This is a genomic window from Erwinia sp. 009765445 (assembly GCF_058137865.1).
Window position 1 is genome coordinate 55,420 of the sequence record NZ_JBYUWC010000016.1, and the last position, 57,671, is coordinate 113,090.

Sequence of the window (57,671 nt, forward strand, 5' to 3'; positions counted from 1 at the left end):
CCCCGGTTTGAAACCGTCAAAAAAGGCTTTAATCTGCGCTGGCCGGAAAGCGGCAAAGATGCCGATGCGGTCTATGTTTGCCAGACCGCCAGTGATGTTCTGAAGGCGGCGAATACAGCGCTTGCCAACAATCAGCGGATAACGGTTCGCAGTGGCGGGCACTGCTATGAGGGATTTGTCAGCAATAAATTGTCAGGAGAAGAAAGCACCCCTCTGGCGATTATTGACCTGGGGCTGATGGTGGGTATGGAGTACAGCGCTGAGGGAAATATCTCCTCGCCTTACGATCCTGATGTGAATTATCAGTTCCGGGCAGCAACAGGAAATCAAAACTGGGATGGTTATGTCAGCTTATACAAACTGACAAACTGCACGGTTCCCGGTGGGTCCTGCTATTCAGTCGGTTCGGGGGGGCATGTGACGGGAGGAGGATACGGTTTACTGTCCCGCTTACATGGCTTAACCGTTGACTGGCTGTCAGGAATCGATATTTTGGTGCCGGAAACCGACGGGAACTCGCTCGTTGCTAAACACGTGAATCTGAACAGCACGGGTACCGACAGGGAATTGTTTATCGCCTGCCGTGGGGGTGGTGGCGGAAACTTCGGTATTATCCTTAATTATTATTATGCGGCCTTGCCGCCAGCCCCTCAGCAGGTCTATTTACTGTCGCTAGCCTATCCGTGGAGTGGTTTCAGTTCTAAAGAGCAATTTGGTCAGTTTCTCAAAGCCTACTGGCAATGGTTCTCGACTCATGATAGTGAGTGGAACAGCAGCGATCCAACCCTGGCGAATGGCGGCCTTTTTAGCCTGCTCAAACTCCAGCATCGCTCCACCGGCGATATTCATCTACTGGTGCAGTATACCGGAAGTGACGGGCGCGTTGATGGCACGGGTCAGGCTGCGCCGTTTAATGACTTTGTGGCTACCATGAACAACGCTGCGGGGATAACGCCTTCAGTGGTGGAAACCGGCATGCGTTATGGCGCAATAGGGACAGCGGTGAAAAAACGCCCCTTCAGAGATGCGGCCAGTGATGCCCGATTAATGGACTGGCTGTATGCCACGCAAACACTTAATGGCTCAGGCGATAACCAGCGCGGAAAATATAAATCTGTTTACCATGTGGCAAATTTTGGAGACACAGAAATCACAGCCCTGTGGGATAACCTTAATGGCGCGGACGATCCTCTGTTGAATCAGGCTCTGGTGCAAATCGATTCGTATGGTGGTTGTATTAATACCAACAATGAAACCACGAATCCGACCGCCGTCTTTCAGCGAAGCTCGTTATTAAAATCACAATTTCAGGTCTACTGGACCAAGCCCGAGAATGATGCGCATTGTATTTCCTGGATGCAGAAACTCTATACCGCTTATTTTGCTGACCAGGGGGGCAAACCTTATGCCGACGATGGTCATTATCAGGGCTGTTATATCAACTACCCGGATGTCGATATGAAATATACTGCTGCCGACCATGCGACGGAGGACCCGCAATGGATGACGCTGTATTACGGTGACAAAGCTGCAACGCTGGTTGCCACCAAACAAGCCGTCGATCCGAATAATCTGTTCCGCAATGAAATGTCTGTCCCTCTCACCATGCCCGGCGACGGAAGCTGAAAGCCTTTACCGGACCAGGCGGCAGAGACGGTGATATATTGTGATTCTCTGGATGAATACCCGCTATTAGAGTATATGGAAAAAGAACCGTTTCACCTTTACGGGAAACGGTTCTTTTCATGGCGAAATGCTGTTATTTCAGCTGTGTGGCAATCGGCAGATCGTCGCGGCTGCCCCATTCACCCCATGAACCGTCATACAACCTGACATTTTTTGCGCCCAGCGTGGTCAGCGCCAGAATCACTACCACCGCAGTCACGCCGGAACCACAGCTTGCCACCACCGGCTCGTCCAGATTCACGCCCTGACGCTGGAAAATCGCTTGCAGCTCATCAGCCGGTTTCAGCTGGCCGTTTTCCACCAGGTCATTCCATGGCACGTTTTTGCTGCCAGGGATATGCCCGCGATGCAGACCCGGGCGCGGTTCATCCACCTCACCTTTGAAGCGGTTTGCCGCCCGGGCATCGACAATCTGTGTGCCGCCTTCATGGCTGATCAGCATCATATCGGTAATGCGTTTGATTGCCTTCGGATCAAAGCTGACGTCGAACTCGCCTTCCGGCAGCGTAACGGCACCGGTTTCCAGCGGCTGACCTGCGTCTTCCCAGCCCTTCAGGCCACCGGCGAGGATTGAAACTTCCTCCACGCCAAACTGGCGCAGCATCCACCAGGCACGCGGAGCGGAAAAGAGGTTACCCTCATCGTAGACCACCAGATGTTTATCACTGCTTACCCCAAGCTCGCGCATGGCGACGGCAAACGACTCGGCGCGCGGCATCATATGCGGATAAGGACTGGTGTGATCGGAGAGCGCTTCAATATCAAAAAAGGGTGCGCCGGGCAGATGTTTGGCCTGATATTCCGCCGTGATATTTCGCACTTTTTCCTGACCGGGTGGCAGCATGCGCACGTCGATAACCTGAATGTTTTCATCAGAATAATGTTCCGCCAGCCAGTCGGCGGTCACGAAGAAAGAGGATGTCATAGCGGCCTCGTAGTGGGTGTCATTCTCCTGAGTGTCCGCCATCCTGGCGGGCATCTCAAGTTCTTCTGTAAAATAGCTGAAAACCGTTATAAAGTTGTGGAATTAAAGCGGTTTTTTTTAATAATTTGTTGAATCTCCGATAGGCAAGCCAGCGGATGACCCCTATAATCTGCGCCATTTTCCGGGCCAGGGAGTCTTTCACTGGCCACACTCGACATCAAACAGGGGTCCATATGACTATTGAACGTACTTTTTCTATCGTAAAACCGAACGCGGTGGCAAAAAACGTGATTGGTGCCATCTTTAACCGTTTTGAAAGCGCTGGCTTCAAAATTGTCGGCAGCAAAATGCTGCACCTGAGCAAAGAGCAGGCTGAAGGCTTCTACGCGGAGCACCAGGGCAAGCCTTTCTTCGACGGCCTGGTTGAATTCATGACTTCTGGTCCGGTAGTCGTTTCCGTGCTGGAAGGCGAAAACGCCGTTCAGCGTCACCGTGATCTGATGGGTGCCACTAACCCGGCTAACGCTCTGGCCGGTACCCTGCGAGCTGACTACGCTGACAGCTTCACCGAGAACGCCACCCACGGTTCAGATTCTGCTGAATCTGCCGCCCGCGAAATCGCTTATTTCTTCGGCGAAGGCGAAATTTGCCCGCGCACCCGCTAAGATTTAAGATTATTGCCTGAGTGGCGCAGGGCGTTTACAAATTATTTTGCTGACGCGCTTTAACCTGTCGTTCCACGCTTGTACAATAATGCGCCCCTGATGAGAGTATGCTCAGCAGGGGCGTTTCATTTATATCACTCAACCCCAGCGCCATAACGTGTAATAACGAGGCCAGAGAAAATTATGTCTGAACACATTGTGACTCCGTCGTCTGCATCCCTTGCGATCGCCACGCCAAAAAAAGAAAAAATCAACCTGCTCGATCTGAATCGCCAGCAAATGCGCGAGTTCTTCGCCAGTCTGGGCGAAAAACCGTTTCGTGCCGATCAGGTGATGAAGTGGATTTATCACTACTGCTGTGATGATTTCGATAAGATGACCGACATCAACAAAGTCTTCCGTGGCAAGCTGAAAGAGCTGGCCGAGATCCGCGCACCGGAAGTGGCGGAAGAGCAACGTTCATCTGATGGCACCATCAAATGGGCCATCACCGTTGGCGGCCAGCAGGTCGAAACTGTTTACATCCCGGAAAAAGATCGCGCCACTCTGTGCGTCTCTTCCCAGGTTGGCTGTGCGCTGGAATGCAAATTCTGCTCCACCGCTCAGCAAGGATTTAACCGTAACCTGCGCGTTTCTGAAATCATTGGTCAGGTCTGGCGTGCGGCAAAAATTATCGGCGCGTCAAAAATTACCGGCCAGCGCCCAATCACCAACGTGGTGATGATGGGAATGGGGGAGCCGTTGCTCAACCTGAATAATGTGGTTCCGGCGATGGAAATCATGCTGGACGACTTCGGCTTTGGCCTGTCCAAACGCCGCGTGACCCTGTCCACTTCGGGCGTTGTTCCCGCGCTGGACAAGCTGGGCGATATGATTGATGTCGCATTGGCTATCTCTCTGCATGCTCCGAATGACACAATTCGTGACGAAATTGTTCCGATTAATAAAAAGTATAATATCGAGACTTTTTTAGGGGCCGTCAGCCGCTATATCGGCAAGTCCAATGCCAATCAGGGCCGCGTGACCATCGAATATGTGATGCTTGATCACATCAACGACAGCACCGATAACGCCCATGAACTGGCGGCATTGCTGAAGAACACGCCGTGCAAAATCAACCTGATCCCGTGGAATCCCTTCCCGGGCGCTCCGTATGGTCGCAGTTCGAACAGTCGCATCGATCGCTTCTCTAAAGTGTTGATGGATTACGGTTTTACCACTATTGTGCGTAAGACTCGTGGTGATGATATCGATGCGGCCTGTGGTCAGCTGGCCGGTGAGGTGATTGACCGTACCAAGCGTACACTGCGTAAAAAAATGGCCGGTGAGTCGATTTCTGTGAAAGCGCTCTGAAAGCTGAATATTCAGGTCCGGGGCGGCTGTCAGCCCTGATTCGATCGGCGTAGTATGCCTCTATCGAATCAGGAGGCACTATGGGTAAAGGATTACCGATCTGGCTGGCAGCGCTGCTCACCGCCTGCAGCCAGTCACCAGAGCACAGCGGACTGGTACAGACGAGGCTACAGTTAGGGCTCGACTATCTCGCCCGCAACGAATTACCCCCGGCGCAGCGCAATTTGTCTCAGGCGCTGCGGCTGGCATCGAAAGATTATCGCTGTCAATTGGCGATGGCTCGTTATCAGCAACGGGCGGGCGATCGGGATGCGGCGGGGCGCTACTACCAGAATGCTCTGCTGCTGGCAGGACAAAACCGTGATGTAATCAATAATTACGGTGCGTTTCTCTGTAGTTTAGGGCAGTATGATGCGGCTCAGCAGCAGTTCAGCAAAGCCGCTGAATTATCAGAAAACGGCGGCCGGAAGGATGCGTTGGAAAATGCCGGTTATTGTTATCTCCTTGCCGGAGAGAAGCAAAAGGCGCAAGTGGCGCTGAATGCGGCGACGCGAGACGATCCGCAAAAAGGGCTGGCGCTGCTGGCAGAAGCCGAAAGGCGATTTGGAAAGAGTGAGCGCGATACGTCGCAGCTCTTGTTAGATGTTTATCAGCGCAACTTTGCTGCTTCGGCAGAAAGCTTGTGGTTAGAGATTCGCTTCGCCGCGCTGGCCGGGCACCCTGAAAGCGTAAAGCAGGCAGGAGAGCAGCTGGCGCGAAATTTTCCACAATCGATACAGTACCTGCATTTTTTAGCTAATGAATACTGAAGCCACTCAAGATAACTCAGCAGTAAACTCCACAGGCCAGCGCCTGCGTGCAGCCCGTGAAGAAATGGGCCTGACTCAGCAGAACGTAGCTGAGCGCCTGTGCCTGAAACTTTCTACCGTCCGTGACCTTGAAGAGGACAAGTCGCCGGCCGATCTGGCGTCGACCTTCCTGCGTGGCTATATCCGCTCTTATGCGCGTCTGGTTCACGTACCGGAAGAGGAACTGCTGCCGATGATGGCGAAACAGGCTCCTGTTCGCGCGGCAAAAGTCGAGCCGATGCAGAGTTTTTCACTGGGCAAACGCCGTAAAAAGCGCGATGGCTGGCTGATGATCTTTACCTGGCTGGTGCTGTTTGTGGTGGTCGGCCTGACTGGGGCCTGGTGGTGGCAGAATCATAAAGCGGCACAGGATGATCTGGTGTCGATGGCCGATCAGAACTCGGGAACCAGCGGCGACAATAACAGCCAGTCTATCCCGCTGGGCGACAGTAACAGTTCAGACAGTGCGCCTGCAACAAACAACACTGCGGCTGAAAGCGTGCCAGCTGAGACGCCTTCAGCGGCGCCAGCTCCGGCCGCAGCTGCACCAACAGCAGATAATGCTGCGGCAGCCGCTCCGGCTCAAACTTCAGCTCCGGCCGCCGATGCGAACCAGCCAGTGGCGGTTTCACCCAGCCAGGCTCCGGTTGACAGCAGCGCCAACGGGCAGATGCCTACCGGTGCTGCTGGCGTCAGTGCGCCTGCCGCCGATGCTAACGCGCTGGTGATGAACTTTGACAAAGACTGCTGGCTGGAAGTGACCGATGCTACAGGCAAAAAACTGTTCAGCGGAATGCAGCGCAGTGGTGGTAAACTCAGCCTGACTGGCACTGCGCCGTATCGCCTGAAAATTGGCGCACCGGGCGCGGTCCAGATCCAGTATCAGGGTCAGCCAGTCGATTTGAGTCGTTTCATCCGTAGCAACCAGGTTGCCCGCCTGACAGTCGGTGCGCAATAACGCATCTTTCTGGTCGCGAGTAATTTCGGAGAAAGAATATGCATAACGAAGCACCCATTATCCGCCGCAAATCGAAGCGCATTTACGTCGGCAAGGTGCCAGTGGGCGACGGCGCGCCGATAGCCGTTCAGTCCATGACCAACACGCGCACCACCGATGTGGACGCGACGGTGAATCAAATTAAGGCGCTTCAGCGCGTTGGCGTGGATATTGTCCGCGTTTCTGTTCCCACCATGGATGCTGCCGAAGCCTTCCGCCTGATTAAACAACAGGTCGATGTACCCCTGGTCGCTGATATCCACTTCGACTATCGTATCGCCCTGAAAGTTGCTGAATACGGCGTTGACTGCCTGCGCATCAACCCCGGTAATATCGGTAATGAAGAGCGTATCCGTCAGGTGGTTGACTGTGCTCGCTACAACAATATTCCTATCCGCATCGGCGTGAATGCCGGATCGCTGGAGAAAGACCTGCAGGAAAAATACGGCGAACCCACGCCGCAGGCCCTGCTGGAATCCGCCATGCGTCACGTCGATCATCTGGATCGCCTCAACTTCGATCAGTTCAAAGTCAGCGTGAAAGCCTCTGACGTATTCCTCGCCGTTGAATCTTATCGTCTGCTGGCGAAGCAGATCGAGCAGCCGCTGCACCTGGGGATCACCGAAGCGGGTGGTGCGCGGGCCGGTGCGGTGAAATCTGCCATCGGTCTGGGACTGCTGCTCTCTGAAGGCATTGGCGACACGCTGCGTATTTCGCTGGCAGCCGATCCGGTGGAAGAGGTGAAGGTCGGGTTCGATATCCTGAAATCCCTGCGTATCCGTTCACGCGGCATCAACTTCATTGCCTGTCCGACCTGCTCGCGTCAGGAGTTTGACGTGATCGGCACGGTGAACGAGCTGGAACAGCGTCTGGAAGATCTCATCACGCCGATGGATGTTTCGATCATCGGTTGCGTGGTGAACGGACCGGGCGAAGCGCTGGTTTCCACGCTGGGCGTGACCGGCAGCAACAAGAAAAGCGGGTTCTACGAGGATGGCGTGCGTCTGCGCGAGCGTCTGGATAACAATGACATGATCGACCAGCTGGAGGCGCGTATCCGAGCCAAAGCGGCGATGATGGATGAGTCCCGCCGGATTGATGTTCAGCAGGTAGAAAAATAATCTGAAGCGCAGAGTCCGGTTCCCCGCTCTGCGATTACATCCAATTGTGAGAAAAAAGTAGTGGCGAAGAATATCCAGGCAATTCGCGGCATGAATGATTACCTGCCCGCGGACACCGTAGTATGGCAGCGTGTTGAGCAGATCCTCAAGCAGGTGCTGGCCAGCTATGGTTACAGCGAAATCCGCCTGCCGATTGTAGAGCAGACCCCGTTATTCAAACGCGCTATCGGTGAAGTCACCGACGTGGTTGAAAAAGAGATGTACACCTTCGATGACCGCAACGGTGAAAGCCTGACGCTGCGTCCGGAAGGAACGGCAGGCTGCGTGCGTGCCGGTATCGAACACGGTCTGCTGTACAATCAGGAACAGCGGCTGTGGTACACCGGACCGATGTTCCGCTATGAGCGTCCACAAAAAGGGCGCTATCGCCAGTTCCATCAGATCGGTGCGGAAGTATTTGGCCTGCAGGGTCCGGATATTGATGCTGAAATGATCATGATGACGGCCCGCTGGTGGAAAGCATTGGGCATTGCCGAGCACGTCAGCCTTGAGCTGAACTCCATTGGTTCGCTGGAAGCGCGTGCCAACTACCGCGACGCGCTGGTGGCGTTTCTGGAACAGCATCAGGAAGTGCTGGACGAAGACTGTAAACGCCGCATGTACACCAATCCTCTGCGCGTGCTGGACAGTAAAAACCCGGACGTGCAGACCCTGCTGAACAATGCGCCACAGCTGGCCGATCACCTGGACGAGGAGTCTCGTGAGCACTTTGCCGGCCTGTGCGAACTGCTGGAAGCGGCAGGCATTGCCTACACCGTTAACCAGCGCCTGGTGCGCGGACTGGACTACTACAACCGGACTGTTTTCGAATGGGTGACCAGCAGCCTTGGCTCGCAGGGGACTGTTTGTGGCGGTGGCCGTTATGACGGTCTGGTGGAACAGTTGGGTGGCCGTGCCACGCCAGCCGTCGGTTTCGCCATGGGAATGGAGCGTCTGGTGCTGCTGGTGCAGGCAGTTAATCCGGAATTTGAACCGACGCGCATTGTCGATGTCTATGTTATCGCTTCGGGACAGGGCGTGCAGTCAGCGGCAATGCTGCTGGCCGAGCAGCTGCGCGATGCAGACCCATCTCTGAAGCTGATGACCAACTTTGGTGGTGGTAACTTCAAGAAGCAGTTTGCCCGTGCTGACAAGTGGGGCGCGCGCGTCGCACTGGTACTGGGTGAGTCAGAAGTCGCTAATGGCGAAGTGGTGATTAAAGATTTACGTAACGGCAAGCAGCAGACGCTGGCACAGCGTGATGTGACAGCCACGCTGACAGCGTTGTTGAACCAGACAGCCGGTATTTAAGGAGAAGGTTTGCGTGGAAGTTTATAGCAACGAGAACGAACAAGTTGACGCACTCAAGAGCTTCTTTGCCCAGAACGGCAAGGCTCTGGTAGTAGGCGTGATTATTGGCGTGGGCGCGCTGGCAGGCTGGCGTTACTGGACTACTCACCAGGAAGGCAGCCATCAGGAAGCCTCGACCGCTTATCAGCAGGTTTCCACGGCGCTGGACACCAGCAAGCCTGAGACACTGGATGCCGCGGCGAAATTTGCCAGCGAAAACAGCAACACCTATGGTGCGCTGGCTTCGCTGGATCTGGCAAAACGTTATGTGGACGGTAACCAGCTGGATAAAGCGGTTGCCCAGCTGCAAAGCGGCCTGAAAGACACCAAAGATGCTAACCTGCAGGCCGTGCTGAATCTGCGCCTGGCGCGTATCCAGCTGCAGCAGAAGCAGCCGGATGAAGTGATGAAAACCCTCGACGCGGTGAAAGGCGATGGCTGGACAGCGATCGTAGCCGATGTGCGCGGCGAAGCGCTGCTCAGCAAGGGTGATACCAAAGGCGCCCGCGATGCCTGGAGTAAAGGCATTGCCTCTGATGCGTCTCCGGCGCTGAAAGAGATGCTGCAGATGAAAATGAATAATCTCCCGGGTTAAGTTCACCACGGGTAAAAATGGCCTCAACAGGCACAAGAGGGATTTCATGGAATTGCGTAAGATACTTCTGCCGGGACTGATTTCAGTCACTTTACTCAGCGGATGTTCATGGTTCAGCGGCGAAGAAGACGTGGTTAAAATGTCGCCGCTGCCAAAAGTTGAAAATCAGTTTACCCCGGAAAAAGTCTGGAGCACTTCAGTTGGCGATGGCGTGGGTGATTACTACTCCAACCTGCATCCGGGCTGGTCAGACAGTACCGTTTATGCTGCCGATCGTTTCGGTATCGTGAAAGCACTGAATGCCGGTGATGGCAAAGAGCAGTGGAAAGTTGATCTGTCTGAGAAGACCGGCTTTTTCTCGAAAAACCTGCCAGCTCTGCTGTCCGGTGGCGTGTCGGTTGATGGTGGTCATGTCTATATCGGCAGCGAGCGCGGCCAGGTTTATGCCCTGAACACCAGCGATGGTTCTGTTGCCTGGCAGACCAAAGCATCGGGTGAAGTGTTGTCCCGTCCTGTAGCCAGCGATGGCCTGGTGCTGGTTCACACCAGCAACGGTATGCTGCAGGGTCTGGATCAGACCAACGGTGCCGTGAAGTGGACGGTTAACCTCGACGTCCCTGCGCTCTCTCTGCGCGGTGAATCAGCTCCGGCAACCGCCTTTGGTGCGGCTATTGTGGGGGGGGATAATGGCCGCGTCAGCGCGGTGATGATGAACCAGGGCCAGATTATCTGGCAGCAACGTATTTCCCAGCCAACCGGCGCGACGGAAATCGATCGCCTGGCGGATGTGGATACCACTCCAATTATTCTGGACGGCGTGGTGTACGCCCTGGCCTATAACGGCAACCTGACGGCGATGGACCTGCGTTCTGGCCAGATCCTGTGGAAGCGTGAAATCGGCTCCGTGCACGATATGATCGTCGATGCCGGTCACATCTACCTGGTCGATCAGGATGACCGTGTAGTGGCATTGAGCACCGATGGCGGCGTGACCGTCTGGCGTCAAAGTGACCTGCTGCACCGTAACCTGACTTCACCGGTGCTGTATAACGGTTATATCGTGGTAGGCGACAGTGAAGGTTACCTGCACTGGATCAACACCACAGATGGCCGCTTCGTGGCTCAGCAGAAAGTGGACAGCTCCGGCTTCCAGACCGAACCGGTCGTGGCCAGCGACAAGCTGTTAATCCAGGCGAAGGGCGGCGAAGTTTACGCATTTACCCGCTAACAGCGCCAGGTTTGCTATAGTCTGCAACGGCTCCTGATTCGTCAGGGGCCGTTTCGTTTTTCTCAAGGCGTGGTATTCTTACGCCGTCAGCCTGCCTGGTGCGTCAGCAAACGTTGTTTGCCGCACTGAAGATGTTCGAGTCAGGCGCTTAATTTTTGTAATGAGGCTTCAATATGGTACCTGTGGTCGCGCTGGTCGGGCGTCCCAATGTGGGAAAATCCACCCTGTTTAACCGTTTAACGCACACGCGAGATGCGCTGGTGGCGGATTTTCCCGGGCTAACCCGTGATCGTAAATACGGTCGCGCCGAGGTCGAAGGGCGGGAGTTTATCTGTATCGATACCGGTGGTATCGACGGCAATGAAGAGGGCGTGGAAACACGTATGGCCGAGCAGTCCCTGTTAGCGATTGAAGAAGCTGATGTGGTGCTGTTTATGGTTGATGCGCGTGCCGGCCTGATGGCGGCCGATCAGGCGATTGCCAAACATTTGCGCTCACGTCAGAAGCCTACCTTTCTCGTAGCCAACAAAACCGACGGCCTGGATCCGGATTCCGCCGTGGTGGACTTCTGGTCGCTGGGCCTGGGTGAAATCCACCCAATTGCCGCCTCTCATGGCCGTGGCGTGACCAGCCTGCTGGAGCTGGTGCTGCTGCCGTGGATGGACGAAGTTGCGCCGCAGGCAGAACTCACCGAAGAAGAAGAGAACGATGCCTGGTGGGCAGCGCAGGCGGCGAAAGAGAGCGGTGAAGAGCCGGAAGAAGAAGAGGATGATTTCAACCCGCTGGATCTGCCGATCAAGCTGGCGATCGTCGGGCGTCCTAACGTCGGTAAATCCACCCTGACCAACCGTATTCTGGGTGAAGACCGCGTGGTGGTCTTTGATATGCCGGGTACCACCCGTGACAGTATCTATATCCCGATGGAGCGCGATGGCCGCGAATACATCCTGATTGATACTGCCGGTGTGCGTAAGCGCGGAAAAATCACCGAAGCGGTTGAGAAGTTCTCGGTGATCAAAACCCTGCAGGCGATTGAAGATGCCAACGTGGTGATGCTGGTGATCGATGCCCGTGAAGGCATCTCCGATCAGGATCTCTCTCTGCTGGGGTTTATTCTGAACAGTGGGCGTTCGCTGGTTATTGTGGTCAATAAGTGGGATGGCCTGTCGCAGGAAGTGCGTGACGAAGTGAAAGAGACGCTGGACTTCCGTCTGGGCTTTATCGACTTCGCCCGCGTGCACTTTATCTCTGCTCTGCACGGAAGCGGCGTGGGTAACCTGTTCGAATCGGTGACCGAAGCCTATGACTGCTCAACCCGTCGTGTGAACACTTCCATGCTGACCCGGATTATGACCATGGCCGCTGACGACCATCAGCCGCCGCTGGTGCGTGGACGCCGCGTGAAGCTGAAATATGCTCATGCGGGTGGCTATAACCCGCCGATTGTGGTGATCCACGGTAATCAGGTGAAAGACCTGCCGGATTCCTATAAGCGCTATCTGATGAACTACTTCCGCCGTTCGCTGGAAGTGATGGGGACGCCAATCCGCATTCAGTTTAAAGAGGGCGACAATCCGTTTGCCGGTAAGCGTAACTTGCTGACTCCAAACCAGCAGCGCAAGCGTAAGCGTCTGATGAGTCACCTCAAAAAGAACAAACGTTGATCCGCAGGGGGCCTTTAATGGCCCCTTTGTTTTATACTGAGTTCAGTTTAAACAGGAGAGCGCCATGAGTTTGCCATGCCCGGTTTGCCAGCATTCCCTCACAGTGGAAGAGGGCCATTACCACTGCGAAAGCTGTGAGCGCTCTTTTGCCATGCAGGCCATTTGCCCCGAATGTCATCAGACTTTGCAGGTGTTAAAAGCCTGCGGCGCAGTGGACTATTTCTGCACCAATGGTCACGGGTTGATTTCAAAAAAGCGCGTGGAGTTTACGCCGCTGGTGGAATTACTCTGACTTAAACGTAATTTTTTATTTCCTGAGCTCCCCCTGTTAATAAAAAGGTTATTATTTAATCCATCAGTTTTAATTATACCTCTATATCCCTTCCTGCTATCACCCACCAAATATAGCTTTGATTTACGGCAAGATGCAGAAACTCTGCATTGAGCAACCCTTTTAACAACTTCAGTGAAAATGAATGATTAGCGCTGGGAATTGTTCCATCACGGTCAAAACGTTGCGCTGGTATTAGCAAAAAATGTCCAGAAGTGTGAAGTTTGTTAAGTTTGTGTTTATCGCTTAATGAACCGCATGGTACAATTTCGCCATTATTTCATCGTAGTGCTTAAGGCATCTCTTTTTCAGGAGTATTTTTACCATGTCTCAAACGAATGCCCGGTCGTCTAAATGGCTGGGCTTATGGTGCTTTGTGCTGGGCCTGCTCTTACTGGCAACCGGCCTGTTCTTTGTGATTGGTGGTGGGAAACTGGTTTCGCTCGGCGGTAGCTGGTATTTCGTTATTGCGGGTATTTTTACCGTTATTTCCGCTATTCAGTTCTTCCGTCGTAAATCTTCCGCCGTGCTGATATTCGCGCTGGTGTTCATCGGTACGCTGATCTGGGCGCTGGTGGATGTGGGAATTGATTTCTGGCCGCTGGTTTCCCGTCTGATGACGCTGGCCGGTTTCCTGCTGCTGGCGATAGTTACCCTGCCAGCCCTGCGTAAACGTGAGGGCAAATCCTCTGCAGCCAAACCGGCTTACGCCATTTCTGCGGTGCTGGTTGTTGGTCTGGTTGCGACCCTGGTGCAGATGTTCCAGCCGCATCCGACCGTGGATAACGGTAAAGAACTGCCGCTGATCCCCGTGGCGAAAAACCAACAGCAGAAGAGCTGGGACAATTACGGTAATACTCCTGAGGGTAGCCGTTTTGTGGCACTGGATCAGATCACCCGCGATAACGTGAAAGATTTGAAAGTGGCCTGGACCTTCCACACTGGCGACACTCCGCTCAGCCCGGATGGCAATGGCGCGGAAGATCAGCAGACTCCGCTGCAGGTGGGTAACACCGTCTTCCTGTGTACTCCGCATAACAATGTGATTGCCGTTGCGGCCGACACCGGCAAGCAGATCTGGAAAGCCGATATCAACGCAAAATCCTCTGTCTGGATGCGTTGCCGTGGTCTGGCTTACTTTGATGCGACCAAACCGCTGACGCAGCCAGCTGCATCTGGCTCTGTTCCTCCGGCCCCGATCAATCTGCCAGAAGGTGCAACCTGTCAGCGTCGTATTCTGATGAATACCATCGATGACCGACTGATCGCTCTGGATGCGGACAACGGCCAGTACTGTGCCGACTTCGGCAACAACGGTACCGTTGACCTGCGCGAAGGTATGGGTGATGCGAAAGATCCAGGCTATGTTTTGACTTCAGCGCCAACGCTGGCGGGGACTACCGTCGTGGTGGGTGGTCGCGTAGCCGATAACGTCAGCACCGATATGCCTGGTGGTGTAATGCGTGGCTTTGACGTGATCACCGGTAAAATGCGTTGGGCGTTTGACCCGGGCAAAGACGATCCGAATGCAATTCTGGCACCGGGCGAACATTACACCCGCAGTACGCCTAACTCCTGGGCACCGATGTCCTACGATCCAAATATGAATGCGGTCTTCATTCCGATGGGCAGCTCGTCTGTCGATCTGTGGGGTGTGAACCGTACCAAACTGGATCACAAATACGGCGCTTCCGTGCTGGCGGTTGATGCCACTACCGGTAAAGAGAAGTGGGTCTTCCAGACCGTGCATAACGATCTGTGGGACTTCGACCTGCCGATGCAGCCAGGCCTGGTAAACTTCCCGAACAAGGATGGTACCAGCACCCCGGCAGTTGCTATCGGCACCAAATCTGGTCAGATCTACATGTTGGATCGCCAGAAGGGTAAACCACTGACTAAAGTGATTGAACAGCCGGTACCGCAGGCTAACATCCCGAACGAACAGTATTCCAAAACTCAGCCTCGCTCCGTTGGCATGCCGCAGATTGGCAACGAAACGCTGAAAGAGTCTGATATGTGGGGTGCCACTCCGTTCGATCAGCTGGTGTGCCGTATTGACTTTAAATCCATGCGTTATACCGGTCTGTACACTGCACCGGGCACTGACAAGTCTCTCAGCTTCCCTGGCTCTCTGGGCGGAATGAACTGGGGCAGCATGTCTACCGATCCGAACCACAACTACCTGTTCGTGAACGATATGCGTCTGGGCTTGTGGCAGCAGATGGTTCCGTCAGCACCTTCCAAAAATGGCGCGGTAAACAACGGTGGTGAAGCCGTTAACACCGGTATGGGTGTGGTGCCGATGAAAGGCACGCCGTACGCTGTGAACAAAAACCGCTTTATGTCTCCGTTGGGTATCCCTTGTCAGAAGCCACCATTTGGTACGCTGTCTGCCATTGACCTGAACACGCAGAAAATTGTCTGGCAGGTGCCGGTGGGTACCGTGCAGGATACCGGTCCGTTCGGGATTAAAATGCGCGCACAGATGCCAATTGGCCTGCCAACTCTGGGCGGCACGCTGGCGACTCAGGGTGGACTGGTGTTCATTGCCGGGACTCAGGATTACTACCTGCGCGCCTTCGATACCTCAACCGGTAAAGAAGTGTGGAAAGCTCGTCTGCCAGTGGGCAGCCAGGGTGGACCAATCAGCTACGTTTCTCCGGAAAACGGCAAGCAGTACATCCTGATCTCTGCGGGAGGTGCACGTCAGTCTCCGGACCGTGGTGATTACGTGATTGCTTACGCGCTGGATAAATAAACCAGCAGGCCCTTCAACAGGGAAGGGCTTCTGAGTTTGACCAGTCACTGAAAGCCCTTTCAGCAATGGAGGGATCTGAGTCTGATTGGTCACGAAAAGCCTCTTCAGTAATGAAGAGGCTTTTTTATAGCTGAAGGGGAAGTTACCGGCCGTCCTGCCAGAGCCGTACCAGCTCCGGTGGCGCGAGTTCCTCGGGGATCAAAATAACGATGTTGCCGACCTGTTGCTGAGTGGCATAGCTGATGGCAATACGGTAGTACCGCCGATCGCCTTTTCCTGCCTGACACTGTTCGCCCTGCGGTTCTCCCAGCGGCAGAGCCTGGCGCAATACGTTACAGACGTTTTCTCGCTGCGCCGGGTTGAGCTGGGCCAGTGTAATCCGGCGCGGTTCTGCCAGTTTGGGGATGTAAGCAAATCCGCCTTCACGCGCCACATCAATAACCGCGTCGTCACTTAATTCCGGAATAACGTTCATGGCAGTACGCCGACCTGTTTCCAGGCGTCCCCAATAGCCTGCCCGACAGACTTATTAAATCGCGCCTGGCCATGTTTGATCGTGAACTGCGCAAAGGTTTTAAAATCGGCGTTTTGCGGCAGGGTTTTATCGCATACCGTGTCGTACCAGGCATAGCCAGCCAGTTCCCAGGCGTAGCCGCCCAGCGCTTTTGCCGCCAGATAAAATGCGCGGTTGGGGATGCCGGAGTTCAGGTGTACGCCGCCGTTATCATCCCGCGTTTGTACATAGCCTTTCATGTTGGCCGGTTGCGGATCTTTGCCAAGCAGCGGATCGTTATAAGCCGTTCCGGGTTCGGACATGGAACGCAGCCCCTTGCCGTTGATCCCTTTCGCCAGCAATCCTTCGCCGATAATCCAGTCAGCCTGGTCGGCTGTTTGCTTCTGGTGAAACTGCTTGACCAGCGAGCCAAAGACGTCGGAGAGAGATTCATTAAGCGCGCCAGCCTGTTCGAAATAGATCAAACCGGCTTCGGTTTCCGTTACGCCGTGAGAAAGTTCGTGACCGACTACATCCAGTGCGACAGTAAAGCGGTTGAAGATTTCGCCGTCGCCATCGCCAAAGACCATCTGGTCGCCATTCCAGAACGCATTCTGATAACCCTTGCCGTAATGCACGGTACCCTGCAGCGCGAGGCCCTGATTATCCAGCGAGTTGCGTTGATAAGCCTGCCAGAAAAAATCGTAAGTGACGCCGAGATAGTCATACGCTTCGTTGACGGCCACGTCGTTACCACCCGGCTGGCCTTCACTGCGCACCAGCTTACCAGGCAATGTCTGGGTCTGTTCTGCATCATAAATTTCGCGCTGAACCTGGCCTGCCGTCGCGTTTTGAGCGCCTGTAGGTTTGATCCAGTTTTCCGCCATCAGCGTTTGTACATGTGTCAGAGTCTTGCGGGCGCAGCTCTGCTGCTGCCCGGAACCGTTATCGATGATTTTGCGCAGAATATAGGGAGGAATGACGCCATAATGCATACCTTGCTCCTTGGTCATAAGCCGAAATGTCCCAAAAAGTATAGTCGTCAGGACTCAGGTGCGCACTGGCGCTAAAACGGGGCCGGGGAAGGGGGCTACCCGGAGCGGAGTGGCGCGCCGGTTTTTGTGTCTGAAATCAGAGTGCTGGCTTGCGGGCTTTTTTCACCGGGGTGATGGCGGTCACTTCGCTCTCGACCCAGCCGTCATCCAGCCGCGTTTTCAGCCGGTCGCCGGTGTGGATCTGCCGGGTCTTCTTAATCACCCTGCCATCGGCAGCCGTGGTGACGCTGAAGCCACGTGCCAGCGTTGCCAGCGGGCTGACGCCTTCCAGCTGGGCTGCCAGCCTGGAGAAGCGCTGTTTGCCGCCATTAAGCTGCTGCTGCATCGCCTGCTGCAAGCGATACTGCCACTGCTGCATCTGTTGCTGAGCACGGTGGATTTTACTCTGCGGCTGAAACGCGGTCAGACGCTGCTCAGCGCGTTCCTGCTGACGGCCAGCCTGACGCAGCCGAAGTTGCATTGCGTCGTCCAGACGGCGTTGTAGCTTCATCATGGTGGTCTGCTGACGTGCCAGGCGCAGCTGTGGGTGCTGCTGCTGCAAACGGTGGTATAAACGGGTAAAGGTGCGACTCTTCTGCGCGAGGTAATAATCCATTGCCATTTCCAGCCGGGTCTGCTGCGACTGCAACTGGCGCAGCAGCTCAATCTGGTTGCGGCTGACCAGCTCTGCAGCGGCGGATGGCGTTGGTGCGCGCAGATCGGCTACGAAATCACTGATGGTGACATCTGTTTCATGACCCACGGCGCTGACGATGGGTATGCGGCTGGCAAAAATGGCCCGTGCCACGCGCTCATCGTTGAAGCTCCACAGATCTTCCAGCGAACCGCCGCCACGTCCGACAATCAGCACATCACATTCGCCGCGCAGGTTAGCCAGTTCGATCGCCCGCACGAGACTGGCAGGCGCATCCACACCCTGCACCGGAGTAGGGTAGATCACCACCGGAAGTGACGGATCGCGGCGGTGCAGCACGCGCAGGACATCATGCAGAGCAGCACCGGTGGAAGAGGTGATCACTCCGACCTGTCGTGCCGGGTCCGGCAGCGCCTGCTTGTGGATCTGGTCGAATAATCCTTCAGCCGTCAGCTTCTGTTTCAGCTGTTCAAACTGCTGCTGCAACAGGCCTTCACCTGCTGGCTGCATACTTTCCGCAATCAGCTGATAGTCACCGCGCGGTTCGTACAGAGTGATGGTGGCCCGCACCAGAATTTGCTGCCCATTTTGCGGGCGGAAGGTGACCCGGCGATTGCTGTTACGGAACATCGCACAGCGAACCTGCGCGCCATCATCCTTTAGCGTGAAGTACCAGTGACCGGAAGAGGGCTGGGAGAAATTGGAGATCTCAGCGCTCAACCAGATTTGCCCCATCTCCATCTCCAGCAGCTTGCGCACTGTGGTATTGAGTCGGCTGACGGTAAAAATATTGGCTGATGGCGGTAGCGACATGTGATGAGGATCAAATTTTAAATCAGAGGGTTAATCGACCGATACTACAGGGCTGAGAAAAGGTTTCAAGAGTTTTTATAAATAAAGCTGGAGGCAATCGGTTACGGCCTGTATAATGCCGCGGCAATATTTTACAAGTTCTCATTCACCCTGAGGTTGAGATATTGCCATGCTAAGAATCGCTAAAGAAGCCCTGACATTTGACGACGTTCTGCTCGTTCCTGCTCATTCGACTGTTCTCCCAAACACGGCCGACCTCAGCACCCAGCTCACTAAATCTATCCGCCTGAATATCCCTATGCTCTCCGCAGCCATGGATACCGTGACCGAAGCGGGCCTCGCTATTGCGCTGGCACAGGAAGGGGGGCTGGGCTTTATCCACAAAAACATGTCCATTGAGCGCCAAGCGGAAGAAGTCCGCAAGGTGAAAAAACACGAAAGTGGCGTGGTGACCGATCCGCAGACCGTGCTGCCAACCACCGCGCTGAGCGAAGTTCAGCGACTTACCGAATGTAACGGCTTTGCCGGTTACCCGGTAGTGAATGGCGATAACGAGCTGGTCGGTATCATCACCGGCCGTGACGTGCGCTTCGTCACCGATATGAACCTGCCTGTCTCCGCAGTCATGACTCCGAAAGAGCGTCTGGTAACCGTGCGTGAAGGTGAGGCGCGGGAAGTTGTGCTGCAAAAAATGCACGAAAAGCGTGTTGAGAAAGCGCTGGTAGTGGACGACAGTTTCCACCTGCTGGGCATGATCACCGTAAAAGACTTCCAGAAAGCCGAACGTAAACCTAACGCCTGTAAAGACGAGCATGGCCGTCTGCGCGTGGGTGCTGCTGTTGGTGCTGGTGCGGGCAACGAAGAGCGTGTTGATGCGCTGGTGGCTGCCGGTGTTGACGTGCTGCTGATCGACTCCTCTCATGGTCATTCCGAAGGCGTTCTGCAACGTATCCGTGAAACCCGTGCCAAATATCCTGACCTGCAGATCGTGGGCGGTAACGTGGCGACTGGCGCAGGTGCGCTGGCCCTGGTTGAAGCTGGCGTGAGCGCGGTGAAAGTGGGCATTGGCCCGGGTTCAATCTGTACCACCCGTATCGTGACCGGCGTGGGTGTTCCACAGATTACCGCTGTTTCAGACGCGGTGGCCGCGTTGGAAGGCACCGGCATCCCGGTTATCGCTGACGGCGGTATCCGCTTCTCTGGCGACATCGCTAAAGCAATCGCAGCGGGTGCTTCGGCGGTCATGGTAGGCTCCATGCTGGCCGGGACTGAAGAATCTCCTGGCGAAATCGAACTGTACCAGGGGCGTTCATTCAAATCTTACCGTGGTATGGGTTCTCTGGGCGCGATGTCCAAAGGCTCCTCTGACCGTTACTTCCAGACTGATAACGCCGCTGACAAGCTGGTGCCGGAAGGGATTGAAGGGCGCGTGGCTTACAAAGGCCGCCTGAAAGAGATCGTTCACCAGCAAATGGGCGGCCTGCGCTCCTGTATGGGTCTGACCGGCTGTGGTACTATCGACGACCTGCGCACCAAAGCGGAATTTGTCCGCATCAGCGGCGCTGGTATTTCGGAAAGCCACGTCCACGACGTGACCATCACCAAAGAGTCCCCGAACTACCGCATGGGTTCCTGATAACCCCTGACACACCGCCCGGCTCTGCCGGGCGTTTTAATCCTAATCCCTGAATTTGTTTATCGCCCTGGAATAGCCCAATGACGACGGAAAATATTCATAAACATCGCATACTGATCCTTGATTTCGGCTCGCAGTATACGCAGCTGGTGGCACGTCGCGTGCGTGAACTGGGCGTTTACTGTGAACTGTGGGCGTGGGACGTCACCGAAGAGCAGATCCGCCAGTTCAACCCGAACGGCATTATTCTTTCCGGTGGCCCGGAAAGCACCACCGAGCATAACAGCCCGCGAGCCCCTGAGTACGTGTTCACGGCCGGTGTGCCGGTGTTTGGCGTGTGTTATGGCATGCAGACCATGGCGCTGCAGCTGGGCGGCAAGGTTGAAGGCTCCAGCGAGCGTGAATTCGGTTATGCGCAGGTTGAAGTGGCTGTAGACAGCGCGCTGACCCGTGGCATTGAAGATTCCCTCAGCGCGGCTGGCAAGCCTCTGCTGGACGTGTGGATGAGCCACGGCGACAAAGTGACGGCTATTCCGGCGGACTTCGTGACCGTTGCCAGCACCGAGAGCTGCCCGTTCGCCATTATGGCCAACGAAGAAAAACGTTTTTATGGCGTGCAGTTCCACCCGGAAGTGACTCACACTCATCAGGGCCTGCGCCTGCTGGAGCGCTTCGTGCGCGATATCTGCCAGTGTGAAGCGCTGTGGACGCCTGCAAAGATTATCGAAGATGCCGTTGAGCGCCTGCGTGCGCAGATTGGTAACGACAAAGTGATCCTTGGCCTATCTGGCGGCGTGGACTCTTCCGTGACCGCAATGCTGCTGCACCGCGCTATCGGCGACCGCCTGACCTGCGTCTTCGTCGATAACGGCCTGCTGCGTCTGAATGAAGCAGAGCAGGTGATGGAGATGTTTGGCGACCACTTCGGCCTGAACATCGTCCACGTGGCGGCGGAAGCCCGCTTCCTTGACGCGCTGGCCGGTATTGATGAGCCGGAAGCGAAGCGCAAAACCATTGGTCGTGTGTTTGTGGAAGTGTTCGATGAACAGGCCACCCGTCTGACCGACGTTTCCTGGCTGGCTCAGGGCACCATCTATCCTGACGTGATCGAATCCGCGGCATCTGCCACCGGTAAAGCTCATGTGATCAAATCGCACCACAACGTGGGCGGTCTGCCGAAGGAGATGAAGCTGGGTCTGGTTGAGCCGCTGAAAGAGCTGTTCAAAGATGAAGTGCGCAAAATCGGTCTGGAGCTGGGTCTGCCGTACAACATGCTTTACCGTCACCCGTTCCCTGGACCTGGTCTGGGCGTGCGCGTGCTGGGCGAAGTGAAGAAAGAGTATTGTGACCTGCTGCGCCGTGCCGATGCGATCTTTATCGAAGAGCTGCACAAAGCGGATCTCTACAATAAAGTCAGCCAGGCCTTCACCGTGTTCCTGCCAGTGCGTTCGGTAGGCGTGATGGGCGATGGCCGTAAATACGACTGGGTTGTTTCACTGCGTGCCGTGGAAACCATCGACTTTATGACCGCGCACTGGGCGCACCTGCCTTATGAATTCCTGGGCCGCGTTTCTAACCGCATTATTAATGAAATCGACGGGATCTCCCGCGTGGTTTACGATATTTCCGGTAAACCGCCAGCGACGATTGAGTGGGAATAACTTTTTCCCCACTAATTAAAAAACCGCCTGTGAGGGCGGTTTTTTTATGGCTGAAATAAGACAGAATGTTCGTCGCCATCATATTGCTGACTGAAAACCGCCGTACAAAAATATGCCCATCTGGCGAAAAGTGACGATTATCTGCTTATGGAGAGAGGAAATTGAAAAAACTTCTTTGCTGTACCGGCGTGATTTTCACCCTGTTCACTGTCAGGCTTCAGCCGCTGAGGGCTATTATGTGAACCCGAATTCCAACGCTGCTCTGTGGGTTAAAAATAACCCCTCCGATTCCCGCGCTGCCACCATTAAAGCCAAAATTGCTGATGTTCCCACTGCCCGCTGGTTCAGCGGCGCCAGCCAGGCTGATAACGCATTAAAGTCTACTGTCAGTGCTTACGTCACGGCAGCCAGCAATGCCGGTAAAATACCGCTGCTGGTGGCTTATAACATTCCTCATCGCGATTGCAGCGGCGGCGCTTCAGCAGGTGGTGCGAGCGATGCTGCGGCCTATCAACAATGGATTGATAATTTCATCAGCGGCCTGTCAACGCATCATGCGGTGGTGGAGCCGGATGCGCTGGCGGATATCAGCTGCCTGACGGCCGATCAGCAAACTGAACGCCTGAGTTTACTGAGCTATGCGGGTTCCCGTATTCAGAGCAAAGCCACGGCCACAGAAGTTTATATCGATGCGGGTCATGCAAACTGGATAGCGGCAGCAACGATGGCGAAAAGCCTGAACGATGCTAACGTGAAAAATGCGCGGGGCTTCGCGCTGAACGTGTCCAATTATTACACCACGCAGCAATCAATCGACTATGGCAACAGCGTGATTGCTGCGTTGTCATCAAATTACGGCTACAGCAAATCGATTATTATCGACACCAGCCGGAATGGTAATGGTGCCAATGCGGGCGACTGGTGTAATCCTCCGGGGCGTAAAATCGGGGCTGCCACCGGCGTTCTCTCCGGGTACGCTCTCGCCGCGTGGATTAAAATCCCGGGTAATTCCGACTGCGACAGTTCACCCACGGCTGATTGTCACGGAGGGCCAGCTGCGGGCGTATTCAGCCCCGATCTGGCAATGAAACTGATTAATGGCGAATAACATCTGCCTGAACTCAGGGTATTAACAATAAAAAAAGGCGGCCACAGCCGCCTTCTGTACAGCTATCAACCTCAGTGATGCAACAGGAAAATAGTTGCCAGGCCGAGGAAGATAAAGAAGCCGCCGGTGTCGGTCAGGGCGGTGATCAGCACGCTGGAGCCTACCGCGGGATCGCGTTTCAGTTTGGTCATAATCAACGGGATCAGCACGCCCATTAATGCCGCCAACAGCAGGTTCAGGACCATCGCCAGCATCATCACGCCGCCCAGCGCCGGGTTGCCATACATCGCCCAGGTCACGCCACCCATAATTCCGCCCCAGCACAGGCCGTTAATCAGCGCCACGCCCAGCTCACGGGCAATCAGGAACGAGAAGTTACCGGGTTCGACCTGGTGCAGCGCCAGCGCGCGCACAATCATGGTGATGGTCTGGTTGCCGGTGTTACCGCCAATACCCGCGACGATAGGCATTAACGTCGCCAGCGCAACCAGCTGCGAAATGGTGTCTTCAAACAGGCCAATAACCCTGGAAGCCACAAAAGCGGTGCAGAGGTTGATTGCCAGCCAGGTCCAGCGGGTACGCACCGCTTTTCTGACCGGAGCAAACACATCCTCATCAGGGTTCACACCACCCATTTTACGGATGTTGCTGTCGTTCTCTTCATTGACCAGGTCAACCACGTCTTCAATGGTCACGCGGCCCATCAATTTGCCTTTGGCATCGATGACGGCAGCAGAAATCAGGTTATAACGCTCAAAAGCCCCGGCGGCATCTTCAGCCTTATCATCAATGCGGAACGTGGTGGGTTTGGCGTTCATCACCTCCGCGACCAGTTTTTTTGGCTTATTCAGCAGGATATCCGTCAGGGCAAGTTCACCCAGCAGTGTATTGTTTTCATCGGTGATAAACAGTTTGTCGGTGCCGTCAGGGATCGACTTTTTGCGTCTCAGATAGCGCTGGACGGTCGCCAGCGTCACGTCTGCGTGCATGGTCACCAGCTTGAAGTCCATGATGCGACCCACGCGATCGCGGTCAAAATCCATCACCTCCAGCACGCGAGAACGCTGGCCGGGTTCCAGAGACGTCAGCAGGCGACCCGTTAAATCACGCGACAGATATTGGGAGAGATAAACCTGGTCATCAATGTCCAGTGGTTCAAGGGCCCGCAGTAAGTCGCGGTCGCTCATCTCTTCGATCAGGCTTTCCCAGACGCTTTCTGAGGCCTCAACCAGCACCATCCCGCGACGTTCGGTACCAACCAAATGCCACAAGGCCAGGCGTTCATCTTCCGGCAGGGCTTCCAGCAGGTCAGCAAGGTCAGCCGCATGGAGCAGGGAGATATACTGCTTTATCTCCTCCGCCTGCTCCTCATGCGCTTTAGCTTCCGCATCGCTCTCTTTTAAAGGGCGCTGCAGCAACGTGTCGACCAGATCGCCATCATTAAGTAATAAGTTCAGAATACGGCTTCGGATTTCAGCAAGTTGCTGAGTATGAGACTGAGCTACAGACATAAAAATTCCCTTGTGTCTGGCAAAAGGCAGGCGATGAAGTAAGTATTGTCTAAATCAGGCATAAAGAGAGGATAAGTTGCATTTTTTCAGGCAACTTCTCAGGGTGAGGCACCACAATCCCTCACTATTTAGTTACGGAGGTGGGGACTGCAACATCCTGTTTTTTCTGCTGATGATGAGCAATAGCACCGGGGACAACATAAATTAATCGGCCCACTAAGATGATAAAGCTGACCAGCAACACAATGCGGGTCATCCGGCTGGTTTTCTGACGTTTTCTGAATGGCATGGCGCGATTCACGCAATTTATCCTGAAGTAAGCCCGAAGGCGACAATGCCATTTAGTCACAGCTTCTCCGGCGGGTCAACGCGAACGGGCAACGCATCGCCTCCGGGGTGATAAACAGCATCGACAGAATATAACCCGAAAGCCTGTTGTTATCTAAACCGCAGAGATACAGGTAAGAAAAAATCCGCAGTTATTGATTTAGATCAAATTCACCCCCGGAATTATGCCTAGTATTGCGCAATATCCAGTGCAGCAATACCTGAATACCTGCTGTTGCCCGGGCGGACTCAGCCCAAAACCTGAACGAGTATCATGAAAATCTCACCTTGGCTTAGCCGTTTTTGCAATAATCCCTGGGGATTGGCGTTACTGCTCCCTCTGTTAATAATGCCCATTGCCACAATGGTGTCTGTGCGGCTCTGGGTACTGGATGGTTACGTCTATCTGATTTACCTGCCGATGGCGATGATGATCGCGATGCTACTGGTTTATGACTGGGGGGCTTTTCCTGGCATTATTCTCGGGCTGTCAGCGTACTATTTCCACCGTTATGCGCCACCTCATGCGCTTATTATTATCGGTGGTTTTGTTGGTTCGCTGCTGTGCGGCTGGACGGGTTATCGGTTACAGGCGGGTCGCCGCTGGAGCGTGGAGCTGGTGGATTTGCGTCTGATCCCCTGTCGCCTGTTCTGGCTGGTGTTTGTGGTGCCGGCATTGTTCACTTCTTCCATGCAGTTAATGGCATCGATGGGGCTTCTGCCATTGACCCACTCGATATTTTCCCGCAATTTTTTGTCCCTGCATTCACTGCTCAATCTTCAGTCATTGCTGCTCTCGTGCCTGACCATGTTGCCGATTTGCTACCAGTTTATCCGCTGCCTGCGTAATCCGGGGTTTATTCGTCTCGGGTATCATCGCATTCTGCGCCAGGCCTCTCCGGAGGTGAAAAATCTGGAATATCTGCTCTGGATGGTGCTGGTGGTTTTTCTGTTGCTGGTGCTGGCGCAGTTTGATGGGTCGAAAAAGAACCTGCTGAGTACTGATTATGGTTTGCCGCTGCTCCTGCCGGTTATGCTGTGGGCTGCGGTACGTTTTGGCTATCTGTTCACCTCGTTCAGTTGGGCGATGTTGCTGATGGTTCTTTATCAGATGCGCGATCGCTTTCTGCAGGCTGTGACCGATCCTTATCATCTTGCGGTCATGTCGGCGAACCTGCTGGTATTCAGCCTGACGATACTGATTATGTCTGCTATCAGCACGCGCCAGCGGCAGATCCTGGCTCTGGCAAAAGCCGCCGCGTTAAACGATCCGGTTATGAACATGCCTAATTTACGGGCGCTGGGCATTGCTCTGGAACGAAGCCCGCGTTCCACGCTCTGTTTTTTGAGTATTCCCGATCTTGACCGTCTGAGCCGCACTTATGGTCTGCGGCTGAGGATCCAGTACAAGCGCAGTCTGGCCAGCCATCTCAAACCCGACCTGTTACCCGGTGAAGATGTCTATCAGCTGCCGGGATTCGATCTGGTGATGCGACTGGATGAAGTGGGGCATCTGGAAAGAATTGAAAACATCGCCGCACGATTGAAAGATTACCACCTGAGCTGGGAGGGATTACCGATCCATCCGCAGGTGGGCCTGAGCTACTGCAGCGTGCGGCCACCGGTCTTACATCTTTATGAGCTGCTGGGCGAAATGAGCGGGATGGCTGAAGTCTCGCTGACCAGCGGAGTGGTGGAAAGCCTGCATCAAAGCTCCAGCACCCCGGTACAGAGCCTGGTGACGCAAAAAATCTCCCTGCTGAATGATATTCAACAGGCGCTGAAAACTGATGGCTTCGAGCTAATGGTGCAACAAATTTGCGGCGTGCGCGGCGATGATTACTACGATATCATGCTGAGAATGAAGGACAGTCAGGGTGACAAAGTCAAACCAGGGTTGCTGCATCTGGTAGTCAATGAGTTCGGCCTGCACTGGGATGTGGATCGCTGGGTGCTGGCGCAAACGCTGGCGTTCATCGATGCCCATCGGGAAACTCTGCCAGGGCTGCGTTTTTCCATCAATCTCTTTGCGGCGAGCCTTTGCCGCCCGCAGCTGGCTCGGGAGGTGGAAGAGTTACTACGCGAGCATAATGTTGAAGCCTGGCAGCTGATCTTTGAAGTGGAAGAGTCGCCCATTCTTACCGACTACAGCTGGGGTAACCGCTCTATTGCCCAGTTACGAAATCTCGGTTGCCGTGTGGCGATTGACGACTTTGGCAGCGGCTATGCCAGCTATGCCAGACTGAAAGAAGTGCAGGTCGACATGCTGAAAATAGACGGTAGCTTCGTGCAAAACATGATCCACAACAGCCTGGATTATCAGATTATCGAGTCAACCTGCGTCATCGCCAGGCTGAAGAAGATGCAAATTCTCGCCAAATGCGTGGAGTCAGCAGAAGAGGATGACCTGCTGCGGCGTCTGGGGGTGGACTATCTGCAGGGGCCGCTGTACAGCCAGCCACGCCCTCTGCAGGAGGTGGCTGACAATATTGAAGAGATGGGGACAGCCTCAGAGGCTGAAGCGTCAACTAATCTTTGACCTGCTCTTTTTGCGCCAGCAGGGTGGCAAAGCGCAGGGCGATCCGGTTGCCGTGCTCATCCGTACGGTGCAGGTGGCCCACGTGCTCGTTATACTTCAGGATATGCCAGCGACGATAGTACTCGCTCAGCTCTCCCGATTTGAACGCGAACGGGAAGCCGACGTTGCAGGGGTAATCTTCGGTATCCATGGCCGCCACAATCAGGTTGTAGCCCCCACGCACCGTACTGGCCTGCATGTCGGCTATCAGTTGAGGAATGGTTTCCGGTTGCAGAAACATCATTACGACGGTTGAAATCACCAGCTCGTAAGCTCCGTTAAATCGCAAATCGTTGAGATCCTTCTCTGCGGTGCGTATCCCGGTCAGCCCTTCCCCAGCGATGATCTGATTCAGGTTTGCCAGGCTCGGCGCACTGCGATCCCACGCGGTGACGTCGAAGCCTTTCAGATTAAGATACAGGGAGTTGCGGCCATTGCCGCACCCCAAATCTAACGCCCGACCAGGCTCCATCAGGCTAACTGCTTCCACCACTTCGGAGTGGGTAGCGGTAAGCTGGTATTTCTCAGTGTAATAACTGTCTGCCTTGCTGTTCATTCGCCGGGCTCTTCCTGAATCATTAACTGCCAGCCGGTCACCTCTTTCCAGTAGCTCTGTTCACGTTCCAGATCCAACTGGACCAGGTTGTTCTGGCTAAAGTAATCGCGGGGAAACGTCAGCGTCCAGTGGCCGTCATCGGTTTCCAGTTTCAGCGAAGAAGGCGTGGTGGTGGCCTGACGCTGGTTATTCAGCAACGCGCCAAGGCGCAGCAGGAACACCAGCGGCAAAAACTGTTTCTTCTTGAACAGCGTCAGGCGGGGCATTTCATCAACCTTCACCGCTTTACGGTGGAAGCGTACCAGCGTCGCCAGCAGCGTTTGTTGATCCTGATTAAAGCCCGGCAAATTGGTGTTTTGCAGGATATAAGACGAGTGGCGCTGCAGCCCGCTGTGGTTGATGGTCAGTCCCACTTCATGCAGCATCGCCGCCCACTTCAGCAGCGCTGAAAGCTGCGGATTGGCCTGCCTGGGATTTTGGTCGCGCCACTGCAGGTAGAGTTGCTCAGTGGTTTCCAGTACTCGCTTTGCCTGATCGCTGTCGATGGCGTAGTGATTGGCAAGACTCTGTGCGGTGCGGCTGCGGATATCCTGATGGCGGAAGCGACCTTCCATCTCATACAGAACCCCTTCACGTAGCGCACCATCTGACAGGCGCAGTTCGCGGATAGCCAGCGCGTCAAACACGCCGCAGATAATGGCCAGACCCGGTACGAAGACGGCTTTGCGTTCATCTGAAAGACCCGGCAGGGTGAGGGAATCAAAGGATTTATATTTGAGCGCCTCTTCAACAAGCATCTCCAGACGCTCCGGAGTGATCAGTTTTTCCTTTTCATCCATTGCCAGCAGCACTTCGCAGGCCGCTTTGATCGTGCCGGAAGCGCCAAGCGCGTACTGCCAGCCCATCAGGCGGTACTGCCATGCCATGGTCTCCAGCTTTTGCGCGGCGGCCAGGCGGGCGCGGCGGAAGTTTTCCTTGCTGATTATTTTGCCGGGGAAGTAGATATTGGCAAAGCTGACGCAGCCCATCCGGCGACTTTCCACCAGGCGGGGTTCAAAATCCTCGCCAATCACCATCTCGGTAGAACCGCCACCGATATCGATCACCAGCTTGCGGCCTTTCTCCGGCTGCGTGTGCTCGACGCCCATAAAGATCAGGCGCGCTTCTTCATGACCGGAAATCACTTCAATCGGGTAGGGGATGACATCGGCCGCGCGCTGCAGAAACTCTTCGGCGTTAACGGCCTGGCGCAGGGTATGCGTGCCCACGATGGTGACGTTGGCCGGGCTGAAACCCTGCAGACGCTCCGCGAACAGCGCCAGGCAATTCAGCCCGCGCTCGATGGCTTCTTCACTCAATACATTATTGTGATCCAGGCCGTCGGCCAGGTGCACGCGCTGTTTCAATCTGCCGAGCACCTGCATGGCACCATCGACCACGCGGGCAATCACCATGTGAAAACTGTTTGAGCCCAAATCGATAGCAGCGAATTCCTGCGGTTTGGGGGTATTTTTCTGGGATATTGGCATAGTGAGTTAGTCAGGTTGCTCCAGAGTTTTGATGTAATCGTAGATAGCCAGCTGCGCGCGGACCTTACGGCGGTTGCCGCGGGGAACGTAACGGTTACTGAGTTCTTTATCTACGTAGCGCGCCTTAAGCGTATCACTCAACAGGATGCCAATAATATCCAGCACCCGCTGTTTCAGAATCGGGTCAAGAATTGAGACGGCCACTTCGATACGGTAATCGATATTGCGGGTCATCCAGTCCGCGGAAGAGAGGAACACTTTTTTATCGCCGCCGTTTTCAAAAATATAGACGCGATCGTGCTCCAGGTAGCGGTCAACGATGCTAATCACGCGAATATTTTCACTGATGCCTTCAAGATCGGGGATCAGCGAGCACATGCCACGGATTAACAGATTTACCCTCACACCGACGCTGCTGGCGGTATACAGTCGGTCAACCAACCCTTTGTCCACCAGGTTGTTCACCTTCAGCGTGATGCCTGCCGCGATGCCGTTTTGCGCGTTGGCAATTTCGTTGTCGATCAGCTGATATAGCATCTGACGTGAGTTCTGCGGCGACACCATCAGATGTTCAAAACTGACCGGGCGGTAAGGGTTTTCAATAAAGTTAAAGACGCGGCGCACTTCATTGGTGATGCGCGCATCCGCAGTCAGCAGCGAATAGTCGGTGTAAATCCGCGCGGTTTTCTCGTTGAAGTTACCGGTACCGATATGCGCATAACGGGCAATTTCGCCGTTCTCACGTCGTGAAATCAGGAACAGCTTGGCGTGAATTTTCAGCCCGGGCGCGGAGAAGATAACGTGCACACCAGCTTCGGTCAGCCGTTTCGCCCAGTGAATATTCGCTTCTTCATCGAAGCGGGCCTGCAGCTCCACCACTACGGTCACTTTCTTGCCGTTGTAGGCCGCATGGATCATCGCATCAATAATGCGGGAGTTCTTCGCCACGCGGTAAATGTTGATTTTGATCGCCAGCACAGCCGGGTCAAACGAAGCCTGACGCAGCAGTTCAAGCACGTGCTCAAAAGTATGGTACGGATAATAGAGCAGCACGTCGCGATTACGGATGGCATCAAAACCATTACGGAAGCGGTCGAACCAGATGTGGCGCAGCTGCGGCAGCGGCTTGTTGACCAGGTTGGCTTTGCCGACGTTCGGGAAGCTGATGAAGTCTTTGAAGTTATGGTAACGGCCGCCCGGCACGATGGAGTCATAGTTGGTGATGTTCAGCTTTTTACTCAGCATCTCCACCATCGCATCCGGCATATCGCGCTGATAAACAAAGCGCACCGGCTCGGCCGTCAGGCGTTGCTTCAGGCTGGAAGACATCAGCTCCAGCAGGCTGGATTCCATCTCGGTGACCAGATCATATTCTGCGTCACGGGTCATCTTCATTGAATAGGCATTAAGCGCATCGTAATCAAAGAAGCCACGGAAAATATCCCCCAGGCAGTAGCGGAGAATGTTATCAAGTAAAATCATTGGCTTGCGACGGCGTGGTGTCTCCGGTGGCAGGTTCACAAAGCGCGGAACCTTGTCCGAAGGAATTTCCAGCAGCGCGTAGCTGATCTCATCGCCACGGATGATTTCTACTGCCAGATAGGTGTAGTCATCCTTCAGAAACTCGATCAAATCGGTATCGTGATTGATCAGAATCGGGGTGATGTGCTGGCGGAGGTGATGTTTGAAGTGGTGGCGCAGCCAGCTTTGCTGATTGGGGGAAAGCTGACGCTCGTTAATCAGGAAGATCTGATTACGTGCCATTTCCAGCAGCAGATCGTTGTACAGACCGTCAAATTCCTGGTCGGCTTTCAGTACGCGAGTCTGGATTTTGTTTAACAGATGGCGCGGTGTATTGGGGGAACCCTGCTCTTCGCCAATCAGAATGCGGCGCTTCAGATCCGCGAAGCGGACTTTGTAGAATTCTTCCAGATTATTGGAGTAGATACCCAGAAAGCGCATACGCTCAATCAGCGGGTTCGTTTTGTCCGCTGCTTCCTGTAAAACTCGTTCATTGAACGATAACCAGCTTAACTCTTTCTCGATATACAGCTTTTCCTGACCCATTTTTACTCCGTTTAAGCAGATCCTGCCCGAAACCGGTCATTGTCCCGTAGCATTATGGCGAGAGTATGGCAGCAATGTCCACGGACATTGTTGATTGTCTTATTAACCACATACGGGCAACATAGCGACTTCTCAGCACACCGGAAAACGATAAAAAGCATGACCTCAAACCCCATCCCCGCACAATTTAACGATCGGCGCCGTCAGTTTACTGACCGGCTCACCCGTCGTCTGGTGATGGCTTGCGGGCTGGCAATCCTGCTGGTGATGCTGTTGCTGTTTGTCTGGCTGGTGTGGGTGGTGGTGCCGCTGTTCGCTTCACCCTCGATCAGCAGCAATAATGAGATTGCGTTATGGCAGACCCGGCCAGCCGTGGCGATGGGCATTGACCCAAAGCAGCAGTGGGGATGGCGTATCGATAATCAGGGCCAGGGGAGTTTTATTCCGCTGGACGCGCAGCCGCCTTCTGCTCCTTTCCCCCTGGCGCATGGGGAAGTCAGCGCTTACTCCACATCAGATAATAGCAGCGTGTTGCTGAAAAGCGCTGCCGGGCTGGTGCTGGTGACCGCGGATTTCAGCCAGACGGGTAAAGAGCCGCGCTGGAAGTTTCCGCTTGGCGATCGGCCGCTGACGGTTTCTGATCCCGCCGCGAAGCTGGTCAGCCTGGCCCATCCGGATGAGGATAACTGGCTGGTTGCGCAGGCCAGCGCTTTGCAGGTGACGGTTTCACGGCTGCAGCACGGACAACCGACTCTCAGCCTTAGCCTGCCAGTAAAGGATCTCAGCCAGCTGCTACTGGCCCCGGATGGTCGCCTGTTGTTCGGTCTTTCCGGCAATATTCTGCGGGTGTGGCGTCTGACCAGCAACGGTCTGGTCCTGCGTGATACTCATACATTATCGCAGCCGCCTCGCTCCATTTCCCTGCTCAGTGGCGGGCGTTCTCTGTTGATTGGTGATGATAAAGGCGTGTCTCAGTGGTTTGATATCGCCAGTGAAACCGGCCCACATATGAAATTTATTCGCTATTTTGCCGGTGCGGATGCCCATTTCCGACTGTTTACTGAGGCACATCGCCGGGTCTTTGCCACCCTCAGCCCTGACGGTGAACTGAAGTTGTTTGCCAGTAAGCAGGACAGCGTTATTTTTTCCCGCCAGTTGGCGCCAGGCGTACTCAACGCGGTCTTTGCACCGCGCGGCGATGGGCTGCTGGTGGAGCGCGCAGGGCGCTGGCAGCATTATAATTTGTCAAATCCGTGGCCGGATATCAGCTGGCGTAATCTGCTGCAAAAAGTCTGGTATGAAAACTACCCTCAGCCAGACTATGTCTGGCAGTCCACTGCCGCCAACGATGACTATCAGGGCAAGTACAGCCTGGTGCCTGTGGTGGTGGGGACGCTAAAAGCTGCGGGTCTGGCGATGCTTTTTGCCACGCCACTGGCGCTGGCTGCCGCGATGTACACGGCCTGGTTTATGTCGCCGGGGCTGCGCCGCTGGGTCAAACCCGCGATTGAAATGATGGGTGCGCTGCCCAGCGTGGTGATAGGGCTGATTGCCGGACTCTGGCTGGCACCGCAGCTGGCGGATCGGCTGCCTGGCGTGCTTTTACTGCCGCTGATCCTGGCCGCCACTCTCCTGCTGTGTGGCTGGGCATCACTGAAGCTGCCGCTGAAATGGCGCAAGCGGCTGTGCGGCGAAGGGCGTGAAATCTGGATTCTGCTGCCGCTTTTGCTACTGGCTGGAGGGCTGAGCTTATGGCTGATCCCGCTGCTGGAACACAGCCTGTTTGGTCAGGGGCTGGCAGACAGGCTGAGCGGAGGCTATCAGCAGCGTAACCTGTTGATCGCCGGGGTAGCGATGGGCTTTGCGCTAGTGCCGTTGATTTTCACCCTCGCGGAAGATGCCATCTTCAGCGTGCCTGCCTCACTGGGGCAAGGCTCGCTGGCGCTGGGTGCCACGCCCTGGCAAACGCTCACTCGCGTGGTACTGCCGGGAGCTTCCGCAGGGATTTTTGCCGCGCTAATGATTGGTTTTGGCCGTGCGCTGGGTGAAACCATGATTGTGCTGATGGCGACCGGTAACACGCCGGTGACGGAAGGCGGCCTGCTTCAGGGCGTGCGAAGCCTGGCTGCCAATGTGGCGATTGAGATGCCAGAGGCGGCAGCAGGAAGTGCTCACTACCGCATCCTGTTCCTCAGTGCTCTGGTGCTGCTGGTGTTTACGCTGGTGGTTAACACGCTGGCCGAGCTGGTCCGCCAGCGTCTGCGGCAGCGATACGGGCAGCAGGAGGTTCAGGGATGAATGCCGTCAGGAACAACGATCGCTGGCGCTGGCTGACTGCCGGAGCCGTGGCTGTCAGCTTGCTGGCTTTTCTGCTGTTGATTGCGCTATTGGGCTGGCAGGGGCTGCGCTACTTCTGGCCGCAGCCGGTCACTCTGTTTACCGTGCAGCAGCCCGTCGGTTCAACAAAGCTGCTGGGTGAGATTGCTCAGCAGCAGACCGTTTCCCGTCAGCAGTTGGCTGCCAGTGGAGCTGAGCTGCCCGCTAACCTGCCGGAAAACGTCACAAGATACCTGATTAAAACCGGTAATCGTGATTTCTCTGAGGCGGATTTTCATACCGTTATCGGCAGCGAAATTACCGGTCGCGAACAGCCGGGCGAGGTGATTGCCCTGCAACGCCGCAGCGGCGGTATGGCTTATGGCTGGTTTGATGGGTTGCTGGAAAATGGTCAGCCGCTGGTTGCCAGCAATATGATGCGGGCTTTGCAGCAGCGCATTAAACAAACCCGTGAACGTCAGGCACAGGCGGACAACATCCGGCGGGTGAGCATGGCCCGGCTGAACAGCGAGCTGGAGCAACTGGCGCTTCAGCAGCGGCAGCTGCAACAGTCAAAACAGTACACGGCTCAGGCCGAATCCATTCATCAGGCGGACAGTGCTGAGATCCAGCGTCAGTTTGCCCGCAAGGCAGATCAACTGTCCGGACTGAACAGCGAAAGTGAAAGCACCGTGCTGATCCTGCGCGATGCTCAGGGCCAGCAGCATCAGTTGCCTCTAAGTCAGATCCTCGCGGCCTGGTATCCCAACGCCATGAGTACGGGCGAGAAGTGGCAGCATTTTCTGCATCAGCTGTGGCATTTTGTCAGTGATTCTCCCGGCGACAGTTCAGGCGATGGTGGGGTGTTCCCGGCCATTTTCGGCACGGTGCTGATGGTATTGCTGATGTCCGTAGTGGTGATGCCGCTGGGCGTTGTGGCTGCAATCTGGCTGCATGAATATGCCGGTAACGGCCTGATCACCCGGCTGGTGAGGATTGCGGTGGTGAACCTTGCCGGGGTGCCCTCCATCGTTTATGGCGTGTTTGGCCTGGGCTTCTTTGTCTGGCTGGTTGGTGGAAGCCTGGACAAACTGTTTTTTGCTGACTCTCTGCCGGACCCGACTTTTGGCACGCCGGGCCTGCTTTGGGCCTCGCTGACTCTGGCTTTGCTGACATTGCCGGTGGTGATTGTTGCCACAGAAGAGGGGCTGTCGCGTATTCCGAAGTCGTTACGCCAGGGATCGCTGGCGCTGGGTGCCACTCAGGCAGAAACGCTGTGGCACGTGACGCTGCCCCTGGCCATTCCGGCAATGCTGACTGGCCTGATCCTCGCGGTAGCCCGTGCCGCAGGGGAAACCGCGCCGTTGATGCTGGTGGGAGTGGTGAAAATGGTGCCGGAACTGCCGGTGGATGCGGTCTTTCCTTATCTGCACCTTGACCGTAAATTTATGCACCTTGGCTTTCAGATTTACGATCTGGCCTTCCAGAGTCCAAATACTCAGGCCGATCGCCCGCTGGTCTTTGCCACGGCGCTGCTGCTGGTGACGATTATTCTGGCGTTGAACCTGCTGGCGATGGCACTACGCCATCGGCTGCGCGAGCGTTACCGGAGGCTGATGAATTCATGACGGAGAGGATGGTAATGTCCGACGAGCAGGAAACCGCACTGAAGGTGGAGAACCTTTCGTTGTGGTACGGTGCAAAACAGGCGCTGAACAACATTAATCTGGCGGTACCCCGGCATCGCATCACAGCGCTGATCGGTCCTTCAGGCTGTGGAAAGTCAACGCTGCTGCGCTGCTTTAACCGTATGAACGATCTGATTGATGGCTGTCGGGTTGAGGGTGACATTCACCTGAATCAGCAGTCGATCCTGACTGCAGCGCAGGATCTCCCCGCGTTGCGCCGCAGGGTGGGGATGGTGTTTCAACGGCCCAATCCTTTTCCCAAGACTATTTATGAAAATGTGGTGTACGGCCTGCGGTTGCAGGGCGTGCGCGACCGTCGCGTGCTGGATGAAGCGGTTGAGCGTGCGCTGCGTGCGGCGGCGCTGTGGGCGGAAGTGAAGGATAACCTGTGGCAGAATGCCCTGATGCTCTCCAGCGGCCAGCAGCAGCGGCTGGTGATTGCCCGGGCGATAGCCATCGAACCGGAAGTTTTGCTGCTGGATGAGCCTACCTCGGCGCTGGATCCGATCTCGACGCTGGTGATTGAAGAGCTGATGTCCACGCTGAAGCAGCACTTCACGCTGATTCTGGTCACGCATAATATGCAGCAGGCGGCGCGGGTGTCGGACTATACGGCATTTATGCATCAGGGAAGCGTGGTGGAGTTTGGCGAGACGGACGATCTGTTTACTGCCCCACGTCAGCGACGGACGGAAGACTATATTACCGGGCGCTTTGGTTGAGTGCTGAGTGTTGATGGCTTGGGGCTGGGTATTGAGTGCTGGGCAATGGGGCTGGAGCGGCTGGTGCAGGCCCAGGGAACAGGGGCCGCTCATAAAGACGCAAAAAGCGGCATCCGTGCCAGCTATTTTGCTTCAGTCGTAAGCATGCCCTTCAGGAGGCAGTTTCCCGCCGTCCAGCCAGGCCGCTTCATCCTTCATTGCCAGCCTTCCCTCAACAAACCAGCTCACCACTAACGGATAGATAGCGTGTTCCTGATTCTGCACGCGGGCGGTGACGTCATCGACGGTGTCATCAGCAAAAACCGGGACTTTCGCCTGAAGGATCACCGGGCCGCCGTCCAGCTGTTCAGTGACGAAATGCACGGAGGTGCCGTGTTCTTCATCGCCGTTTTCAATCGCCTGACGGTGGGTATGCAGACCGGGATATTTCGGCAGCAGGGAAGGATGGATATTCAGCATCCGGCCAGCATAGTGCTGAACGAACGCCGGACTGAGGATACGCATGTAGCCCGCCAGCACCACCAGATCGGGGGCGTAGGCATCCATTTCCAGCATCAGCTGGCGATCGAAGGCTTCACGGTCGGCAAACTGCGAGGCAGTCAGGGCGTGGGCCGGAACACCGGCTTCACGCGCCCGCTCAAGTCCGAAGGCTTCTGACTTGTTACTGAACACGGCAGCAACGCTACCGTTGATCCGTCCCTGCTGGCAGGCATCCAGGATTGCCTGAAGGTTGCTTCCCTGACCGGAAACCAGCACGACTAACCGTTTCATGCGTTAATGACCACACGCTCTTCAGAATCGGATGCTTTGATCACGCCGATTTTCCAGGCTTTCTCGCCCGCTTCGGTCATCAGCTGCACCGCTTTGTCTGCTTCGCTGGCGCTCAGGGCAATGACCATACCGACGCCGCAGTTAAAGGTACGATACATTTCAAAGCGGCTGACGTTGCCCGCTTCCTGCATCCAGCCAAATACCGCAGGCCACTGCCAGCTTGACTCTTCCAACACTGCCTGGGTGTTGTCTGGCAGCACGCGCGGAATGTTTTCCCAGAAGCCGCCGCCGGTCAGATGAGCGATAGCGTGAACGTCAACCTGTTCGATCAGGCTGAGAATATTCTTCACATAGATGCGGGTTGGGGCCAGCAGGTGGTCGGCAAGCGATTTGCCTTCCAGCTGGGTCGCTTCCGGGTCAGTTTTGCTGACTTCCAGAATTTTGCGGACCAGCGAGTAGCCATTGGAGTGTGGACCGCTGGAACCCAGCGCGATCAGCACATCACCATCCTGCACTTTGCTGCCGTCGATAATTTCTGATTTTTCCACCACGCCGACGCAGAAGCCCGCCACGTCATAATCTTCTCCGTGGTACATGCCTGGCATCTCGGCAGTTTCCCCACCGACCAGCGCACAGCCAGACTGAGAGCAGCCTTCCGCGATACCGGTGATCACGCTGGCCGCGGTATCCACGTCCAGTTTGCCGGTGGCATAGTAGTCGAGGAAGAACAACGGCTCGGCACCCTGTACCACCAAATCATTCACGCACATCGCGACCAGATCGATACCAATGGTATCGTGGCGTTTCAGATCCATCGCCAGACGCAGCTTGGTGCCGACGCCGTCAGTGCCGGAAACCAGTACGGGCTCACGGTATTTTTGCGGCAGCGCACAAAGAGCACCGAAACCGCCCAGTCCACCCATCACTTCCGGGCGACGAGTCTTTTTCACTACGCCTTTGATACGATCGACTAAAGCATTACCAGCATCGATATCTACGCCGGCGTCTTTATAGCTGAGAGAGGTTTTGTCGGTCACTGCGAAATCCCCACGCGGTTATGCGGTTGTGGTGGTATGGAAAATAAAGCGCGGCAATTCTAACAGCGCAGGCAAACGTTTGCGAGTGCCTTCTTCTGCCACATTGCGGATAGCTGAATTTTAGCCAATTCTTGTCATAATGCAGGGGATTCGTCAGGAGTTGTATTAAGTGGTAGGGCAGAGCGATCAAATGGCGCTATAATCTCGCGATTTTTTTTTGCAGCTTAACACTCCGGGAGTACAACAATGAAGATCGTGGAAGTCAAACACCCGCTGGTCAAACATAAACTGGGCCTGATGCGTGAACATGACGTAAGCACCAAGCGCTTTCGTGAACTCGCTTCAGAAGTGGGAAGTTTGCTGACTTATGAAGCCACCTCGGATTTGGCGACGGAAACTGTCACCATTGAAGGCTGGAACGGCCCGGTGGAAATCGAGCAGATTAAAGGCAAAAAGATTACCGTCGTGCCGATCCTGCGTGCAGGACTGGGCATGATGGAAGGCGTGCTGGAAAACGTTCCGAGCGCGCGTATCAGCGTGGTGGGTGTCTACCGTGATGAAGAGACGCTGGAGCCGGTTCCCTACTTCCAGAAGCTGGTGTCCAACATCGAAGAGCGCATGGCGCTGGTGGTTGATCCAATGCTGGCGACCGGTGGCTCGATGATTGCCACTATCGACCTGCTGAAGAAAGCCGGTTGTACCAGCATTAAAGTGCTGGTGCTGGTGGCGGCCCCGGAAGGCATTGCTTCGCTTGCAAAAGCGCATCCGGATGTGGAGCTGTATACCGCGTCAGTCGATCAGGGGCTGAACGAGAAAGGGTATATCATCCCGGGCCTGGGCGACGCAGGCGACAAGATATTTGGGACTAAATAAAAGATGTTCAAGCCGACCAGAGAGTCGGCTTTTTTTGGTAAAACTAAAGGGTAAACATTATGACACGTCGCGCTATCGGCGTTAGCGAGCGGCCACCGCTGCTGCAAACTATTCCACTCAGCTTCCAGCATTTATTTGCCATGTTTGGTGCAACGGTGCTGGTTCCGATCCTGTTCCACATCAACCCGGCCACTGTGCTGCTGTTCAACGGCGTCGGCACTCTGCTGTATCTGTTTATCTGTAAGGGCAAAATCCCGGCCTATCTTGGCTCCAGCTTTGCGTTTATTTCTCCTGTGCTGCTGTTGTTGCCGCTGGGTTATGAAGTGGCGCTGGGCGGTTTTATCCTCTGCGGCGTGCTGTTCTGTCTGGTCGCGCTGATTGTTAAAAAAGCCGGTACCGGCTGGCTGGACGTGATGTTCCCTCCGGCGGCGATGGGGGCCATCGTGGCGGTTATCGGGCTGGAGCTGGCAGGAGTGGCGGCCAATATGGCCGGTCTGCTGCCTGCTAACGGCGCGTCAGTTGACAGTAAAACGATCATCATTTCGATGGTCACACTGGCCGTGACGGTGTTTGGTTCAGTGCTGTTCCGCGGCTTTATGGCGATCATCCCGATTCTGATTGGCGTGCTGGTTGGTTACGCGCTCTCTTACTTTATGGGTATCGTTAACTGGTCGACGGTGGAAGCTGCGCCGTGGTTTGCACTGCCAACCTTCTACACGCCGCGTTTCGAGTGGTACGCGATGCTGACCATCCTCCCAGCCGCGCTGGTGGTGATTGCCGAGCACGTCGGGCATCTGGTGGTGACCGCGAATATCGTTAAAAAAGACCTGCTGAAAGATCCGGGACTGCATCGCTCGATGTTTGCCAACGGTATTTCGACGGTGATTTCCGGCTTCTTTGGATCCACGCCTAACACCACCTACGGCGAGAACATCGGCGTAATGGCAATTACCCGTGTTTACAGCACCTGGGTAATTGGCGGCGCAGCGATTCTGGCTATCCTGCTCTCCTGCGTGGGCAAACTGGCGGCGGCTATTCAGGCGGTGCCGGTTCCGGTGATGGGCGGCGTGTCGCTGCTGCTGTACGGGGTAATCGGTGCTTCGGGGATCCGGGTGCTGATTGAATCGAAAGTGGATTACAACAAGGCGCAGAACCTGATCCTGACCTCGGTGATCCTGATTATCGGCGTCAGCGGTGCTACAGTGCATATCGGTGCCGCCGAGCTGAAAGGTATGGCGCTGGCGACAATTGTCGGCATCTGCCTGAGCCTGATCTTCAAAGTTATCAGCCTGATCCGGCCGGAAGAAGTGGTGCTCGATCCGCAGGATCGCGACCACGTTTAAGTTCACGGGCGGCTGCGGTCGCCCGTTTCATTATCTTCATCAAGTTGTGATAAACTTGCGCCGGATTTTGCCCGATCAACACTGAGGTGCTTCTGAACACACCGGCACAGCTGTCATTGCCACTGTATCTGCCCGATGACGAAACCTTCGCCAGCTTCTGGCCGGGGGAAAATCCGTCGCTGATTGCCGCGCTGCAAAGTGCGTTGCAGCAGGAGCACGGCAGCTATCTCTATTTCTGGTCTCGTGAAGGTGGCGGACGCAGTCATTTGCTGCATGCTGCCTGTGCGGAACTTTCAGCCCGCGGAGAAGCGGTGGGGTACGTGCCGCTGGATAAGCGGACCTGGTTTGTTCCGGAAGTGCTGGACGGTATGGAGCAGCTGGCGCTGATCTGTATCGACAATATTGAATGCATCGCCGGAGATGACCCCTGGGAAATGGCGATCTTCGATCTCTATAACCGCATTCTTGAAACCGGCAGAACCCGTCTGCTGATCACCGGCGATCGTCCACCCCGCCAGCTCAATCTGAAATTACCTGACCTTGCCTCACGCCTTGACTGGGGGCAAATCTATCGCCTGCAACCTCTGTCGGATGACGATAAACTGCAGGCATTGCAGCTGCGGGCCAGGCTGCGGGGGTTTGAGCTGCCGGAAGATGTAGGGCGGTTTCTGCTCAAGCGCCTCGATCGTGAGATGCGCACGCTGTTTGTGACGCTGGACAAGCTGGACCGGGCGTCGATCAGCGCCCAGCGTAAGCTGACGATCCCCTTTGTGAAAGAAGCTCTCGATCTCTGATACCTTCTTCCGCCCCTGTAAATCGTCGGGTCGAATAAATTTCCTCCTCCGGTTTATGCAAATACCACCCGTCATTTAGCCCTGGCTACAAAATCTCCAGCACCTGCTCCGGCGGACGGCCCAGCCGCGCTTTGCCGTGAGCAAGCACAATCGGGCGCTCAATCAGTTTCGGGTTTTTCACCATTGCCTGCAGCAGTTGCTCTTCACTTAGCGACTTATCCGCCAGCTTTAACTCTTTATAACTCTCTTCTTTATTACGCATCAGCTGGCGGGCAGAACTGAAACCCAGCTGTTTAAGCAGTGCTTTTAAGGTGGCGACATCTGGTGGCGTTTCCAGATACAGCACCACTTCCGGATTGATGTCTTTCTCCTCCAGCAGCGACAGCGTTTCACGGCTTTTGGAACAGCGAGGGTTATGGTAAATCTGCACGTCGGACATAATCATCCCTTTTATGATTTCTGATACTGGCGGAAACGCTGCTGCAGCTGGCGCAGCTGGTCAATTCTGGCATCGTAGCGGGCCTGCTTCAGGCTGCCCAGCGGCACGGAGGCGCTGGCACTGCTCAGGCTCCTGATCGCCTGATCGAGCTGGCCGTTTAGCGCCAGGCTTTCCGCCCGGGCAGCCTGCTCTTCATCGGTCAGGCCCTGAGCGGCAGAGGCCTGCGCCAGTAGATCCCAGCCGTTAGGATCGTCTTTGTGCGCCCAGGTGTAGCGATAGAGGATCTTACTGGCATTGGCCGGTTGCTTCGCTTCAACATAGGCGTTAGCCAGGTTGAGTTGAACCACCGGGCTGGCGCTGGCCCCTTTGGCACTCTGCAGCAGGGTGATTGCCTGCTGGGGTTGCTTCAGCCCGATATCGATATCGGTCATGATATCCAGATACCAGACGTTAGCAGGCTGTTTTTCCAGCAGCGGGGCAATGATTTTTTTCGCATTCTCAAAGCTCTTTGCCTGCAGGAACTGCACCGCTTTACCGTACTGCGCGGCGGCCTGTTCGCGGGTATTGCCTTTGTTCAGCGTATCCAGCAGGTCATCGGTCAGTTGATTCTGCCCGGTGGCGTACATGCCCAGTGCGCGCACTTTTGCCATGTAGTAATCCTGCGAGGACTGCACCACCACCGGCTTCATCTGATTTGCCCGGTTACGGGCGTCTGACAGACGGCTGTCCGGCAGTGGGTGAGTCAGCAGCATTTCCGGCGGTTTAGAGGCGAAGCGCGACTGATCGGCCAGCTTCTGCAGAAAATTTGGCATGGCTTCGGGATCAAATCCGGCGCGTTGCAGCACCTGGATGCCGATACGGTCAGCTTCCTGCTCGTTTTGCTGGGTGAAGCTGATCACACCCTGTTGCGTTCCGGCCAGCGTGCCGCTCAGGGCCGCCATCCCGGCCTGCGGGTTTGCCATCGCCAGGAGGATTGAACCCAGCGCACCGACCCAGGTCAGCGGCGCATTACGCTGCTGTTCTTCCATGGCACGCGCCAGATGGCGCTGGGTGACGTGGGAAATTTCGTGCGCCATGACTGAGGCTAGCTGGCTCTCATTGTCGGTATAGCGGAAAAGCGCGGAGTGCAGCACCACGTTACCGCCAAAGAAGGCGAAGGCGTTGATCTCATCGTTGCTAATCAGAAAGAAGTGGAAGGGCGTTTTCACCGACCAGGCATGAGCGACCAGCCTCTGGCCGAGCTGGTTGATGTAGTCGTTCAGCAATGGGTCGTTAATCAGTGGGGCACTGCCGCGCAGCTGGCGGACATAGAAGTCACCCATCTGCATTTCCTGATTAATGGAGAGGGTGTTACCCGCCGTGGTCCCGATATCGGGCAGGCTGTCACTGACGTCTGCAGTTGCCGCGAAAGAAGTGGCCACTGCTGCTGCAACCAGTGAGGCCAGTGCACATTTTTTCACTCGGTTAATCATGCTGAATCCCATTCTGATGATGTCCTCGTTTGACCGGTTGCCGCCAGGCAATCAGGCCAGCCTTCCCGGGCTGCAAGTTTTGCAGGTTATCTTAACCACAGGTGTAGCGGAAGGAAACGGGTGAGGATGCGATAAAATGCAGCATAATGTTATCTGATGTCAAAAATCGCAGAAAAAAATTGAATAATCACGCGGCGACTTGTTCATCATGGATGACAGACTGGTGTGAACTGCCGGTGCCGATCCGGGCAGAGAAAACCCTTTTATTATTCGTAACAGCCCGAAGAACTCATTAAAGTTAGGTAAATTTATTCAATAAATCTGAATGTGGCATGGAATTTGATTAGGTTTACTCTGAAAAATTGCCGGTAAGAGTCGGTTGTCCACCAGCGGTAAAATAACATTATTTATATTTTCAGAGTGGGAGCATATTTATTTTAGTGCCAAATTATACAAGCACGGATTAAGTTAAAACTTGAGAGGTAAAGTGATTTCGAACGGGGGTAACAATAAATTCGGACCGTAATTTATTACGTGGAATGCAATGGTGTCTATTAATTATTGGATCTTATTTTTTTGCATTTTCCGATAATCCTTCGGTTTGGCTGGATAGAGCGAATTATTAATAATTACCCTGCTGTATAAATTGCCCTCTTACCCGGTTTTGGTAGCGTAACATTCCGGTCCGGCTATGTTATAGATCTCCTGTCGTTGGTTGAACCTGACGGTATTCCGATCCCTTTGTCGTCTGACCTGTAGTCCAGTTGCGGAGAGCATCCTATGCGCCCAGTTGTATCCTATGTCTTAATCGCCGTTGTGGCGGGTTTTGTCGGAGCCAGCTTTTCAAAAGCCCCCGAAATAGCGGATAAGTTCAATGAGCATTTCGGTACTCAACCCACCGACCCTGAAGGATTCTGGTCAACTCCGGCGATTGCAGGATATGGCAAAATCCATTACGAATCTGATGCTGCCTATAAACCTGCCGTCGGCGACAGTAATAAAATCATCTTCCAAATTACCAAAGCGGAAAATGGTCCGAACGATCCTAATCTGGGCCTGGAACGTGTGGCCAGGGTGGTGAATTTATACGTGGCATCAGGCGTGCCGGTCGACCAGCTCAAATTTGTCGTATCGGTGACCGGCGACGGAACCCCGGCTATGCTGAATAACGAGCAATATAACAAGATGTTCGGCATGGATAACCCGAACCTCAAACTTATTAGCGAATTACGCTCAAAAGGCGTCGACGTTTCGGTATGCGATCAGTCCGTGGCCTTCCATCACTTCCAGCATGACTGGATTGATAAATCAGTGACCCATGCGTTGTCCAGCCCGACCACCGTTTCCACGCTGGAGAACCAGGGGTACGCTTTCCTCGCAATGTAAACCACATTGTGTTCCTGCAGACCAGGCGGGTCGTTGACCCGCCGAAAAGGAGAAAAGCCTGATGCGCCAGACGCTACAAACAGCCGTCATCGCAGCCGTAGTCAGCATCCTTACCGTTAAAGCCCCCGCCATTTACCAGACAGCCACCGATCTGGTTTCCAGCAAACCCATACCACCGAAAGGATTCTGGCAAACGCCGACCATTGAAGGTTATGGTAAAATTCACGATCGCCCGATGGCAGCCTTCCGCCCGGACAGCAGCCAGCATTACAAGGTTGTCTTCCAGATTCAGAACGGGCATCAGCCAAAACAGTCAGTGAACAGCGAACTGGATCACGTGGCGCGCACGGTGAATCTGTATGTTGCTGCGGGTGTTCCACTGCAAAACTTGAAATTTGTGGTTGCCATTGCCGGTTCAGCCACGCCGGTAGTGCTGGATAATCAGCACTATCATGAGAAATTTGGAGTCGATAATCCTAACCTGCCCCTGATCGCCCGGCTGAAACAGGCCGGGATTATCGTTTCGGTCTGTGACCAGGCCGTGGCCGGGCATAACTATCCCTTTGACTGGGTGGATAATAATGTCACTCATGCGCTGTCGAACCTCACTATCGTTACCACGCTGCAGCAGCAGGGCTACGTGCTGATGCCGATGTAGCCCGGGCCGGCGTGTCACACGCCGCTTTTTATCCTTCATTTTTCTGTCATACAGCGCTGCTAGTTTTCTCGCCATGAGATCGATCTCAGGGCAATGGTGAGCGAATGACAGATTTACTTCGGGTGGCAAAACTGGCAGGCGTTTCGCGGGCAACCGCCGCAAGGGCATTTTCTTCGTCTGAGCTGGTTCGTGAGGAAACCCGCCTTAAAATTTTTGCCGCTTCTGAACAACTGGGGTTTCGTCCCAACCTGATCGCCCGTCAGTTGCGTACGCAATCCTCCCGCACGCTCGGCGTGCTGTTGCCTTCTCTGAGCAATCCGGTTTTCGCCGAACAGCTGCAGGCGATGGAAGTGGCCGCACAACAGCAGGGCTACTCGTTGCTGATTGCCACCAGCGATTATCAGCCGCAGCGTGAAGCCTAGATTGTGGAAAACATTCTGCGCCAGCGCGTTGATGGCCTGGTGCTGACGGTGGCGGATGCAGACAACAGCGAAGTGCTGGCGAGTCTGCAACAGGAAGCTGTGCCGGTAGGGCTGGTACATAACGCTCCCCAGACGCTCAACGTGCCTTCAGTTTGCGTCGATAACCGTGAAGCCGTGCGTCAGGCCACCGCGCATCTGCTGGCGCTTGGGCACCGGAATATCGGGATGATTGCCGGGTCAATGTTGCAATCTGACCGTGCCCGTCAGCGCTATCTTGGCTACTGCGATGCGATGACCGACGCAGGTTTAAGCCCGACCCCCGTGCTTGAGATGCCCAGCCATACCCGTTCCGATTTACAGACGCTTGAACCCGTATTAATGGGGCCTCAGGCGATGACCGCTCTGCTTTGTACCAATGATCTGCTGGCGATCAGCATGATGGGTGAAATGATGCGCGCGGGCTACCGCGTGCCGCAGCAGATTTCCATCGTCGGCTTCGACGGCATCGACCTTGGGCGGCTGGTTTATCCGTCGCTGACTTCAGTAGTGCAACCTTTACAGAACATGGGAACCCGTGCGGTGAGTCACCTTCTGGCATTAATTGTCGGAAAGACGCCGCTTTCCGCCTCGCCGCTGCCGGTGCAGCTGCGCGTCGGTGATAGCATCGCGCCACCTCCTGGTCTGCTTTAGCCAACACCTTTATGACACCATTACACCAACATCCGGGAAAACTTATGTTACAGCGTAAACAGTTCACCAAAATAGCCGCCGCCGCGCTGCTGGCTGGCACCGCGCTGGTCAGTCAACTGGCCTCGGCTGCTGATGCCATCTGCTATAACTGCCCGCCAGAGTGGGCCGACTGGGGCACTCAGCTGAAAGCTATTGCCAAAGACACCGGCATCAACGTTCCGCAGGATAATAAAAACTCTGGCCAGGCTCTGGCACAGATGGTGGCGGAAAAAGCCAATCCTGTTGCGGACGTAGCCTATCTTGGCGTCACGTTTGGTATTCAGGCAGCGAAATCTGGCGTGGTAGCGGATTACAAACCGACTGAATGGAATGATATTCCTGCCGGAATGAAAGATCCGGACGGCAAATGGGTGGCGCTGCACTCCGGCACCATGGGCTTTATGGTCAATGTTTATGCGCTGGTTGGCCTGCCCGTTCCGCAGTCGTGGAATGACCTGCTGAAGCCGGAATACAAAGGAATGATCGGCTTCCTCGACCCATCCAGCGCCTTTGTCGGCTATGTTGGCGCTGTGGCGGCTAACCTGGCGATGGGCGGGACATTACAGGATTTTGGTCCGGGCCTGGCGTATTTCAAAAAGCTGTCGGCCAACAAACCTGTCGTGCCAAAACAGACTGCTTATGCACGCCTGCTGTCCGGCGAGATCCCAATCTTGCTGGACTACGACTTCAACGCTTACCGTGCAAAGTATAAAGATCATGTCAACGTTGCCTTCGTGATCCCGAAAGAGGGCACCATCACCGTGCCTTACGTAATCAGCCTGGTGAAGAATGCACCTCATGGTGATAACGGCAAAAAAGTGATCGACTATGTGCTGTCCGACAAAGGCCAGGCAATCTGGGCCGATGCTTATCTGCGTCCGGTGCGCACCAGCGCCATGTCGGTTGAAGCGAAGAAACGTTTCCTGCCAGACAGTGATTATGCCCGTGCGAAGACCGTGGATTATCAGCAGATGGCCGATGTGCAGAAGGCTTTCTCCGCTAAATATCTGAGTGAGATCCAGTAATGTCCGTGCCGTCAATCCGCACCGATACGCGCCCCGTTACTGGGGCGCGTTTCGTCCTGCTGTCACGCAAGGCTAAGGTGCAGTGGATGCTGGTTCCGGCGCTGGTATTTTTTGCCGCCTTCTGGCTTCTGCCTTTCGCCACGCTGGTGATGATGGGCACGCAGCCGGATAACAGCACCCGCGTGAATGCTTACTGGACGATCCTGACCCAGGCGCAGTATCTGCAGAGCCTCGGCGTCACCGTGTTGCTTTCTCTGCTGGTTTCTCTGCTGGCGGTAGCGATTTGCGCCATCGTCGGCTGTTTTCTCGCCCGCCATCAATTTGCAGGACGTTCGTTGCTGCTGGCAGTGCTGACTTTCCCGCTGGCTTTTCCCGGCGTGGTGGTGGGGTTTCTGGTGGTGATGCTGGCCGGGCGTCAGGGGCTGCTGGCGCAAATCGGCCTGGCGCTGTTTGATGAACGCTGGATGTTTGCCTATTCATTGACTGGTCTGTTTGTCGGATACCTCTATTTTTCCATCCCTCGCGTGGTGATGACGCTGGTGGCTGCCTGCGAAAAACTGGATGCCTCACTGGAGGAAGCCGCCCGGTCGCTGGGGGCCAGCCAGTGGCGCGTGGTCTGGGACGTGATTGTGCCGGGTATTTCTCCCGCGCTGTTTTCCAGCGGTGCCATCTGCTTCGCCACCAGTATGGGCGCGTTTGGAACCGCTTTTACCCTTGGCACAGACCTGAAGGTGTTGCCGCTGACGATTTACGGTGAATTTACCAACTATGCCAATTTCGCCACTGCTGCTGCGCTTTCGGTGGCGATGGGCGGTGTGGCATGGCTGGCTCTGGTGCTGGCACGCTGGCTGGCCGGTGAACATAAGGGGGGCGCGTGATGAAACGATCCGGTCTGTTCTGGCTGCAGCTGATTTTCACCCTCTGCCTGTGCCTGTTTATGGTCGTGCCGATCGTGCTTTCGCTGCTGGCTGGCGTAACTGAAAACTACTTTATTGGCCTGAAAAGCGGCCTGACCCTGCGCTGGGTGGTTGAAGTCTGGCAGATGTATGCCGGCACCATCTGGCTGTCGCTGCTGATTGCCCTCAACTGCGTGGCCTGCGTGCTGGTGCTGGGGGTGCCTGCCGCCTGGGGATTACTGAAAACCCCGTCCCGCTGGGCCAGCCGTCTTGAAGAGTTCCTGCTGCTGCCGGTGGCGTTACCGGGGCTGGCTACCGCACTGGGGCTGATCCTGATTTATGGCGGCTTTCACGGCCTGCGTGACAGCTGGCTGTTTATTCTGATCGGGCATGTGCTGTTCACCCTGCCGTTTATGGTGCGGCCGGTGCTGGCGGTGATGCGCACCAGCCAGCTGTTGCAGCTGGAAGAGGCGGCAGCCAGTCTGGGGGCCGGTTTCTGGCGGCGCTTCTTTACCGTTATTGTGCCCAACTGCCGCAACGGGATCCTCGCCGGGGCGTTTATGGTGCTGACGCTGTCGATCGGTGAATTCAACATTACCTGGATGCTGCACACGCCGCTGACCAAAACCCTGCCGGTGGGGCTGGCTGACAGCTACGCCTCGATGCGGCTGGAAGTGGGCTCCGCATATACGCTGATTTTCCTGGCTATTATTCTGCCGCTGCTGCTGGCACTGAGCTGGCTGACCCAACTGGTGCAACGCCGTGCCGTGGCGCAGGCTTTACCTGTTAAGGAGACGGTCTGATGGCAGACTCTCTGAGTATTCATTTACGTCAGTGCTCACGCACTTTTGCTGGCGGGGCCACGGCCCTGCATCCTCTGGATCTGGACATTGTGGCCGGTGAAACGCTGGTCCTGCTGGGGCCGTCGGGCTGTGGCAAAACCACCACCCTGCGCATTATCAGCGGACTGGAATCCCCGGACGCGGGGGGGGAAGTGTGGTTCGGCGACAGCAATGTCACGGCGTTGCCGATTGAGAAACGCAACGTCGGCATGGTGTTCCAGAACTACGCGCTATTCCCGAATATGAACGTGGCTGAAAACGTTGGCTACGGTCTGCGCATTCAGGGCGTGCCAAAAGCCGAAATCCGCGAGCGGGTGGACGAAATGCTGGTAATGGTCGATTTGCTGCCGTTTGCCACGCGCCCTGTTCAGGCATTATCCGGCGGCCAGAAGCAGCGTGTTTCGCTGGCGCGCGCCCTGGCGGCCCGGCCTGAAGTCCTGCTTTTTGATGAGCCACTGGCGGCGCTGGACGTCAAGCTGCGCGTGCGTCTGCGGGAAGACATCGGCCACCTGCTGCGTAAGCTGAGCATGACCGCGGTTTATGTCACCCACGATCAGCAGGAAGCGATGGCGCTGGGCGATCGAATCGCCGTGCTGGAACGTGGGCGGATAGCGCAGATCGGTACTCCGCAGGAAATCTACCAGCATCCTGCCACACGCTTTGTGGCGGATTTTGTCGGCGCGATCAACTGTATCAGCGAAACCCGATCAGACTCTCCGGCTCGCTATTGCCGCCCGGAAGATATTCAGCTAGGAGAGTTCATTGCGGGGCAGCGCGGTGGACGCATTGTTGAGACATTATTTCTCGGTGCCAGTCAGCGGTTGTTTATTGATATTGGCATGGATAAACCCATCCAGGTTGAACGTTCTGCCCGTGAGCAGTGGATGACGGGGCAGCAGGTGGGTGTGATGGTCAGTGATAACGTGGTGATGAACTTTTAATGTTTAGTACAGGAAACAGAATGTCGATTCAGCAACCGGTTCTGGTCGCCCAGATTAGCGACCTGCATATTAAAGCCCACGGGAAACTCTCCTACCGCAAAGTGGACACGCTTGGTGCGCTGCGTAAAATTATTGCCCGCTTAAATGCCCTCCAGCCTCGTCCCGATACGGTGGTGATCACCGGTGACCTGGTGGACTTCGGCAATGAAGACGAGTATCAGACGCTGAAAGAGGCGCTGCAGGCTCTGGAAATTCCTTTCTGGCTGATGGCGGGTAACCACGACGATCGGCAGATGCTGCGTAAGGTTTTTACCGATCAACCCTATCTTTTCCAGCTCCAGGAATTTATCCAGTGGGAAGGCGAGTGTGGCCCGCTGAGGCTGCTGGCGCTGGACTCCACAGTGCCGCAGCAGCCACAGGGGGAGCTGTGCGAAGAGCGTCTGTGCTGGCTGTCAGAGCGCCTGCGTACGGAGCCTTTGCGCCCAACGCTGGTGATGCTTCACCATCCCCCGTTCATCAGCGGTATTGGTCATATGGACCGTCAGCGGCTGGTCAATCCTCAGGCGCTGGCCGAAGTGATTGGGCTTCATCCGCAGGTTGAGCGCGTATTGTGTGGCCATGTACATCGCAGCATGCAGGTCAGATTTGCCGGAACGCTGGCATGCAGCGCGCCAGGCGGTTCTCATCAGGTGGCATTCGATTTGAGCGATGATGGCCCGGCGAATTTTTGCCTGGAACCGGCGGGCTTTTTACTGCACCACTGGACGGCTGAGCAGGGAGTGGTGACCCATCAGTGCGTGGTTGACACCTTTGCAGGACCCTATCCATTCTATAATGAGAACGGTCTCATCGATTAATTCCGATTATTGCTGGTTTAAAGAGCTTTCGATTATTTCCAAAATGGACAAGAGGTGTACAATTGGTATGGTGCTTTACCAGGGCATAACACGCACTTAAGACAAATGCGCACATAAAATAATAAGGCGCTATATTATGAAACATCTTGCTGAGGTGAGTCCATGTTGAGGCTTAGTCTCCCCAAAACGGACTTGCGCACGCTCATTACATTGTTAGCCGTGGCCAGCATCGTCATTACGCTGGCCAACTCGCTGTACGCCACCTGGCGGGTGCAGCGTGATGTGCTGATCAATAATACGCTTGAATCCAATCGCGTTTACGCTACTAAACTCGCCTCGACCACTGAGATGTTCTTTCAGCTGGCGCAGTCGCAGCTTGCCTACAGCGCTAAAGAGCTGGGGAAAGGCATGGATAATGATGCGGTGATGCAGAGCGAAGTGGAGCGTTTGCGCCAGCAAACCAACAGCTTTAACTCAGTGGTGATTGTGGATGCCAATGGCTGGGTGAAAGCGATCTCCCCTGAGTCCCTGATGCTGAAAGGCATGCATCTGACCACCGCTACCACGCAGCAGGCGCTGGCGGAGAAAAAGCCGCTGATTGGCAAACCGGGCATTTCGGCAGCCAATAACCTGATGGTTTTTGTCTCTTATCCTGTCTGGTCACCCACCGGCAGCTATCTTGGCTTTGTCGGCGGTACAATTTACCTGAAGAAGAAAAGCATTCTTAACGAGCTGCTGGGCGAGCAATTCTACCGGGATGGCTCGTCACTGTACGTGGTGGATGAAGATAACCGCGTGCTCTATCACCAGAACAACAAGCTGATTGGGCAGAAAATCCCCCAACTGGTGGGTGACGATCTGAAGAAGAAAAGCAGCAATGGTTTTCTTGAGGTGACCAAAGAGAGTGGTGAGCCGATGCTGGCCGGTTATGCCATGGTGCCTACAGCGGGCTGGACGATTGTGGCGCTGAAGCCGACCCAGACCACGCTGGCCCCGCTCAGCAGCCTGCTGCTGAAGGTGTTGCAGCATTCGGTGCCGTTTGCGGTGCTGACGCTGATTATCGCCTGGATACTGGCCCGGCTTATCGCTCTGCCGCTGTGGCAGCTGGCACGAAAGGCCAGCCAGATGGATGCGCAGGGCGTGTCGAAAGAGATTAACGGCATCCGCTCCTGGTACTATGAGGCCGCGCAGATCAAACGGGCGTTGCTGGCTGGTATCGGGTTGCTGCAGGATAAAATCGGCCGCCTGAAGTTTGAGGTGCTGGCGTTGGATATCGATCACTTTAAAAAGGTCAATGATACCTGGGGCCACGATGTGGGTGACCATGTGATCCAGAGCGTGGCGCAGCAGCTGGAAAAGAGCTCGCGGCAGACTGACGTGGTGTGCCGCAACGGTGGCGAAGAGTTTCTGATGATCCTGCCGGGTGCCGAGCGCGATATTGCTGTGGTGATTGCCGAGCGGGTGCGGAAGAAAATCGAATCACTGCCGCTGCCTTCCGTCGGAAATATTTCCATTTCTGTTGGGGTCGCCTTCTGGAAAGCTGATGAGATGCCGATAGAGCGGACGTTTAAGCAGGCCGATGATGCGCTGTATCAGGCAAAAAATGCCGGTCGTAACCGCGTGGTCACCGCTCAGCAGCAGGAGTCTGCCGCGCTGGAACTTCAGCGTCATCAGGGTTAACGCCGGACCGGCTGTGCTTCGGTGCAGCCGGTCAGTCGCGCGACATCCCACCGCGCTTTCAGGTACACTCTTCCCCCTTCTTCAGTAAGCCAGGATCTCTTCCATGCTGGACCTTTTATTACAGTGGTATCGCCGCCGATTCAGCGATCCTCAGGTGATTGCGCTGCTGGCGATCCTGCTTGCCGCCTTCTGCATTCTGTTCTTCTTTAATGGCTTGCTTGCTCCGTTACTGGTGGCGCTGGTGGTTGCTTACCTGCTGGAGTGGCCGACAGTGCGTCTGGAACGTCTTGGCTGCTCGCGCACCTGGGCAACCAGCATCATCCTGGCCCTGTTCGCCACGCTGTTGTTGCTGCTGGTGTTAGTGGTGGCACCGGTCGCCTGGCAGCAAGGCATCAATCTGGTCCATGAGCTGCCTTCGATGCTCACCGGGCTGTACCGCTTTGCCACCCGTCTGCCGGAGCGTTTCCCGACGCTGATGGACGTGGGTATTGTCGATATCGTGGTGGATAACCTGCGCAGCCGCCTGAGCGGGTTGGGTGATCAACTGGTGAAATACTCTCTGGCCTCGCTGGTTGGTCTGATGACGCTGGCGATCTATCTGGTGCTGGTGCCGCTGATGGTGTTTTTCCTGCTCAAGGATAAAGAGCAGATGCTGGCCGCTATCAGCCGCCTGCTGCCGCGTAATCGCGGGCTGGCAGGGCAGGTATGGGAAGAGATGCATCAGCAGGTGTCGAACTATATTCGCGGCAAGGTGCTGGAGATGATTGTGGTGGGCATCGCCACGTGGATTGGCTTCCTGGCTATTGGCATGAACTACGCGCTGCTGCTGGCGGTGCTGGTTGGCTTCTCGGTGCTGATCCCTTACGTTGGTGCGCTGGCCGTGACCATTCCGGTGGTGGGCGTGGGTCTGGCGCAGTGGGGATTCGGCGGTGATTTCTGGACGATGATTATCGTCTACCTGATTATTCAGGGGCTGGACGGCAATATTCTGGTGCCGGTGCTGTTCTCAGAAGCAGTAAACCTTCATCCGCTGGTGATTATCCTGTCGGTGGTTATTTTCGGCGGCCTGTGGGGATTCTGGGGGGTGTTTTTCGCTATCCCACTGGCAACTCTGATCAAGGCGGTGGTGCATGCCTGGCCGGATGAGCTGCATGCAGAGAAAAAGCGACTGAAGTAATCAACAGGTTATAAAAGGGATTTTATAAATAAATTTAAGACCTTTCATAACGGGCGGAGGCGGCCCCGCCCGCTACAGCATCAGGCTGACTTCAGGTAATCCATCACGATATCGTGGTGGTTACTGGTTTTGAAGTCATCAAACACTTTTTCAACTTTACCGTCGGTACCAATCAGGAAGCTGATGCGGTGGATACCGTCATAGGTTTTGCCCATAAAGGTCTTCTCGCCCCAGATACCAAACTGCTCGCAAACCTGGTGATCTTCATCCGAAAGCAGGGTGAAGTTCAGGAGCTCTTTCTCAACAAATCGTGACAGTTTCTCTGGCTTATCGGTGCTGACGCCGAGAACTTCCACGCCCGCCTTTTTCAGCTCGTCCATGCTGTCACGCAGGCCGCACGCCTGTACGGTGCAACCTGGCGTCATCGCTTTCGGGTAGAAATACACCAGAACGCGCTGTCCCTGGAAGTCGGTTAAATTTACTTGTTCGCCATCCTGATCGGGCAAGCTAAATTTCGGTGCCAAATCACCGGCTTTCAGTGGATTCATCACTACTCTCCATTTTTTCATCATGCTGTGGATACTGGACCACGCTAATAGTGCCCTGCGCTTTTAACTCTGTACAGAGGCGGTTAAACGCCTGCTCAATAAATGAGGCGTCCTGGCTGGCAGGACTGTGAGCCGTTATTTGAATATAGAGCAAGGGTGGCCGATTTTCTTGCGCAGGCTGAGTGCGGGACACCAGTTCGGCGATATTCATCTGATGGGAATCAAAGAGATCGGTAAAGCGCTCGATAATATGCGGCGAGTCCGTTACTTCCACCTGAACCCAGACTGTGGCAGGCATTGGCGGCCGTTCGCGGAAGGTGGTGCGCTTCATGACGATCAGCAGCTCCAGCTCTGCGCCCTTCAGTGGCAGAGTGGATTCAATCAGCGTAATGGCGTTCCAACTGCCGGAAAGCAGCATGATAAAGGTGAACTCATCACCCAGCATGGCAAGACGGCTATCTTCGATGTTGCAACCGCAGCTACTGACGTGACGGGTAATAGTATTAACAATCCCCGGGCGGTCAACCCCCAGCGCGGTAATAACCAGATGATGTTGCTCTGACTGCGGCAAAATGAGGCTTCCTGTAGGTCTCAGTGATTAGCAATTGTGATAACCCTAAGGTAAACATAAAAAATACCCCCTGCCAAGGGGCCTGGAGGGGATGTCCGCTTGCTTTTCAATAGCCGTAAACCGTACCATGAAGCACTTGTTTGTGGAGGGGATGGCTAATGTTCACGGGAAGTATTGTTGCACTCGTTACGCCGATGGATGACAAAGGGTATGTCTGCCGTGCGAGTTTGAAAAAACTGATTGATTATCATGTTGCCAGCGGAACCTCGGCAATTGTCTCGGTAGGGACCACCGGCGAATCTGCCACATTGAGCCACGACGAGCACGGTGACGTGGTGATGCTGACCCTGGAGCTGGCCGACGGCCGCATCCCGGTGATTGCGGGCACCGGCGCTAACGCCACAGCGGAAGGTATTTCGCTGACCAGACGCTTTGAAAAGAGCGGCGTGGTGGGTTGCCTGACCGTCACCCCTTACTACAACCGTCCGACTCAGGAAGGGCTGTACCAGCACTTTAAAGCCATTGCAGAAAGCACCGACCTGCCACAGATGCTGTACAATGTGCCGTCGCGAACCGGCTGTGACATGCTGCCAGAAACGGTAGGTCACCTGGCTAAGATCAAAAATATTATCGGAATCAAAGAAGCCACCGGGAACTTATCGCGGGTTAGTCAGATCCAAGAGCTGGTTGAAGAAGACTTTATTCTGGTCAGCGGCGACGATGCCACTGCGCTGGACTTCATGCAGCTGGGTGGTCGGGGCGTCATCTCCGTGACGGCAAACATCGCCGCGCGCGAAATGGTGGAGCTCTGTACGCTTGCACAACAGGGTAACTTTGTGGAAGCTCGCCGCCTTAATCAGCGCCTGATGCATTTGCATCAGAAGCTATTTATTGAGCCTAATCCTATCCCGGTAAAATGGGCTGCTAAGAAATTAGGATTAATTGCAACCGACACGCTGCGTCTACCCATGACGCCGATGACTGATGCCGGTCGTCCGGTTGTTGAGCAGGCACTGAAAGACGCAGGCCTGCTGTAAATTTAGGGAGAATTAATGGCTTATTCAGTACAAAAATCCACGGTCGCGAAGGTCGTAGGATTATCGCTGGTGATGATGCTGGCCGCCTGTTCCAGCGATCAGCGCTACAAGCGCCAGGTCAGCGGCGACGAATCTTACCTGCAGGCCGCTGACGTCAGTGAACTGCATGCGCCAGCAGGGATGCTCCTGCCGCTGCAGAACGGGGATTTTGATATTCCATCCGCCAGCTCCACCGGCGCGATTGGCAAGCAGCTGGACATCCGTCCACCGGCTCAGCCACTGGCGCTGATGAACGGAACCCGCTCTCAGTTCGCCGGAAACTCTGGCGTGCTGCTGGTTGATAACACCCGTAATGGTGCTCTGTGGCCGCAAGTGGTGGACGTGGTTCAGGCGCGTAACTACCCGATTGCCAGCCGTACTGATGCCAGCCAGACGCTGTCCACCGACTGGGTGCAGTGGAACCGTGCTGATGAAGACCATCAGTATCGTGGCCGTTACCAGATCAGCGTGCAGCAGCAGGGCTATCAGCAGGCGCTGACCGTCAGGCTGCTTGAGCTGCAGCAGGAAGGTAAGGCGGTGACCTCTCCGGTCCAGATCCAACGCTATACTGCACAGATGCTGAACGAGTTGAGCAGCGGTCTGGATAAGATCGAAACCACCAATGAAAATGCCGCCGCGAAACGCAGCTCTGCCCGGATTGATGTGCAGAGCGGTGCTGATGATACCGGCCTGCCGGATCTGATCGTGCGTGCGCCATTTAACATCGTCTGGGATCGTCTGCCAGCGGCGCTGGGACGTGTTGGCATGAAAGTGACCGACAAAAACCGTTCTCAGGGCAGCCTCAGCGTGACCTATAAAACGCCAGACAGTGAAGACTGGGACAAACTGGGTGCGAAAGATCCTGGCCTGCCAAACGGCGATTATAAGCTTCAGGTTGGCGATCTGGATAACCGCAGCAGCCTGCAGTTCCTCGATCCGAAAGGCCATACGCTCACCCAGTCGCAGAACGACGCGCTGGTGGCCGTATTCGAAGCCGCTTTCAGTAAGTAACACCCTTAGGCCGGAGAGTTCCGGCCTTTTTTATTCTCTGCTGCGTAAACGATTGCTTCGGTTTTTTCGCCGCAGAACGTACAATAGCCCCCGCCAATATTTTTAGTTCTGTCATGTGGAGTTAACAAGATGCAAAAGCAAGCTGAGTTGTATCGCGGCAAAGCGAAAACCGTTTACAGCACCGAAAATCCGGACCTGCTGGTACTCGAATTCCGCAACGATACTTCAGCACTGGACGGTGAGCGTATCGAACAGTTTGATCGTAAAGGGATGATTAACAACAAGTTCAATTATTTCATTATGACTAAGCTGCAGGAAGCCGGGATCCCAACCCAGATGGAAGCGCTGCTCTCTGATAACGAAGCGCTGGTGAAGAAACTGGATATGGTACCGGTGGAGTGCGTGGTGCGTAACCGTGCCGCAGGCTCGCTGGTGAAGCGTCTTGGCGTGGAAGAGGGCATGATCCTCAATCCGCCGCTGTTTGACCTGTTTCTGAAGGATGACGCCAAACACGATCCAATGGTTAACGAATCCTACTGTGAAACGTTTGGCTGGGTGAACAAAGAGAATCTGGCGCGTATGCGTGAGCTGACTTATAAAGCCAACGACGTGCTAAGCAAGCTGTTCCTCGATGCCGGTCTGATCCTGGTGGACTTCAAGCTGGAGTTCGGCCTGTTCAAAGGCGAAGTGGTGCTGGGCGATGAGTTCTCCCCGGACGGCGCGCGCCTGTGGGACAAAGAGACCCTGAACAAGATGGACAAAGACCGCTACCGTCAGAGCCTGGGTGGCCTGATCGAAGCGTATGAAGAAGTGGCAAACCGTCTGGGCGTTAAGCTGGACTGATTTCTGCAGCTGCGGCGTTCTGCCGC

General features: G+C 55.2%; 49 protein-coding genes and 1 pseudogene (1 of these 50 running past the window's edge). 35 read left to right on the forward strand and 15 right to left on the reverse strand.

Translation table 11 applies throughout. The features are described from left to right. On the forward strand, nucleotides 1–1,626 hold the 3' portion of the coding sequence (locus AC3Y5R_RS17595) for a BBE domain-containing protein (RefSeq protein WP_489922385.1). Its footprint begins 204 nt before the window's first position; only the last 1,626 of its 1,830 coding nucleotides appear in the window; its start codon lies off the left edge, out of view; the stop codon is at nucleotides 1,624–1,626. A 133-nt stretch (nucleotides 1,627–1,759) separates the two neighbouring features. On the opposite strand, the gene sseA is transcribed toward AC3Y5R_RS17595, so the two are convergent. Then, nucleotides 1,760–2,611, reverse strand: a complete 852-nt coding sequence (gene sseA, locus AC3Y5R_RS17600) for a 3-mercaptopyruvate sulfurtransferase (RefSeq protein WP_489922440.1) — start codon at nucleotides 2,609–2,611, stop codon at nucleotides 1,760–1,762. 233 nt (nucleotides 2,612–2,844) lie between these two features. Here sseA and ndk point away from each other — a divergent pair, with 233 nt between their 5' ends. From ndk to AC3Y5R_RS17655, 11 genes are all read left to right on the forward strand, one after another. Beyond that, nucleotides 2,845–3,276, forward strand: coding sequence for a nucleoside-diphosphate kinase (gene ndk, locus AC3Y5R_RS17605; protein ID WP_062744669.1), 432 nt, complete (start codon nucleotides 2,845–2,847; stop codon nucleotides 3,274–3,276). A 183-nt stretch (nucleotides 3,277–3,459) separates the two neighbouring features. Then, entirely contained in the window at nucleotides 3,460–4,629 is a 1,170-nt protein-coding gene (gene rlmN / locus AC3Y5R_RS17610) for a dual-specificity RNA methyltransferase RlmN (RefSeq protein WP_489922386.1), read from the forward strand. An 80-nt stretch (nucleotides 4,630–4,709) separates the two neighbouring features. Next, nucleotides 4,710–5,438, forward strand: a complete 729-nt coding sequence (pilW, locus tag AC3Y5R_RS17615) for a type IV pilus biogenesis/stability protein PilW (protein ID WP_489922387.1) — start codon at nucleotides 4,710–4,712, stop codon at nucleotides 5,436–5,438. Next, nucleotides 5,428–6,435, forward strand: a complete 1,008-nt coding sequence (gene rodZ, locus AC3Y5R_RS17620; RefSeq protein ID WP_489922388.1) for a cytoskeleton protein RodZ — start codon at nucleotides 5,428–5,430, stop codon at nucleotides 6,433–6,435. The genes pilW and rodZ overlap by 11 nt, the downstream gene beginning before the upstream one ends. 38 nt (nucleotides 6,436–6,473) lie before the next feature. Continuing rightward, entirely contained in the window at nucleotides 6,474–7,595 is a 1,122-nt protein-coding gene (ispG, locus tag AC3Y5R_RS17625; RefSeq protein WP_158782645.1) for a flavodoxin-dependent (E)-4-hydroxy-3-methylbut-2-enyl-diphosphate synthase, read from the forward strand. Between the two features lie 60 nt (nucleotides 7,596–7,655). Then, a complete protein-coding gene (gene hisS, locus AC3Y5R_RS17630) occupies nucleotides 7,656–8,945 on the forward strand; it encodes a histidine--tRNA ligase (protein ID WP_489922389.1) in 1,290 nt (429 codons plus the stop codon). Between the two features lie 13 nt (nucleotides 8,946–8,958). Then, the gene (locus AC3Y5R_RS17635; protein WP_489922390.1) at nucleotides 8,959–9,579 is read left to right on the forward strand and encodes a YfgM family protein; all 621 of its coding nucleotides are present in this window, start codon (nucleotides 8,959–8,961) and stop codon (nucleotides 9,577–9,579) included. 46 nt (nucleotides 9,580–9,625) lie between these two features. Continuing rightward, entirely contained in the window at nucleotides 9,626–10,807 is a 1,182-nt protein-coding gene (bamB, locus tag AC3Y5R_RS17640; RefSeq protein WP_489922391.1) for an outer membrane protein assembly factor BamB, read from the forward strand. A gap of 173 nt (nucleotides 10,808–10,980) precedes the next feature. Further along, a complete protein-coding gene (der, locus tag AC3Y5R_RS17645) occupies nucleotides 10,981–12,471 on the forward strand; it encodes a ribosome biogenesis GTPase Der (protein ID WP_489922392.1) in 1,491 nt (496 codons plus the stop codon). 64 nt (nucleotides 12,472–12,535) lie between these two features. Beyond that, nucleotides 12,536–12,763, forward strand: a complete 228-nt coding sequence (locus tag AC3Y5R_RS17650; protein ID WP_489922393.1) for a zinc ribbon domain-containing protein — start codon at nucleotides 12,536–12,538, stop codon at nucleotides 12,761–12,763. Nucleotides 12,764–13,127: 364 nt separating this feature from the next. Continuing rightward, a complete protein-coding gene (locus AC3Y5R_RS17655; RefSeq protein ID WP_489922394.1) occupies nucleotides 13,128–15,560 on the forward strand; it encodes a glucose/quinate/shikimate family membrane-bound PQQ-dependent dehydrogenase in 2,433 nt (810 codons plus the stop codon). Nucleotides 15,561–15,702: 142 nt separating this feature from the next. Here the strand turns inward: AC3Y5R_RS17655 and AC3Y5R_RS17660 are convergent, their stop codons facing one another. From AC3Y5R_RS17660 to xseA, 3 genes are all read right to left on the reverse strand, one after another. Continuing rightward, nucleotides 15,703–16,035 carry a protealysin inhibitor emfourin gene (locus AC3Y5R_RS17660; protein ID WP_489922395.1) on the reverse strand — a complete coding sequence of 111 codons (333 nt, stop codon included), beginning with the start codon at nucleotides 16,033–16,035 and terminating at the stop codon, nucleotides 15,703–15,705. Beyond that, entirely contained in the window at nucleotides 16,032–17,048 is a 1,017-nt protein-coding gene (locus tag AC3Y5R_RS17665) for a M4 family metallopeptidase (protein ID WP_489922396.1), read from the reverse strand. The genes AC3Y5R_RS17660 and AC3Y5R_RS17665 overlap by 4 nt, the downstream gene beginning before the upstream one ends. A gap of 136 nt (nucleotides 17,049–17,184) precedes the next feature. Continuing rightward, nucleotides 17,185–18,555 (reverse strand): exodeoxyribonuclease VII large subunit, encoded by a 1,371-nt coding sequence (gene xseA, locus AC3Y5R_RS17670; RefSeq protein ID WP_489922397.1) that lies wholly within the window; start codon nucleotides 18,553–18,555, stop codon nucleotides 17,185–17,187. Nucleotides 18,556–18,724: 169 nt separating this feature from the next. On the opposite strand from xseA, the gene guaB reads away from it, so the two are divergent. From guaB to AC3Y5R_RS17685, 3 genes are all read left to right on the forward strand, one after another. Next, nucleotides 18,725–20,191, forward strand: a complete 1,467-nt coding sequence (gene guaB / locus AC3Y5R_RS17675) for an IMP dehydrogenase (RefSeq protein ID WP_489922398.1) — start codon at nucleotides 18,725–18,727, stop codon at nucleotides 20,189–20,191. An 80-nt stretch (nucleotides 20,192–20,271) separates the two neighbouring features. Then, nucleotides 20,272–21,852: a glutamine-hydrolyzing GMP synthase gene (gene guaA, locus AC3Y5R_RS17680; protein ID WP_489922399.1), complete on the forward strand. Its 1,581-nt coding sequence runs from the start codon at nucleotides 20,272–20,274 to the stop codon at nucleotides 21,850–21,852. A 238-nt stretch (nucleotides 21,853–22,090) separates the two neighbouring features. Continuing rightward, nucleotides 22,091–22,960, forward strand: coding sequence for a glycoside hydrolase family 6 protein (locus tag AC3Y5R_RS17685; RefSeq protein ID WP_489922400.1), 870 nt, complete (start codon nucleotides 22,091–22,093; stop codon nucleotides 22,958–22,960). Between the two features lie 71 nt (nucleotides 22,961–23,031). Here AC3Y5R_RS17685 and mgtE read toward each other — a convergent pair whose 3' ends face one another. Further along, the gene (gene mgtE, locus AC3Y5R_RS17690) at nucleotides 23,032–24,471 is read right to left on the reverse strand and encodes a magnesium transporter (protein WP_489922401.1); all 1,440 of its coding nucleotides are present in this window, start codon (nucleotides 24,469–24,471) and stop codon (nucleotides 23,032–23,034) included. A gap of 124 nt (nucleotides 24,472–24,595) precedes the next feature. Then, nucleotides 24,596–24,772, reverse strand: a complete 177-nt coding sequence (locus AC3Y5R_RS17695; protein WP_158782631.1) for a YfgG family protein — start codon at nucleotides 24,770–24,772, stop codon at nucleotides 24,596–24,598. 300 nt (nucleotides 24,773–25,072) lie between these two features. Between AC3Y5R_RS17695 and AC3Y5R_RS17700 the strand changes: the two genes are divergently transcribed. Further along, nucleotides 25,073–27,337 (forward strand): sensor domain-containing phosphodiesterase, encoded by a 2,265-nt coding sequence (locus tag AC3Y5R_RS17700; RefSeq protein WP_489922402.1) that lies wholly within the window; start codon nucleotides 25,073–25,075, stop codon nucleotides 27,335–27,337. Here AC3Y5R_RS17700 and tehB read toward each other — a convergent pair. The 3 genes from tehB to ppk1 are packed head-to-tail and all read right to left on the reverse strand — an operon-like array spanning nucleotide 27,327 to nucleotide 31,528. Beyond that, nucleotides 27,327–27,932: a tellurite resistance methyltransferase TehB gene (tehB, locus tag AC3Y5R_RS17705; RefSeq protein WP_489922403.1), complete on the reverse strand. Its 606-nt coding sequence runs from the start codon at nucleotides 27,930–27,932 to the stop codon at nucleotides 27,327–27,329. The genes AC3Y5R_RS17700 and tehB overlap by 11 nt on opposite strands. Then, nucleotides 27,929–29,461 (reverse strand): exopolyphosphatase, encoded by a 1,533-nt coding sequence (ppx, locus tag AC3Y5R_RS17710; RefSeq protein ID WP_489922404.1) that lies wholly within the window; start codon nucleotides 29,459–29,461, stop codon nucleotides 27,929–27,931. The genes tehB and ppx overlap by 4 nt, the downstream gene beginning before the upstream one ends. 6 nt (nucleotides 29,462–29,467) lie before the next feature. Next, nucleotides 29,468–31,528: a polyphosphate kinase 1 gene (gene ppk1 / locus AC3Y5R_RS17715; RefSeq protein ID WP_489922405.1), complete on the reverse strand. Its 2,061-nt coding sequence runs from the start codon at nucleotides 31,526–31,528 to the stop codon at nucleotides 29,468–29,470. A gap of 159 nt (nucleotides 31,529–31,687) precedes the next feature. Here ppk1 and AC3Y5R_RS17720 point away from each other — a divergent pair, with 159 nt between their 5' ends. From AC3Y5R_RS17720 to pstB, 3 genes are read left to right on the forward strand one after another with little or no spacing between them, the layout of a single operon-like run. After that, nucleotides 31,688–33,826, forward strand: a complete 2,139-nt coding sequence (locus AC3Y5R_RS17720; RefSeq protein ID WP_489922406.1) for an ABC transporter permease subunit — start codon at nucleotides 31,688–31,690, stop codon at nucleotides 33,824–33,826. Then, complete coding sequence (gene pstA, locus AC3Y5R_RS17725; RefSeq protein ID WP_489922407.1) at nucleotides 33,823–35,472, forward strand: phosphate ABC transporter permease PstA; 1,650 nt, start codon at nucleotides 33,823–33,825, stop codon at nucleotides 35,470–35,472. The genes AC3Y5R_RS17720 and pstA overlap by 4 nt, the downstream gene beginning before the upstream one ends. A gap of 8 nt (nucleotides 35,473–35,480) precedes the next feature. Further along, nucleotides 35,481–36,254: a phosphate ABC transporter ATP-binding protein PstB gene (gene pstB / locus AC3Y5R_RS17730; RefSeq protein ID WP_489922441.1), complete on the forward strand. Its 774-nt coding sequence runs from the start codon at nucleotides 35,481–35,483 to the stop codon at nucleotides 36,252–36,254. A 132-nt stretch (nucleotides 36,255–36,386) separates the two neighbouring features. Here pstB and purN read toward each other — a convergent pair whose 3' ends face one another. Continuing rightward, nucleotides 36,387–37,025: a phosphoribosylglycinamide formyltransferase gene (gene purN / locus AC3Y5R_RS17735; RefSeq protein WP_158782623.1), complete on the reverse strand. Its 639-nt coding sequence runs from the start codon at nucleotides 37,023–37,025 to the stop codon at nucleotides 36,387–36,389. Further along, nucleotides 37,022–38,062 (reverse strand): phosphoribosylformylglycinamidine cyclo-ligase, encoded by a 1,041-nt coding sequence (gene purM / locus AC3Y5R_RS17740; RefSeq protein ID WP_489922408.1) that lies wholly within the window; start codon nucleotides 38,060–38,062, stop codon nucleotides 37,022–37,024. Before purM ends, purN begins: the two co-directional genes overlap by 4 nt. A gap of 246 nt (nucleotides 38,063–38,308) precedes the next feature. On the opposite strand from purM, the gene upp reads away from it, so the two are divergent. The 3 genes from upp to hda all read left to right on the forward strand — a co-directional run bounded on the left by upp (nucleotide 38,309) and on the right by hda (nucleotide 41,072). Beyond that, entirely contained in the window at nucleotides 38,309–38,935 is a 627-nt protein-coding gene (upp, locus tag AC3Y5R_RS17745) for a uracil phosphoribosyltransferase (protein ID WP_158782621.1), read from the forward strand. Nucleotides 38,936–38,994: 59 nt separating this feature from the next. Continuing rightward, nucleotides 38,995–40,278, forward strand: coding sequence for a uracil permease (gene uraA, locus AC3Y5R_RS17750; RefSeq protein WP_489922409.1), 1,284 nt, complete (start codon nucleotides 38,995–38,997; stop codon nucleotides 40,276–40,278). A gap of 86 nt (nucleotides 40,279–40,364) precedes the next feature. Beyond that, complete coding sequence (gene hda, locus AC3Y5R_RS17755) at nucleotides 40,365–41,072, forward strand: DnaA inactivator Hda (protein WP_489922410.1); 708 nt, start codon at nucleotides 40,365–40,367, stop codon at nucleotides 41,070–41,072. A gap of 85 nt (nucleotides 41,073–41,157) precedes the next feature. Here the strand turns inward: hda and arsC are convergent, their stop codons facing one another. Further along, entirely contained in the window at nucleotides 41,158–41,511 is a 354-nt protein-coding gene (gene arsC, locus AC3Y5R_RS17760) for an arsenate reductase (glutaredoxin) (protein WP_489922411.1), read from the reverse strand. Nucleotides 41,512–41,522: 11 nt separating this feature from the next. Beyond that, nucleotides 41,523–42,983 carry a beta-barrel assembly-enhancing protease gene (gene bepA / locus AC3Y5R_RS17765; protein WP_158782617.1) on the reverse strand — a complete coding sequence of 487 codons (1,461 nt, stop codon included), beginning with the start codon at nucleotides 42,981–42,983 and terminating at the stop codon, nucleotides 41,523–41,525. 780 nt (nucleotides 42,984–43,763) lie between these two features. On the opposite strand from bepA, the gene AC3Y5R_RS17770 reads away from it, so the two are divergent. The 10 genes and pseudogenes from AC3Y5R_RS17770 to AC3Y5R_RS17815 all read left to right on the forward strand — a co-directional run bounded on the left by AC3Y5R_RS17770 (nucleotide 43,764) and on the right by AC3Y5R_RS17815 (nucleotide 53,596). Next, the gene (locus AC3Y5R_RS17770; RefSeq protein ID WP_489922412.1) at nucleotides 43,764–44,369 is read left to right on the forward strand and encodes a DsrE family protein; all 606 of its coding nucleotides are present in this window, start codon (nucleotides 43,764–43,766) and stop codon (nucleotides 44,367–44,369) included. Nucleotides 44,370–44,430: 61 nt separating this feature from the next. Then, a complete protein-coding gene (locus tag AC3Y5R_RS17775) occupies nucleotides 44,431–45,027 on the forward strand; it encodes a DsrE family protein (protein ID WP_489922413.1) in 597 nt (198 codons plus the stop codon). A 104-nt stretch (nucleotides 45,028–45,131) separates the two neighbouring features. Next, a pseudogene (locus AC3Y5R_RS17780) lies at nucleotides 45,132–46,139 on the forward strand (LacI family DNA-binding transcriptional regulator). 44 nt (nucleotides 46,140–46,183) lie between these two features. Continuing rightward, nucleotides 46,184–47,203, forward strand: coding sequence for an ABC transporter substrate-binding protein (locus AC3Y5R_RS17785; RefSeq protein WP_489922414.1), 1,020 nt, complete (start codon nucleotides 46,184–46,186; stop codon nucleotides 47,201–47,203). After that, complete coding sequence (locus AC3Y5R_RS17790) at nucleotides 47,203–48,081, forward strand: ABC transporter permease (RefSeq protein ID WP_489922415.1); 879 nt, start codon at nucleotides 47,203–47,205, stop codon at nucleotides 48,079–48,081. The genes AC3Y5R_RS17785 and AC3Y5R_RS17790 overlap by 1 nt, the downstream gene beginning before the upstream one ends. Next, nucleotides 48,081–48,902: an ABC transporter permease gene (locus AC3Y5R_RS17795; protein ID WP_489922442.1), complete on the forward strand. Its 822-nt coding sequence runs from the start codon at nucleotides 48,081–48,083 to the stop codon at nucleotides 48,900–48,902. The genes AC3Y5R_RS17790 and AC3Y5R_RS17795 overlap by 1 nt, the downstream gene beginning before the upstream one ends. Next, nucleotides 48,902–49,882 carry an ABC transporter ATP-binding protein gene (locus AC3Y5R_RS17800; protein WP_489922416.1) on the forward strand — a complete coding sequence of 327 codons (981 nt, stop codon included), beginning with the start codon at nucleotides 48,902–48,904 and terminating at the stop codon, nucleotides 49,880–49,882. The genes AC3Y5R_RS17795 and AC3Y5R_RS17800 overlap by 1 nt, the downstream gene beginning before the upstream one ends. A 20-nt stretch (nucleotides 49,883–49,902) precedes the next feature. Beyond that, a complete protein-coding gene (locus tag AC3Y5R_RS17805) occupies nucleotides 49,903–50,739 on the forward strand; it encodes a phosphodiesterase (RefSeq protein ID WP_489922417.1) in 837 nt (278 codons plus the stop codon). A 162-nt stretch (nucleotides 50,740–50,901) separates the two neighbouring features. After that, nucleotides 50,902–52,419, forward strand: a complete 1,518-nt coding sequence (locus tag AC3Y5R_RS17810; RefSeq protein WP_489922418.1) for a sensor domain-containing diguanylate cyclase — start codon at nucleotides 50,902–50,904, stop codon at nucleotides 52,417–52,419. Nucleotides 52,420–52,522: 103 nt separating this feature from the next. Continuing rightward, nucleotides 52,523–53,596: an AI-2E family transporter gene (locus AC3Y5R_RS17815; protein WP_489922419.1), complete on the forward strand. Its 1,074-nt coding sequence runs from the start codon at nucleotides 52,523–52,525 to the stop codon at nucleotides 53,594–53,596. Between the two features lie 80 nt (nucleotides 53,597–53,676). Here the strand turns inward: AC3Y5R_RS17815 and bcp are convergent, their stop codons facing one another. Then, entirely contained in the window at nucleotides 53,677–54,144 is a 468-nt protein-coding gene (gene bcp / locus AC3Y5R_RS17820) for a thioredoxin-dependent thiol peroxidase (protein WP_158782611.1), read from the reverse strand. After that, nucleotides 54,122–54,715: a glycine cleavage system transcriptional repressor gene (locus AC3Y5R_RS17825; RefSeq protein ID WP_158782610.1), complete on the reverse strand. Its 594-nt coding sequence runs from the start codon at nucleotides 54,713–54,715 to the stop codon at nucleotides 54,122–54,124. Before AC3Y5R_RS17825 ends, bcp begins: the two co-directional genes overlap by 23 nt. Nucleotides 54,716–54,873: 158 nt before the next feature. Here AC3Y5R_RS17825 and dapA point away from each other — a divergent pair, with 158 nt between their 5' ends. The 3 genes from dapA to purC all read left to right on the forward strand — a co-directional run bounded on the left by dapA (nucleotide 54,874) and on the right by purC (nucleotide 57,645). Next, the gene (gene dapA, locus AC3Y5R_RS17830; RefSeq protein ID WP_489922420.1) at nucleotides 54,874–55,752 is read left to right on the forward strand and encodes a 4-hydroxy-tetrahydrodipicolinate synthase; all 879 of its coding nucleotides are present in this window, start codon (nucleotides 54,874–54,876) and stop codon (nucleotides 55,750–55,752) included. 15 nt (nucleotides 55,753–55,767) lie between these two features. Further along, complete coding sequence (gene bamC, locus AC3Y5R_RS17835; RefSeq protein ID WP_489922421.1) at nucleotides 55,768–56,802, forward strand: outer membrane protein assembly factor BamC; 1,035 nt, start codon at nucleotides 55,768–55,770, stop codon at nucleotides 56,800–56,802. A gap of 129 nt (nucleotides 56,803–56,931) precedes the next feature. After that, nucleotides 56,932–57,645, forward strand: a complete 714-nt coding sequence (purC, locus tag AC3Y5R_RS17840) for a phosphoribosylaminoimidazolesuccinocarboxamide synthase (protein ID WP_489922422.1) — start codon at nucleotides 56,932–56,934, stop codon at nucleotides 57,643–57,645. Nucleotides 57,646–57,671 lie beyond the last annotated feature (26 nt).

Excerpts from the sequence above, each read along its gene's own strand:
- sseA (WP_489922440.1), bottom strand. The coding sequence starts at position 2,611 with ATGACATCCTCTTTCTTCGTGACCGCCGACTGGCTGGCGGAACATTAT.
- ndk (WP_062744669.1), top strand. The coding sequence starts at position 2,845 with ATGACTATTGAACGTACTTTTTCTATCGTAAAACCGAACGCGGTGGCA.
- rlmN (WP_489922386.1), top strand. The coding sequence starts at position 3,460 with ATGTCTGAACACATTGTGACTCCGTCGTCTGCATCCCTTGCGATCGCC.
- pilW (WP_489922387.1), top strand. The coding sequence starts at position 4,710 with ATGGGTAAAGGATTACCGATCTGGCTGGCAGCGCTGCTCACCGCCTGC.
- rodZ (WP_489922388.1), top strand. The coding sequence starts at position 5,428 with ATGAATACTGAAGCCACTCAAGATAACTCAGCAGTAAACTCCACAGGC.
- ispG (WP_158782645.1), top strand. The coding sequence starts at position 6,474 with ATGCATAACGAAGCACCCATTATCCGCCGCAAATCGAAGCGCATTTAC.
- bamB (WP_489922391.1), top strand. The coding sequence starts at position 9,626 with ATGGAATTGCGTAAGATACTTCTGCCGGGACTGATTTCAGTCACTTTA.
- der (WP_489922392.1), top strand. The coding sequence starts at position 10,981 with ATGGTACCTGTGGTCGCGCTGGTCGGGCGTCCCAATGTGGGAAAATCC.
- AC3Y5R_RS17650 (WP_489922393.1), top strand. The coding sequence starts at position 12,536 with ATGAGTTTGCCATGCCCGGTTTGCCAGCATTCCCTCACAGTGGAAGAG.
- AC3Y5R_RS17655 (WP_489922394.1), top strand. The coding sequence starts at position 13,128 with ATGTCTCAAACGAATGCCCGGTCGTCTAAATGGCTGGGCTTATGGTGC.
- AC3Y5R_RS17660 (WP_489922395.1), bottom strand. The coding sequence starts at position 16,035 with ATGAACGTTATTCCGGAATTAAGTGACGACGCGGTTATTGATGTGGCG.
- AC3Y5R_RS17665 (WP_489922396.1), bottom strand. The coding sequence starts at position 17,048 with ATGCATTATGGCGTCATTCCTCCCTATATTCTGCGCAAAATCATCGAT.
- xseA (WP_489922397.1), bottom strand. The coding sequence starts at position 18,555 with ATGTCGCTACCGCCATCAGCCAATATTTTTACCGTCAGCCGACTCAAT.
- guaB (WP_489922398.1), top strand. The coding sequence starts at position 18,725 with ATGCTAAGAATCGCTAAAGAAGCCCTGACATTTGACGACGTTCTGCTC.
- guaA (WP_489922399.1), top strand. The coding sequence starts at position 20,272 with ATGACGACGGAAAATATTCATAAACATCGCATACTGATCCTTGATTTC.
- mgtE (WP_489922401.1), bottom strand. The coding sequence starts at position 24,471 with ATGTCTGTAGCTCAGTCTCATACTCAGCAACTTGCTGAAATCCGAAGC.
- AC3Y5R_RS17700 (WP_489922402.1), top strand. The coding sequence starts at position 25,073 with ATGAAAATCTCACCTTGGCTTAGCCGTTTTTGCAATAATCCCTGGGGA.
- tehB (WP_489922403.1), bottom strand. The coding sequence starts at position 27,932 with ATGAACAGCAAGGCAGACAGTTATTACACTGAGAAATACCAGCTTACC.
- ppx (WP_489922404.1), bottom strand. The coding sequence starts at position 29,461 with ATGCCAATATCCCAGAAAAATACCCCCAAACCGCAGGAATTCGCTGCT.
- ppk1 (WP_489922405.1), bottom strand. The coding sequence starts at position 31,528 with ATGGGTCAGGAAAAGCTGTATATCGAGAAAGAGTTAAGCTGGTTATCG.
- AC3Y5R_RS17720 (WP_489922406.1), top strand. The coding sequence starts at position 31,688 with ATGACCTCAAACCCCATCCCCGCACAATTTAACGATCGGCGCCGTCAG.
- pstA (WP_489922407.1), top strand. The coding sequence starts at position 33,823 with ATGAATGCCGTCAGGAACAACGATCGCTGGCGCTGGCTGACTGCCGGA.
- pstB (WP_489922441.1), top strand. The coding sequence starts at position 35,481 with ATGGTAATGTCCGACGAGCAGGAAACCGCACTGAAGGTGGAGAACCTT.
- purN (WP_158782623.1), bottom strand. The coding sequence starts at position 37,025 with ATGAAACGGTTAGTCGTGCTGGTTTCCGGTCAGGGAAGCAACCTTCAG.
- upp (WP_158782621.1), top strand. The coding sequence starts at position 38,309 with ATGAAGATCGTGGAAGTCAAACACCCGCTGGTCAAACATAAACTGGGC.
- uraA (WP_489922409.1), top strand. The coding sequence starts at position 38,995 with ATGACACGTCGCGCTATCGGCGTTAGCGAGCGGCCACCGCTGCTGCAA.
- arsC (WP_489922411.1), bottom strand. The coding sequence starts at position 41,511 with ATGTCCGACGTGCAGATTTACCATAACCCTCGCTGTTCCAAAAGCCGT.
- bepA (WP_158782617.1), bottom strand. The coding sequence starts at position 42,983 with ATGATTAACCGAGTGAAAAAATGTGCACTGGCCTCACTGGTTGCAGCA.
- AC3Y5R_RS17770 (WP_489922412.1), top strand. The coding sequence starts at position 43,764 with ATGCGCCCAGTTGTATCCTATGTCTTAATCGCCGTTGTGGCGGGTTTT.
- AC3Y5R_RS17775 (WP_489922413.1), top strand. The coding sequence starts at position 44,431 with ATGCGCCAGACGCTACAAACAGCCGTCATCGCAGCCGTAGTCAGCATC.
- AC3Y5R_RS17785 (WP_489922414.1), top strand. The coding sequence starts at position 46,184 with ATGTTACAGCGTAAACAGTTCACCAAAATAGCCGCCGCCGCGCTGCTG.
- AC3Y5R_RS17790 (WP_489922415.1), top strand. The coding sequence starts at position 47,203 with ATGTCCGTGCCGTCAATCCGCACCGATACGCGCCCCGTTACTGGGGCG.
- AC3Y5R_RS17795 (WP_489922442.1), top strand. The coding sequence starts at position 48,081 with ATGAAACGATCCGGTCTGTTCTGGCTGCAGCTGATTTTCACCCTCTGC.
- AC3Y5R_RS17800 (WP_489922416.1), top strand. The coding sequence starts at position 48,902 with ATGGCAGACTCTCTGAGTATTCATTTACGTCAGTGCTCACGCACTTTT.
- AC3Y5R_RS17805 (WP_489922417.1), top strand. The coding sequence starts at position 49,903 with ATGTCGATTCAGCAACCGGTTCTGGTCGCCCAGATTAGCGACCTGCAT.
- AC3Y5R_RS17810 (WP_489922418.1), top strand. The coding sequence starts at position 50,902 with ATGTTGAGGCTTAGTCTCCCCAAAACGGACTTGCGCACGCTCATTACA.
- AC3Y5R_RS17815 (WP_489922419.1), top strand. The coding sequence starts at position 52,523 with ATGCTGGACCTTTTATTACAGTGGTATCGCCGCCGATTCAGCGATCCT.
- bcp (WP_158782611.1), bottom strand. The coding sequence starts at position 54,144 with ATGAATCCACTGAAAGCCGGTGATTTGGCACCGAAATTTAGCTTGCCC.
- dapA (WP_489922420.1), top strand. The coding sequence starts at position 54,874 with ATGTTCACGGGAAGTATTGTTGCACTCGTTACGCCGATGGATGACAAA.
- bamC (WP_489922421.1), top strand. The coding sequence starts at position 55,768 with ATGGCTTATTCAGTACAAAAATCCACGGTCGCGAAGGTCGTAGGATTA.
- purC (WP_489922422.1), top strand. The coding sequence starts at position 56,932 with ATGCAAAAGCAAGCTGAGTTGTATCGCGGCAAAGCGAAAACCGTTTAC.